The organism is Paenibacillus sp. B2(2019), assembly GCF_008370385.1.
Taxonomy (GTDB): Bacteria; Bacillota; Bacilli; order Paenibacillales; family Paenibacillaceae; genus Paenibacillus_AQ.
Genome location: NZ_VTZR01000024.1, coordinates 576,716 through 634,386, shown reverse-complemented (window position 1 = coordinate 634,386; position 57,671 = coordinate 576,716). Strand labels below are relative to the sequence as shown.

59 protein-coding genes (2 of these 59 running past the window's edge) are annotated in these 57,671 nt (G+C 41.3%); 16 read left to right on the top strand and 43 right to left on the bottom strand.

Annotated elements, in window-relative coordinates; all coding sequences use genetic code 11:
- The 3 genes in view from PAENI_RS24165 to PAENI_RS24155 are tightly spaced (at most 42 nt apart) and all read left to right on the top strand, a layout consistent with a single transcriptional unit that may run on beyond the window.
- Positions 1-838, top strand: the 3' portion of a protein-coding gene (locus PAENI_RS24165) for a helix-turn-helix domain-containing protein (protein ID WP_223178994.1). 287 nt of this gene lie to the left of the window's left edge; the window shows 838 of its 1,125 coding nt (coding positions 288-1,125); its start codon lies beyond the left edge, outside the window; the stop codon is at positions 836-838.
- A gap of 42 nt (positions 839-880) precedes the next feature.
- Positions 881-2,722 carry an ABC transporter ATP-binding protein gene (locus PAENI_RS24160; protein WP_149646927.1) on the top strand — a complete coding sequence of 614 codons (1,842 nt, stop codon included), beginning with the start codon at positions 881-883 and terminating at the stop codon, positions 2,720-2,722.
- Positions 2,719-4,548, top strand: a complete 1,830-nt coding sequence (locus PAENI_RS24155) for an ABC transporter ATP-binding protein (protein WP_149646926.1) — start codon at positions 2,719-2,721, stop codon at positions 4,546-4,548. Before PAENI_RS24160 ends, PAENI_RS24155 begins: the two co-directional genes overlap by 4 nt.
- Before the next feature lie 42 nt (positions 4,549-4,590).
- Here the strand turns inward: PAENI_RS24155 and PAENI_RS24150 are convergent, their stop codons facing one another.
- Positions 4,591-5,526: a LysR family transcriptional regulator gene (locus tag PAENI_RS24150; protein WP_149646925.1), complete on the bottom strand. Its 936-nt coding sequence runs from the start codon at positions 5,524-5,526 to the stop codon at positions 4,591-4,593.
- Between the two features lie 156 nt (positions 5,527-5,682).
- Between PAENI_RS24150 and PAENI_RS24145 the strand changes: the two genes are divergently transcribed.
- Positions 5,683-6,300: a histidine phosphatase family protein gene (locus tag PAENI_RS24145; RefSeq protein ID WP_042189861.1), complete on the top strand. Its 618-nt coding sequence runs from the start codon at positions 5,683-5,685 to the stop codon at positions 6,298-6,300.
- A gap of 64 nt (positions 6,301-6,364) precedes the next feature.
- On the opposite strand, the gene PAENI_RS24140 is transcribed toward PAENI_RS24145, so the two are convergent.
- Positions 6,365-6,610 carry a hypothetical protein gene (locus PAENI_RS24140; protein ID WP_042189863.1) on the bottom strand — a complete coding sequence of 82 codons (246 nt, stop codon included), beginning with the start codon at positions 6,608-6,610 and terminating at the stop codon, positions 6,365-6,367.
- Positions 6,611-6,748: 138 nt separating this feature from the next.
- On the bottom strand, positions 6,749-7,300 hold the full coding sequence (locus PAENI_RS24135) for a polymer-forming cytoskeletal protein (protein ID WP_042189865.1): 552 nt from the start codon (positions 7,298-7,300) through the stop codon (positions 6,749-6,751).
- Between the two features lie 311 nt (positions 7,301-7,611).
- On the opposite strand from PAENI_RS24135, the gene PAENI_RS24130 reads away from it, so the two are divergent.
- Together PAENI_RS24130 and PAENI_RS24125 are read left to right on the top strand one after the other, a co-directional pair.
- A complete protein-coding gene (locus tag PAENI_RS24130) occupies positions 7,612-8,523 on the top strand; it encodes a LacI family DNA-binding transcriptional regulator (protein ID WP_149646924.1) in 912 nt (303 codons plus the stop codon).
- A gap of 49 nt (positions 8,524-8,572) precedes the next feature.
- Positions 8,573-9,838: an MFS transporter gene (locus PAENI_RS24125; protein ID WP_149646923.1), complete on the top strand. Its 1,266-nt coding sequence runs from the start codon at positions 8,573-8,575 to the stop codon at positions 9,836-9,838.
- 23 nt (positions 9,839-9,861) lie between these two features.
- Here PAENI_RS24125 and PAENI_RS24120 read toward each other — a convergent pair whose 3' ends face one another.
- The 11 genes from PAENI_RS24120 to PAENI_RS24070 form a co-directional block, all read right to left on the bottom strand.
- Complete coding sequence (locus PAENI_RS24120) at positions 9,862-10,614, bottom strand: hypothetical protein (protein WP_149646922.1); 753 nt, start codon at positions 10,612-10,614, stop codon at positions 9,862-9,864.
- Positions 10,611-11,099, bottom strand: coding sequence for a GNAT family N-acetyltransferase (locus PAENI_RS24115; RefSeq protein ID WP_149646921.1), 489 nt, complete (start codon positions 11,097-11,099; stop codon positions 10,611-10,613). Before PAENI_RS24115 ends, PAENI_RS24120 begins: the two co-directional genes overlap by 4 nt.
- Positions 11,100-11,113: 14 nt before the next feature.
- Positions 11,114-12,145 carry a phosphotransferase gene (locus PAENI_RS24110; protein WP_149646920.1) on the bottom strand — a complete coding sequence of 344 codons (1,032 nt, stop codon included), beginning with the start codon at positions 12,143-12,145 and terminating at the stop codon, positions 11,114-11,116.
- A gap of 23 nt (positions 12,146-12,168) precedes the next feature.
- Complete coding sequence (locus PAENI_RS24105) at positions 12,169-12,933, bottom strand: ABC transporter ATP-binding protein (RefSeq protein WP_149646919.1); 765 nt, start codon at positions 12,931-12,933, stop codon at positions 12,169-12,171.
- A gap of 15 nt (positions 12,934-12,948) precedes the next feature.
- Positions 12,949-15,288: an ABC transporter permease gene (locus PAENI_RS24100; RefSeq protein ID WP_149646918.1), complete on the bottom strand. Its 2,340-nt coding sequence runs from the start codon at positions 15,286-15,288 to the stop codon at positions 12,949-12,951.
- Between the two features lie 45 nt (positions 15,289-15,333).
- Positions 15,334-15,957: a TetR/AcrR family transcriptional regulator gene (locus tag PAENI_RS24095; protein ID WP_149646917.1), complete on the bottom strand. Its 624-nt coding sequence runs from the start codon at positions 15,955-15,957 to the stop codon at positions 15,334-15,336.
- A gap of 152 nt (positions 15,958-16,109) precedes the next feature.
- On the bottom strand, positions 16,110-17,072 hold the full coding sequence (locus PAENI_RS24090) for a permease prefix domain 1-containing protein (protein ID WP_149646916.1): 963 nt from the start codon (positions 17,070-17,072) through the stop codon (positions 16,110-16,112).
- A gap of 6 nt (positions 17,073-17,078) precedes the next feature.
- A complete protein-coding gene (locus PAENI_RS24085) occupies positions 17,079-17,405 on the bottom strand; it encodes a PadR family transcriptional regulator (RefSeq protein ID WP_042189881.1) in 327 nt (108 codons plus the stop codon).
- Between the two features lie 156 nt (positions 17,406-17,561).
- Positions 17,562-18,128, bottom strand: coding sequence for a 5' nucleotidase, NT5C type (locus PAENI_RS24080; protein ID WP_149646915.1), 567 nt, complete (start codon positions 18,126-18,128; stop codon positions 17,562-17,564).
- An 85-nt stretch (positions 18,129-18,213) separates the two neighbouring features.
- Complete coding sequence (locus PAENI_RS33095) at positions 18,214-18,411, bottom strand: cysteine-rich CWC family protein (protein WP_223178993.1); 198 nt, start codon at positions 18,409-18,411, stop codon at positions 18,214-18,216.
- 190 nt (positions 18,412-18,601) lie between these two features.
- Positions 18,602-19,489, bottom strand: coding sequence for a phosphotransferase family protein (locus PAENI_RS24070; protein ID WP_149646914.1), 888 nt, complete (start codon positions 19,487-19,489; stop codon positions 18,602-18,604).
- A gap of 119 nt (positions 19,490-19,608) precedes the next feature.
- On the opposite strand from PAENI_RS24070, the gene PAENI_RS24065 reads away from it, so the two are divergent.
- The gene (locus PAENI_RS24065) at positions 19,609-20,157 is read left to right on the top strand and encodes a MepB family protein (protein ID WP_149646913.1); all 549 of its coding nucleotides are present in this window, start codon (positions 19,609-19,611) and stop codon (positions 20,155-20,157) included.
- On the opposite strand, the gene PAENI_RS24060 is transcribed toward PAENI_RS24065, so the two are convergent.
- Positions 20,127-20,657: a peptidase M56 gene (locus tag PAENI_RS24060; protein ID WP_149646912.1), complete on the bottom strand. Its 531-nt coding sequence runs from the start codon at positions 20,655-20,657 to the stop codon at positions 20,127-20,129. The two genes, PAENI_RS24065 and PAENI_RS24060, sit on opposite strands and share 31 nt — an antisense overlap.
- A gap of 107 nt (positions 20,658-20,764) precedes the next feature.
- On the opposite strand from PAENI_RS24060, the gene PAENI_RS24055 reads away from it, so the two are divergent.
- From PAENI_RS24055 to PAENI_RS32710, 3 genes are all read left to right on the top strand, one after another.
- Positions 20,765-21,373 carry a methyltransferase family protein gene (locus tag PAENI_RS24055; protein WP_149646911.1) on the top strand — a complete coding sequence of 203 codons (609 nt, stop codon included), beginning with the start codon at positions 20,765-20,767 and terminating at the stop codon, positions 21,371-21,373.
- A gap of 128 nt (positions 21,374-21,501) precedes the next feature.
- The gene (locus PAENI_RS24050) at positions 21,502-22,767 is read left to right on the top strand and encodes an alkaline phosphatase (RefSeq protein WP_076286586.1); all 1,266 of its coding nucleotides are present in this window, start codon (positions 21,502-21,504) and stop codon (positions 22,765-22,767) included.
- A gap of 114 nt (positions 22,768-22,881) precedes the next feature.
- A complete protein-coding gene (locus PAENI_RS32710) occupies positions 22,882-23,148 on the top strand; it encodes a PH domain-containing protein (RefSeq protein ID WP_262495703.1) in 267 nt (88 codons plus the stop codon).
- A gap of 61 nt (positions 23,149-23,209) precedes the next feature.
- On the opposite strand, the gene PAENI_RS24040 is transcribed toward PAENI_RS32710, so the two are convergent.
- From PAENI_RS24040 to PAENI_RS24020, 5 genes are all read right to left on the bottom strand, one after another.
- Positions 23,210-24,295, bottom strand: coding sequence for a winged helix DNA-binding domain-containing protein (locus PAENI_RS24040; RefSeq protein WP_149646910.1), 1,086 nt, complete (start codon positions 24,293-24,295; stop codon positions 23,210-23,212).
- Positions 24,296-24,687: 392 nt separating this feature from the next.
- On the bottom strand, positions 24,688-25,254 hold the full coding sequence (locus tag PAENI_RS24035) for an NADPH-dependent FMN reductase (RefSeq protein WP_149646909.1): 567 nt from the start codon (positions 25,252-25,254) through the stop codon (positions 24,688-24,690).
- Positions 25,255-25,269: 15 nt separating this feature from the next.
- Positions 25,270-26,331: an LLM class flavin-dependent oxidoreductase gene (locus tag PAENI_RS24030; RefSeq protein ID WP_188114662.1), complete on the bottom strand. Its 1,062-nt coding sequence runs from the start codon at positions 26,329-26,331 to the stop codon at positions 25,270-25,272.
- 32 nt (positions 26,332-26,363) lie between these two features.
- Positions 26,364-27,335: a ring-cleaving dioxygenase gene (locus PAENI_RS24025; protein WP_149646908.1), complete on the bottom strand. Its 972-nt coding sequence runs from the start codon at positions 27,333-27,335 to the stop codon at positions 26,364-26,366.
- Between the two features lie 96 nt (positions 27,336-27,431).
- Positions 27,432-27,899, bottom strand: a complete 468-nt coding sequence (locus PAENI_RS24020) for a MarR family winged helix-turn-helix transcriptional regulator (RefSeq protein ID WP_042189900.1) — start codon at positions 27,897-27,899, stop codon at positions 27,432-27,434.
- A gap of 529 nt (positions 27,900-28,428) precedes the next feature.
- Between PAENI_RS24020 and PAENI_RS24015 the strand changes: the two genes are divergently transcribed.
- Together PAENI_RS24015 and PAENI_RS24010 are read left to right on the top strand one after the other, a co-directional pair.
- Positions 28,429-28,776, top strand: a complete 348-nt coding sequence (locus tag PAENI_RS24015) for a PadR family transcriptional regulator (RefSeq protein ID WP_076129886.1) — start codon at positions 28,429-28,431, stop codon at positions 28,774-28,776.
- Entirely contained in the window at positions 28,763-29,758 is a 996-nt protein-coding gene (locus tag PAENI_RS24010; RefSeq protein WP_149646907.1) for an HAAS signaling domain-containing protein, read from the top strand. The genes PAENI_RS24015 and PAENI_RS24010 overlap by 14 nt, the downstream gene beginning before the upstream one ends.
- A 395-nt stretch (positions 29,759-30,153) precedes the next feature.
- Here PAENI_RS24010 and PAENI_RS24005 read toward each other — a convergent pair whose 3' ends face one another.
- The 12 genes from PAENI_RS24005 to PAENI_RS23950 all read right to left on the bottom strand — a co-directional run bounded on the left by PAENI_RS24005 (position 30,154) and on the right by PAENI_RS23950 (position 43,743).
- Positions 30,154-31,428 (bottom strand): alpha-L-fucosidase, encoded by a 1,275-nt coding sequence (locus PAENI_RS24005; protein ID WP_149646906.1) that lies wholly within the window; start codon positions 31,426-31,428, stop codon positions 30,154-30,156.
- Positions 31,429-31,477: 49 nt separating this feature from the next.
- Complete coding sequence (locus PAENI_RS24000) at positions 31,478-32,428, bottom strand: ROK family protein (RefSeq protein ID WP_149646905.1); 951 nt, start codon at positions 32,426-32,428, stop codon at positions 31,478-31,480.
- 27 nt (positions 32,429-32,455) lie between these two features.
- Positions 32,456-33,148, bottom strand: a complete 693-nt coding sequence (locus tag PAENI_RS23995) for a copper homeostasis protein CutC (protein ID WP_149646904.1) — start codon at positions 33,146-33,148, stop codon at positions 32,456-32,458.
- A 24-nt stretch (positions 33,149-33,172) separates the two neighbouring features.
- Complete coding sequence (locus PAENI_RS23990; protein WP_149646903.1) at positions 33,173-34,627, bottom strand: M17 family metallopeptidase; 1,455 nt, start codon at positions 34,625-34,627, stop codon at positions 33,173-33,175.
- Between the two features lie 41 nt (positions 34,628-34,668).
- Complete coding sequence (locus PAENI_RS23985; protein ID WP_042189914.1) at positions 34,669-35,661, bottom strand: ABC transporter ATP-binding protein; 993 nt, start codon at positions 35,659-35,661, stop codon at positions 34,669-34,671.
- Positions 35,658-36,659: an ABC transporter ATP-binding protein gene (locus tag PAENI_RS23980; protein ID WP_042189916.1), complete on the bottom strand. Its 1,002-nt coding sequence runs from the start codon at positions 36,657-36,659 to the stop codon at positions 35,658-35,660. The genes PAENI_RS23985 and PAENI_RS23980 overlap by 4 nt, the downstream gene beginning before the upstream one ends.
- A gap of 13 nt (positions 36,660-36,672) precedes the next feature.
- Entirely contained in the window at positions 36,673-37,584 is a 912-nt protein-coding gene (locus PAENI_RS23975; RefSeq protein WP_042189918.1) for an ABC transporter permease, read from the bottom strand.
- 69 nt (positions 37,585-37,653) lie between these two features.
- Positions 37,654-38,577, bottom strand: coding sequence for an ABC transporter permease subunit (locus PAENI_RS23970; RefSeq protein WP_042189920.1), 924 nt, complete (start codon positions 38,575-38,577; stop codon positions 37,654-37,656).
- Positions 38,578-38,690: 113 nt separating this feature from the next.
- Positions 38,691-40,295 (bottom strand): glutathione ABC transporter substrate-binding protein, encoded by a 1,605-nt coding sequence (locus PAENI_RS23965; protein ID WP_149646902.1) that lies wholly within the window; start codon positions 40,293-40,295, stop codon positions 38,691-38,693.
- An 89-nt stretch (positions 40,296-40,384) separates the two neighbouring features.
- Positions 40,385-41,389: an asparaginase gene (locus PAENI_RS23960; protein ID WP_149646901.1), complete on the bottom strand. Its 1,005-nt coding sequence runs from the start codon at positions 41,387-41,389 to the stop codon at positions 40,385-40,387.
- Between the two features lie 28 nt (positions 41,390-41,417).
- The gene (locus PAENI_RS23955; RefSeq protein WP_262495702.1) at positions 41,418-42,581 is read right to left on the bottom strand and encodes an ROK family transcriptional regulator; all 1,164 of its coding nucleotides are present in this window, start codon (positions 42,579-42,581) and stop codon (positions 41,418-41,420) included.
- 499 nt (positions 42,582-43,080) lie between these two features.
- Complete coding sequence (locus PAENI_RS23950) at positions 43,081-43,743, bottom strand: MgtC/SapB family protein (protein WP_042189928.1); 663 nt, start codon at positions 43,741-43,743, stop codon at positions 43,081-43,083.
- A 208-nt stretch (positions 43,744-43,951) separates the two neighbouring features.
- Between PAENI_RS23950 and PAENI_RS23945 the strand changes: the two genes are divergently transcribed.
- On the top strand, positions 43,952-44,917 hold the full coding sequence (locus PAENI_RS23945) for an NAD(P)H-dependent flavin oxidoreductase (RefSeq protein WP_042189930.1): 966 nt from the start codon (positions 43,952-43,954) through the stop codon (positions 44,915-44,917).
- A gap of 116 nt (positions 44,918-45,033) precedes the next feature.
- Here PAENI_RS23945 and PAENI_RS23940 read toward each other — a convergent pair whose 3' ends face one another.
- Positions 45,034-45,249 carry a hypothetical protein gene (locus tag PAENI_RS23940; protein WP_262495701.1) on the bottom strand — a complete coding sequence of 72 codons (216 nt, stop codon included), beginning with the start codon at positions 45,247-45,249 and terminating at the stop codon, positions 45,034-45,036.
- A 349-nt stretch (positions 45,250-45,598) separates the two neighbouring features.
- Between PAENI_RS23940 and PAENI_RS23935 the strand changes: the two genes are divergently transcribed.
- Positions 45,599-45,997 (top strand): DUF2871 domain-containing protein, encoded by a 399-nt coding sequence (locus tag PAENI_RS23935; RefSeq protein ID WP_094870196.1) that lies wholly within the window; start codon positions 45,599-45,601, stop codon positions 45,995-45,997.
- 189 nt (positions 45,998-46,186) lie between these two features.
- Positions 46,187-46,615: a VOC family protein gene (locus tag PAENI_RS23930; protein WP_042189935.1), complete on the top strand. Its 429-nt coding sequence runs from the start codon at positions 46,187-46,189 to the stop codon at positions 46,613-46,615.
- A gap of 87 nt (positions 46,616-46,702) precedes the next feature.
- On the opposite strand, the gene PAENI_RS23925 is transcribed toward PAENI_RS23930, so the two are convergent.
- The 4 genes from PAENI_RS23925 to PAENI_RS23910 form a co-directional block, all read right to left on the bottom strand.
- Positions 46,703-49,048, bottom strand: a complete 2,346-nt coding sequence (locus PAENI_RS23925) for an ABC transporter permease (protein ID WP_149646898.1) — start codon at positions 49,046-49,048, stop codon at positions 46,703-46,705.
- A gap of 2 nt (positions 49,049-49,050) precedes the next feature.
- Complete coding sequence (locus PAENI_RS23920) at positions 49,051-49,848, bottom strand: ABC transporter ATP-binding protein (RefSeq protein ID WP_081383044.1); 798 nt, start codon at positions 49,846-49,848, stop codon at positions 49,051-49,053.
- A 141-nt stretch (positions 49,849-49,989) separates the two neighbouring features.
- Positions 49,990-51,258: a HAMP domain-containing sensor histidine kinase gene (locus tag PAENI_RS23915; protein ID WP_149646897.1), complete on the bottom strand. Its 1,269-nt coding sequence runs from the start codon at positions 51,256-51,258 to the stop codon at positions 49,990-49,992.
- Positions 51,259-51,260: 2 nt separating this feature from the next.
- A complete protein-coding gene (locus PAENI_RS23910; protein WP_149646896.1) occupies positions 51,261-51,944 on the bottom strand; it encodes a response regulator transcription factor in 684 nt (227 codons plus the stop codon).
- A 66-nt stretch (positions 51,945-52,010) separates the two neighbouring features.
- Between PAENI_RS23910 and PAENI_RS23905 the strand changes: the two genes are divergently transcribed.
- Entirely contained in the window at positions 52,011-53,273 is a 1,263-nt protein-coding gene (locus tag PAENI_RS23905; RefSeq protein ID WP_188114661.1) for a serine hydrolase domain-containing protein, read from the top strand.
- A gap of 33 nt (positions 53,274-53,306) precedes the next feature.
- Here PAENI_RS23905 and PAENI_RS23900 read toward each other — a convergent pair whose 3' ends face one another.
- The 6 genes from PAENI_RS23900 to PAENI_RS23880 form a co-directional block, all read right to left on the bottom strand.
- Complete coding sequence (locus PAENI_RS23900; protein WP_060622809.1) at positions 53,307-53,666, bottom strand: hypothetical protein; 360 nt, start codon at positions 53,664-53,666, stop codon at positions 53,307-53,309.
- Positions 53,667-53,937: 271 nt separating this feature from the next.
- Entirely contained in the window at positions 53,938-54,081 is a 144-nt protein-coding gene (locus PAENI_RS31980; protein ID WP_156113154.1) for a hypothetical protein, read from the bottom strand.
- A 94-nt stretch (positions 54,082-54,175) separates the two neighbouring features.
- Complete coding sequence (locus PAENI_RS23895; RefSeq protein ID WP_042189946.1) at positions 54,176-54,403, bottom strand: hypothetical protein; 228 nt, start codon at positions 54,401-54,403, stop codon at positions 54,176-54,178.
- 14 nt (positions 54,404-54,417) lie between these two features.
- On the bottom strand, positions 54,418-55,479 hold the full coding sequence (locus PAENI_RS23890) for a TIGR04066 family peptide maturation system protein (protein WP_149646894.1): 1,062 nt from the start codon (positions 55,477-55,479) through the stop codon (positions 54,418-54,420).
- Positions 55,476-56,843 (bottom strand): radical SAM/SPASM domain-containing protein, encoded by a 1,368-nt coding sequence (locus PAENI_RS23885; RefSeq protein WP_223178992.1) that lies wholly within the window; start codon positions 56,841-56,843, stop codon positions 55,476-55,478. The genes PAENI_RS23890 and PAENI_RS23885 overlap by 4 nt, the downstream gene beginning before the upstream one ends.
- Position 56,844: 1 nt before the next feature.
- A protein-coding gene (locus tag PAENI_RS23880; protein ID WP_149646892.1) for an ABC transporter ATP-binding protein crosses the window boundary here: on the bottom strand, positions 56,845-57,671 show its final stretch. It continues 961 nt past the right edge of the window; the window shows 827 of its 1,788 coding nt (coding positions 962-1,788); the start codon falls outside the window, past its right edge; its stop codon occupies positions 56,845-56,847.

Genomic DNA, 57,671 nt, shown 5'->3' with positions numbered 1-57,671 from the left:
ACCACAAACAGCTGAAGCATGGATAAATCGACTGGAAAAGAGTCCTGCAGAAAAGGTAGTCGCTGAAATGGTATATGGTGTGTATTACGATAAATTAGATGAGTTGCTAGAAGGAAACGATTGGGAAATCGTCAAGAAGGATACCCGCTTAATGGCTGAGCTTGTGGCAAGAACAAAACCGCAGCTGGATGTGATTGAAGCGCAGGGGCCATTACTAGAGTGTCTTGCTTATCCCGAAGAAACTAAGCTACGTTATATGCAGCTCTTAAACCAGTTCTACAAGGATGTCTTTTCACTTTGGAAAGAGGAGTTAAAAAGGGAGTCTGAACAAGCCTCTCAGCGTTATGAAGGTTTGTTCCTAGCGAATCCTGAAAGATTCATTCGTGATATCAACAAAAATGAACCTGCAGTTTATGATGTTCCCACTACTTTTCATGTCAGCTTTTTCTCACAAGTTGGGAATCATGTTCTCTTCTTTTACGCAGGAAGTTCCCGTATCGCTTGGGTTATATTCGGCATTTTTAATGATCATGTATTCGGACCTGCTGCTGATCGAGAGAAAACTGAACTTTTTTTAAAAGCATTCTCGGATAAACGACGTTTAGACTTCTTGCTACTCTTAAGGAATCGCCCTCACTATGGACAAGAAATTGCATCAGCACTTGGCATAACGCCCGCGGCAGTAACTTATCATGCCAACTTCCTATTCTTTTTAGACCTTATCGAACTAAAAAGAACCGATCATCGATTATATTACCATCTTCGAATGGATAAATTGAGAGAATTACTTGCCGTCACCACAAAAGTCATGCTCGATGAGGAACCTCCTATCTTTTAAGTGAACCACAGCAAATTAAAACCATAGTGGGGAGGGTCTAAATTGAATGGATCTACAAACATAGAAGCAGACTCGATCAAAAAATCCAAAGTAGTTTCTAACACTTTTATGCGTTTACTGAAACTTGGAAAACCCTATTTAGGCTGGTACCTCATATTATGTCTCTTAGCTGCCGTCGTTTCCCTTGCAACAGTTGGGATAGCCGAATCTTTACGACGTATAATCAACGCTGCTACGAATCAGAACATGTCCTTTTTGATGTCTGGTGCTATCTTTGCTCTAGTAATCGTTATTGTAGATGCTTTAGCCAGCTTCTTATTGACTTACTTATCAGGTGTGCTTGAATTCAAGTCGACCTCCAAGCTTCAGGTATCACTGCTAGCTAGATTATTAAACGTACAGATGAAAGATTTGGATCGTTATCATTCTGCTGATCTCATTAGTCGTATCAATGATTCTGCCCCAGCTGCTCAGCAAGGTATCAATCAGAAGACCATTGAACTATTCAGTAATCTGATGCAAATTACATTTCTCCTAACTTACCTGCTCTCGCTCCAATATGTCTTAACGCTCGGAACTATATTGATTTGCTCGCTTGTTCCACTTGTGATGATTCCCTTCACTTCCCGCCTACGTTCCATGCACGAGCAAAGACAGCAAATTGAAACCGCTCAACAAATGTTTATTCAAGATACGGTACAGGGTGCTGAGGTTGTGCGTGCCTTCTCCCTTGCATCTAAGCTGCATAATCAATTCACACAACGTGTTAGGCAATATTTCAACATTCATTTACCTGTCACACGCTTAGAAGCTGTGGGCTATAATATGCCCTTTGCCGTTATTCTTAGTGGATTGCTATATGTTCTCTCCTACGGCGGATATCTAGTTATCCAAGGGAGATTGGATGTGGGAGCAGTGGCGGCATTTCTGATTTGTTTCGAGCAAATTACAAACCCTGTATCAAAGCTGGCTAATCTATGGACAGAATTACAAGCCTCGCTGGCGCAAGGTAAACGATTGTTTGAAGTCATCGATTTACCAGAAGAAGACGCAAGCCGTGAATGTAATCAGGAAGATTCTCATAAAGAAACGCCGATGAATAACAACCAAGCAATTAGTGGCTTGTACCCTATCACCTTTGAGAATGTAAGTTTTCATTATGGTAATCATCAAGTATTAACTAACGTTAATCTAACCATAGAACCAGGTAAAGTAACTGCGTTTGCCGGTCCTAGTGGCAGTGGGAAAAGCACCCTCCTTCATTTAATACTCGCAACCTATGAACCTAATGAAGGGGTCATCCAATCTGGTAAGTTGCCGTTAAGCAGCATCCCCCCTAAGTCTTGGCGTAATCATTTGGCTTATGTTTCTCAAGAGCCTTATCTGTTCACTGGAACTCTATATGAAAATATTGCATGGGGAAGACCTGACGCAACCTTTGAAGAAATTATTAAAGCAGCAAAAAGTGCGGGGATACATGAATTTATTATGAGAACCCCACTTCAATATCAGACTTCTATTGGGGAACGGGGCCATACCTTATCTGGCGGCGAAAGGCAGCGGCTATCTATTGCCAGAGCGTTTGTCCGAGCGCCTAAGCTTCTCCTTCTTGATGAACCCACAGCTGCACTTGATAGCCATAATGAGGAGATTGTCGGCCAGGCCCTGCAAGAACTCATGCATGATCGTACGACGGTTGTTATCGCGCATAGACTATCTACCATCAGAAATGCAGATCACATTTATTATATGGAGGCGGGTTCTATTGTTGAAGCTGGGACTCATCTGGAGTTAATGACTTTACAAGGTCAGTATTACAATATGGTTGAGACCTCAATGAAGAAGGCTGATATTTCTACTCTGGTCAGGGAGGTAGAGATATGAATGAGATGGAATCCAAGAATCTAAAATTGGGGTATGCTCTGCGTAGATTAATCTCTTATGCTAGCCCTTATCGAATTGGATTTATTGTGGCTGTACTCCTGCTCTCTGCTAAGCTCGTAATGGACATAGGATTTGCAGCCATTCAGCAAGTATTTATTGATACGATCAACAACGCCAATATGGATGCTTTAACACGCATAACTGTAATCTGTGCCATTGCTTGCGTCATCATTATCTGCTGTCTTATGCTGCAGCATTACTTCCGCTTCGTTATGCAGAGTCGAATGGCATGGGATATTCGTGCGAAGCTGTTTGACAAAAGTCACCAAATTCCATTCCGTTACCTTCAGTCCATGCATTCAGGTGATTTGACTTCGCGTAACACTAAGGATGCAGGAATGGCCATGGGGATGATAAACAGCATCGTATACGATCTAGGCTATAATCTACTTCTCTGTTTCATTTCCTTTCTATATTTGGCTAAAATGGATGTCTGGATCGCCCTGTTAGCTCTTGGATCGGGCCCCCTTGTTTTTCTATCCGGACGTTTCTTTGATCGCAGATTACGTAAATTATCTACTCAAATATATGCAAAAGAGGCAGAATTACGAGGAATTTTACAAGAAACGCTTCAAGGAATGAAGGTTGTCAGAGCCTTTTCGCTAGAAGAAACTCTCTTAAATAAATATGCGTTAGAACGTGAGAAGTTAAGAAAAATGCAGCTGCAAAAATCGCTTCTAAATGGTCTCTTATGGCAATCTTCTGCCTTTATCAACAATATTGTAATGGTGACATGCGCCGCTTTAATTGCGTTATCAGCTCTAAGTGGCGGAACATCAGCAGGTGAAGTACTCGCTTTTATTATTCTGATGGGTAGGGTTCAATGGCCTTTTGTCCATATGTCTCAAACATGGGGAGGTGTCCAGGAGGCTTTAGGTGCAGCTGACCGCGTATTCGCTATACTTGATGCACCTGATGAAGGAGCTACTCATCCTTTGCCAGAATCCAGCTCATCAACATTCGCTTCCGTAGAGGTAGCTGCATTACAAATAGAGGATGTCCACTACAACTATTCGGGTAAAACGGATAATGAAGCCTCCCTATTTACAGGGCTTAATATTCATATACAACATGGAGAAACTATCGCGGTTGTCGGGCCAAGCGGGTCAGGGAAGACGACGCTCGTTCGATTATGTAATGGACTTTATGAGCCTACTGCAGGAAGCATCACGGTTTATGGAAAGTCTGTACATGATCAGCTTGAAGAAGCACGTGCAATGATTACCTATGTTCCCCAAACCCCTTATTTGTTCTCAGGAACTATACGAGACAATATCGCCTTCAGTTCTAGTACAGCTAGCGAAGAGGATATTCGAGAAGCCGCTCGGCTCGCAGGTGCAGAAGAGTTTATTACGAAGATGCCCCATGGTTATGACACTATCCTAGGTGAACATGGATCGACTTTATCTGGTGGACAAAGACAACGCATAGCCATTGCCAGAGCTTTTCTTCGCGATGCTCCACTCCTTCTTCTAGATGAAGCAACTTCCGCACTCGATAACGAATCTGAGCGAATGATTCAGCAATCTCTTGATTTGTTAATGAAGAATCGAACCACATTGGTTATTGCACACAGACTATCCACCATACGTGAAGCATCTAGAATTATCGTGTTAAATCAGGGTTCGATTGTTGAGGAAGGTACACATGAGTCTTTATTAGAAATGAATGGGCTATACTCACAATTATATAACATTCAATTTAAATCTTCTGAAGCAGAAGACATTTGTGCACCTGAGTTGCTTCAATTACATTCCAATCTTTGATCTCAGTTCAATGCATACATCGTAATTCATAAGTTATTTTAATTAAGGTGTATGCGTTGGAATCGAGTATAAATTATCCTCTTCTTTTAATCGTTTCATGACGAGCTTAATAAATGACTGGATATAGCTTTCTTGAAGCTCTTTCTTTCTGTGGCTCATCCATATCGAATGCTTAGAGACTACATTTTCCACTTCGACCTTGGCTAACATACCCTGATCAAGATAAGGCTTTGCTAACAACGCAGATACAAAACTAATCCCATAACCGGCAATCACGGCTTGAATAACCTCATTTACTCCATTAAATTGCAGTTCGATCTTCGGATGTTGTACCTTTCTTTCTTCACATAATTGTACAATTCTCTCTCTGGCTGCACTACCTTCCTCCCTCATAATAAATGCCTCAGCCATCACTTCCTCAAAGCTAACCTCCTGCTTGGCTAAAGAATGATTTGAAGAAACTACGAACACATACTCGTCCTTGTACAACTCCCGATGTTCGAACACCCCTGTATGATGAGAAGGAAACGCCATATCACTATAAATCGCCACGTCTGCTTCAAAGTTATTTAATTGTTCCATGACTTCATGAGAATTAGCAGTAGAGATCTGAATTTTAACCTCCGGAAAAGATTGTTTGTATAATGATGCCCACCGGGGGATGAGTATGCTTGTGGCCAGATAATTACCTGCAATCCGAATATGGCCCGCAGGAAATTTATGATAATCCTCAATAATCTGCTGTACCTGTTCACCCATAGCAAATAACTTTTCAAGTGGTTCGATCAGTTTTCTCCCAATCGGTGTTAGCACCATTCTCTTTCCTATGACCTCTAATAATACGATATTATTCTCCCGTTCAAATTTGCGAATCTGCGCTGATATAGCGGGTTGACTGATGTGCAAACGTTCAGAGGCTTTGGTCACACTCCCTGTTATTGCAACATAATAAAACAATTTTAATACATGATAGTTCATCCTGATTTCTTCCTAACTATATAAAATAAAATCATTGTTTAACGGACCTTCGGCTTTCTTACTATAACTATACATTATGGATATTAACTATTATATATTGTTTATTTATAATTATTTTTCTTATACTTACAACTATTCAAAAGGGAGGTTTCGTTAATGAAAGAGACAGTATTATTTTTAACCCGTCACGGGCAGACCGAATGGAATTTGCAGAAAAGAATGCAAGGACATCAAAATTCAGCGTTAACAACCTTGGGTGAACAGCAAGCGGAATGGTTGAGAGAACGTTTGGAAGGTGAGAATTTAGGAGCCATTTATTCTAGTACTAGTCCAAGAGCATTGCATACTGCGCAGATTTTACGAGGAAATCGGAGTTTACCGATTCAACAGCAAGCTTCATTAATGGAAATTAACATGGGCATTTGGGAAGGAATGAACACAGATCAGATTGAACAAGAATATCCATTACAGTACACCCATTTTTTCACCAGACCTGATCTTTTTATTCCTCTAGCCCCAGGTGAGACCTATAGTCAGCTTGAACAAAGAGTAACGCCGACTATTGAGCGTATCATTAACGATAATGAAGGACATGAGGTACTTATTGTCACGCATCGGATGACCCTGAAAGTAATTATGGCTCATTTTCTCAATAAATCATTGCAGGAATTAGGGGAACTACCGGATATTCTCTCTACAGCATTGTGTAAAGTAACCCTAACTGACAACAATACAACCATCGATCTGTACGGCGATACTTCACATTATCAATGAATCCTTCTCAAAAATAAAAAAGGAAACTCCGATTTAAATGGGGTTCCCTTTTTAGACTTGAATTTTAAATTTCCACACTTTTGATTGTAAAGCTGCGGACCTTCATCCATTTTCCTGAAATAAATTCGTCAATTGTTTTCGTCTTCGGTCTAACACAAAAACGATGCTTGCTCCCTTTATCAAAACCAACCGCTTCAAAAATCAGGCCGTCACCTATTTGCTCCTTAAAGAACACTTGCTTAAGTCCCAATCTATTTAACATTTCAAGCTTTACACTTTCGATATATGTGCGTGAATACTCCTTAGACATATGTGTTCCTCCTAGTAGTGGTAGTAATATTATAAGTTCAATATTAAGAAAATCAACTGAAGATCACATAATCACAAAAAGAAAAAAGCCAACCCATAGTCTATGGATTGGCTTCTACTGTATAAGTTGATTACGAAATTATTTAACTTCTGTTGTTCCAGTCACTTTTCCATCAATAACAGCTGATGTTTTCAGATCTTCGCTCGCGAAGTAGAGGTTACCATCAATAGTGGCGGTTTCAGGCAGAGTAAAGCCTTTCGCTTCTACATAAACATCGCCTTTAATCGTTCCGCCTTCAACTTTCAAATTCTCACTTTGTACTGTAAACTTTGGTACGGTTAGTGTATAAGTAGCAGTGATCTTGTGATCAGCATCTTGCGAATAAAGGGCAATCTTACGGTAGATATCGCCATCTGCGGCTCCTTTATTACGGAATTCTCCAGCTACAACAACCTCATCAGGAATCGTTACATCATTTAGAATCGCAACAATCCAGTTTCCATCTTTGCTAACAGCCTTAGTAAACGCATCTGCTTGATTCACGATCGAAGCTGTAGTGACAGCATCTGTCTGCTCAGCAGCCGGAGCTGAAGTTGCCGCCGAATTGTTTGCTTTATCCTCATTTGCTCCACAACCTGCCAATACTGCTACCGAAACCCCAGCCACTAAAATCATTTTAAATAGTCTCATTTTCGATTCCCCCTAATTTTGATTATGAATTAATTATATATTAAAATTCTTAATAATTAAGTGAATAATTTCACAAATTTGTGTCAGTATCTAAAGCGGTTTCACAGCGCGCTCTCTTCCCGATTAAGATTCGTTCCCATGAGTCACACCTCTTCTCGCTGACTTATTTAGGTTCTTAAATCTATTTACCCAAATTATAAAAATGAACACAAGCATCATTTGCTTCTTGGTATAAAGTCAATCGTTGACTCTTTTCAAGTGTTAATGATAATATTTGGAAATAAATATCTCAGCAAGGGAGAAGTTTACTGGTGAAAAAGACTACAATGAAAGACATCGCGCTACAAGCTAATGTCTCCGTTGCGACTGTAAGCTATGTTCTGAACCGCGTCGATAACCAAACCATTCCTGAGAAGACCCGCAATCAAATTCTGTCACTTGCCGAAGAACTTCATTACATTCCTAATCTAGCAGCCCGTTCGCTTGCCAATAAAAAAACGGGATTAGTAGGGGTACTTGTCCATAATTCTGCGTATATGCCACCTTGGAAACTCTATGCCCAATTCACATTTATTCGTGCTTTGGAACAGCGTTTAACGGATGCCGGATATCATACGCTGCTATATTCTCTTGGTACTGACCATCCTTCTCTGAATATCATCGTCGAAAGAAAGCTCGAAGCCGTCTTTCTGATCGATGTGCACGATGAATCATTCTATTCGATTTCCAAACATTTTGTAGAAGGCATCCCCTTGATTTTGATCGACAGCATGATTGAAGATAAGCTGTTTAAGCAAGTTCTTTACAATTATCGTTCAGCTCTACAAAAGGTAATGCCGGAGGATCTTTCACAGGTTTGTTTAATTATGGAGAGCTTCAATAACTCCCTGCTCACTAACTTTATCCAAGATAGTCTTCCTTTACCTGAGAAAGCAATATTCAAAGTTCAAAATATGGAAGAATTGAATACAATCTTATCGGAGGGGATCTACAAAGAGGCCATAGTTATTAATGAGTTTATCGGAAGTTGTGTTGAAAAATCCGGGGTATTCGCACGTCTTTCTGTTCTATGTACCTGTAATTGCCCAGAAATGCTTGGAGAAGACGTTCAGAAATTCATATTCACTGGGGATAAATCAGCCACTGCTTTTGAACTAATGCAGGAGTTATTACATCGTCCTGACTACTCCAAACAAGAGAATAATCGTTATTTTGTTGATTAATTTTTTTTCGATATTCACTTAAGCGTTTAAGTCGAGAGGAGAGTTACCCATGACAGATCCTGTATTAGCAAAACATGCATCCACCACCGCTCAATCCTATCCAACCCTTTGGGGAAACCGGAGATTTATGCTGCTACTCAGCTCCTATTCCATTTCTTTGTTTGGAAATACCTTTCACAGCATTGCTTTAAGTTTATGGGTACTTCAGACGACCGGGAGCGCTAAAATGATTGCCATTATTACGATAATTAATTTATTGCTCAGTTCTTTACTCGGATCGATAGGAGGCACACTCGCAGACAGAATCAATCGCAGAACCATTATGTTAATCACTGATTTGATAAGCTGCGGTCTAGCAGTTACGCTTGCTTTGACCATTTCCATGTCTTCTACATCATTCATTATCGTGGCCATATTAACGGGACTTACGACAGTCTCAGCATTATTCCAATCCCCTGCGTATCAAGCTTCAATTACCACTGTTGTTGGCAAAGAACATGTGCAAAAAGCAGTCGGGATTCTGAACTTGTCGGAGAACATCTGTAGGACGATTGGGTATTCGGCTGGAGGTATTTTTGTAGCAAGTTTTGGAGCGGCAGATGCCATATTATTTGATGGAGCTACATTTTTCGTTTCCTTTCTACTAGTTCTTGCTGTCCGCTCCCTTCCACTCCCAAACCGAGTGAATACCGGACCTAAAGAAGAAAGAAAATTCACACAGGATCTTGCGGATGGCGTTCGTTATATTTGGAGATACCCCTTCGCCCGAGCAATAATCATCATGCTTCCTACGCTCACTTTGTTCTTTATGCCTTCACTGATGCTAACGCAAGTTATGGCCGTCAAAGTATGGAATTCTAGTCCCTTTCAGTTTGGACTCATGGAAGCCTGTATTCCTCTAGGTTATATGATTGGTTCCAGCATGATCTTGTTTCTCGGCTCCAAATTAAAGAATCGCGGCTTCTTTATCATGACTGGACTGCTATGTCTGGGTCCCCTGTACCTCCTGCTATCGTTCGTCACTACTGCTGCCTTAGCCATTCCCATCATTCTTCTAATTGGCTTTATGTTCTCATTCTGTACATTGCTGATAAATACAATCCTCAGACTGGAAGTTTCGGAGGATATACAAGGTAGAGTCTTCGGTGTATTAGGCTCCATTATGAGTGTAGCACCCTCACTTGGTCTTACAGCTGTTTCATTCCTGTCCGATCACTTCAGTCCAGCCCCTGTCATGGGTTCCATCGGAGTCCTGATACTACTGTTTGCTTTATTAACCTTGACCAAGTTAAAGGTGATTCGAAATTATAAGTAATTTTAGAACATATCTTATGACCGTTATCGCCCGTTTTTCCTAATAACGCGCCTATTATGAAGCTCGATCAGTAATTGAACAACTATAATGATCAATAAGAAGATTCCCACGACACCTGTTAAAAATGGATAAATTAGAGGGAAAAATACACTTGGATAACTTTTAGTAATATCCGAATAGTAGCCCATACCTATAAGTGATGTACCCGAGAACTCGATAAGCTTCACCCCTAGATGATTGTCACTTCTTTGAGCATAACTCAGCACCTTTTCTTCTATACTGCCATCATGTGAGATCGTGATTATTTTCCATTTTCTCTTTTCCATCGGCTGACTATCATCTGTAAGTCTTTGGACTATATTAATTTCTTTCTCGCCAGTCTTTCGATCCGTAACAGTAAGGATATCTATCCATGAGAAATATCTGCTTCCTCGTTCCCGATTAGACAACCATATTTCATCAGGAGTTGAGATTTTTTGACCATTTAATAAAAACTGAACTTTCACAATATCTCCAGGCGGGACACTCTCCTCTTCATCCCAAAGGGTCAATTCTGCTTTCCTGCCTGTATTTTCTTCTTGGATCTTAATATGCTTATCATCAACCGTTAGTTCTTGAACGTTTAACGTGTTATACCCTTTCTCAGCATGGTTGATCTCATAACGCTGATTGATTTGATCTGAAATCATATACTCACGGATATAGTTGAACAATGGGCTGAAAGACATCGCTAGCAAGAAAAATGAAATCACCGATAAATAAATTATTTTTTTCATAATGAATCCTTGTGAGCGATCGTCAGCTTGAAATTTTGTCTTGAGCCACCTTCGAGGCCATTTGGAACCCCATCCTGCATAGGAAAGAAACCAAACTTCTGATAAAATCTTCTAGCAGGTTGACCCTCTGGATGATCCTCACCAAATGTAGTAACGAATATCTCTGCTGGGGTTTCGATACTTTCGAGAATATTGTTAAGAAGGGCTGTCGCAACTCCTTTATTTCTCTCTATGGCTGAAACAGATAACCAACCAATCTTGTAATTAGGGGCATTGGATGAAGAGAATAACACAGCTCCAAGTAATCTTGAACCTGGCGAACCATTGTTTTCTCGTACACAAAAAGCGCTTTGTCGCCTGATATTTTTTTCTAACGCTAGAGTGAAATTCGGATCATCTACCATCGGCCCAAAAAGGGACTCCACCTCTGCCGCCAGCTCCAGCCATCCTCTTATATCCTCCATAGTAGCGTTTACTACATTCATATATAAGTTCTCCTTTAGTAGTCTTGGTTACACCATTCGATACACTGAGGAATAAAGTGATCATAGTCATTTAAAGCAGTGATTGTATTTATTACTTCACGGGTTCCAAGCTCTCGCTCCGCATCATCTGTACTCTCCAGTCCGAGTGATCGTTTGACATTATAAGCTAACCATTCTAGCTTCCCATGAAAACCATAGTTGAGCACATCGGACCAGTTAGCATAAATCTCGCCGCCATGATCGCGGTATGCATTAATAAGCGTACAGAAAGCATCTTTGCTTACACTTCCCGATTCAAAGCCTGACCAATAAAGGGCTACATCTATTAGCTCTTGGGTTGGATGGATAGGTCCTGCTGCTTCCCAGTCAATAATAATGGGTATCTGATGCTCATCCCATAGTACATTTTTTTGATCTAAATCCCGATGGCTGATAACCATATGATTCAATAATTGTTCCGCTGAAGAATCTACAAGTTGTTCCCAATGATTTATTTGGTTCAGGTTATCTAATAGCAAGCTAGACCATTCCAAACCATCCTGTTTTGCTTTTAGTGCATATTCATTCCAACGAACAGTGGATGTATTTACTGCCTCAAGATTTTCATTAGGATGATGATCAAGAAGTGTAGCGAAATCGATCTTATGAATTTTAGCAAGGTTTTCGCCAATCTTTTTACAACACCCTATATTAATACCTCCTGATGGCAATGCCTTACCTTCGACCCATGGAAATAATAAATAGAATTGACCCTCGAATTCATGCATAAAACTATCTTTGGATACGATGGCCGGTACTGCATTTATTCCATTTTGATAAGCCATATTCGCAACTTTTTCAGAAAGAGTATAGTTGTTCATGGCTGTATCCCGATGCATAATTTGAGGATTTAGAGCTTTCACTGCATAGAGGGCTTTGTCCGTTTGTAGACGATACATTCTGTGTAGAAGACCACCTGTTACCTGTTCTGGTTCATCTTTTAAATGACCTAACCCATATTTTGCACATAGCATTTCGAAATTTAAGTTATAATTCAGATTTCCCATGTTATGTATCCCTTTCCTATCAATCAGAATCCCAACTTCAATAACCAAGCCGACAACTTCTCTTCCCGCTCTTTTAAGTCCCCATTTATGCGATTGAATTTACCAAGCCATTGCTCAGAAGCTATGCTGCCATCCAGCATATACAGGACACGTTCTGCCTGAGCAGCGACTTTCGCATCATGTGTAGCCAGTAGAATCGTTGTACCCGTCTGATTAATATCTATTAATATCTCCATAATTTCACTAGCAGCTTTAGAGTTCAGTGCACCTGTTGGCTCATCACCAAATAGAATATCAGGCTCATTGATGATTGACCTGCAGATCGCTGCTCTTTGCAGTTGTCCACCCGACACTTGTGTAATATCACGCTCAGCGAGTGCGGAGATTCCGGTTTTTTTCATTAACTCAGCGGCTCTGTTATTGATGGTTCTACGACTAACGATTTTAGCTCGATAAGCGGATAAGATGATATTGTCCCGAATAGTCAGGTTTTTTAAAAGATGCATCTGCTGAAAAATAAATCCCATTTGATTTAAACGCAGTTCAGCTAATTCACTCTCAGAAAGACCACTGATGTCCTGCCCTTTAAAAACAACACTTCCTGAAGTTATCCGATCCATACCGCTGATCGTATAGAGCAATGTTGATTTCCCTGAGCCAGAAGGCCCCATTATAGCTACGAATTCTCCCTTTGATACCTGTAGATGAACATCTTTTAATACCGTCTGCGGGGTTTCTTGCCCGGTTACAAAGGTTTTATTTAAACCCTTCGTCTCTAATATGAACATACTACCACCTCACCCTCATTCGACAATCAGTTTAGATAAATTGGATTTCTTCATCGATATCGTGCTTACTACGGTTGTGAGTGCTACAATGAGCATGAAAAAAAGAGGGAGAACAAGATAAGCTATTACCGGATTAACTACAAACTGTATTTGGGATGCTCCCATAAAGGATCCGAGTAATTGAGTGAATTTTTGACCGATGGTATTAGCTGCAAAGGTTCCGAGTATGATTCCAAGACCAGAAACCAGTAGCAGCCTTACCTGATATTGCTTTCGAATATCTTCTAACGTAAAGCCAATGCTTCTCAAAATTGCAATTTGCGAGACGTCCTTCGCTAGCAGCATTTTTAGAAATAAAGCTGTAATCAATACTGAAATTGATATCGAGATGGCAATGGATAAGCCAGTGACCAGCTTTAATTGGCGAATCGTATTCCCGAGCGTCTGAGATAAATAGCTATCTAGATGAGTAACTTTGGCTGGATAAAATAACTTTGCATATTGATCCATTTTCTCCTGAACGGAAACATTCGGATTCACATCTAATGCTACGATATACCATAGCACGGACTTCGGGTCATAAGGTAATCGGGCTTTTGCAGTTCGACCTCCATTCGTTATATCTTGGTAGATCCCGCTAACCGTCAATTTTTTCGAAGTGCCATCTACCTCCAAAAGAACGCTATCCCCTACCCTTTTGTTCCATTCCTTGGCATTCAGATCAGAAAGGGCAATCTCGTCCCCACTTTCAGGGATTCCTCCGTTAATATAGGTGAGCGGAAAAATAGAGAAATCTCCTGTTTCAACATTGATATTCTCCCATACGCCATCGCTGCCTAGCACTTTAAATCGAGAAGTAATTAATGGTGAGAATTTAGCTATTTCGAAGTCCTTATTTAGCGTCGTTATCAGTTCATTAAATCGCTTCTCTATTTGATCAGATGGCTGCAAATCTATTCTCATGTCACTCTGACCTATACCCATATAAGAAATAAACCGAGGAGACTGAAGGGTATTCAATATATTTACTGGTACAAGAATGATAAACAGACAGATCACAAATACGAAGAATAACAATCCAAACATGGTGAAGCGTCCATAAACATCCTTTAGGCCAAGAAAAAGATTCACATTTATATGCCTGCGCTTACTCAGCACTACTCTACTTTTATTGCCTTTCAACTCTCCCACAGTCCCTGACCTTAAAGCGTCTACTACTGTTATACGATTAAACCTTCTAAGAATAACTCTGCAAAAGAACACAATCATGCCGAAGATCAAACCGACCGCTAAGACTGAAACAATAGGCTGAAGGATCGTTTTCGGAGCAGTCCCCAAATACAATGTGATATTCGCTGTAAACAATCGCACCACACCCAAAGATAATAAATATCCTAGCAGTGAAGCGCATGCTGCCATCACCATATATTTTGCCAAATAGATCCTTCTAATATCTCGCTGTGAGATCCCAATTGCTTTCATGACGCCAATCTCTCTATAATCCTCCTCTAAGGTCGCGATCATCGTAAACCTTAAACATAGGACGGCAATAATCATAAGAAGGATACTTACCAAAATAATGACAACTGCAATAATCCCATCTGTCAGCGCATTCAGCGTCTTAAACAAAGGATAGTCTATCATTGGTCCTTTAGCGGGCATATCTGAGGATTGATAGATATTCCGGAACTCGCTAAGTCTACTTAAATCGGTGATTTGAAATTCAATTAAGTACTCAACTTCTCCATGGTTCTTCTTAAGTACATTATAATCCGTGTCATTTACGACAAAGCGCTTTGAGCTAACAATTGCGGGATTCATTTGGATGTCTCGAACAAAATCCGTAACCATAAATTTTTGATCTAACTGTCCATTGGAAAGGGTAACCTGATCACCAATGTTCAGATCATTCTGCTTCATATAATAAATAGGAACTGCGATTTCTCCTTCAGCTACCCTAATCACTTGATTCTCTAAGTTCAGCAGCAAATCAAATGATGGGTTCTGCTTAACAAAACCTATATCCATTACGCTGTTCTCTTCCGACTTATTGCTGTTACCTAAGACAATCTGCGAGCCATCTATCCTTAGCATTTCTACTGTCTGTTGATTCTTAACAAGTGGATTTGTAGAGGCGAATTTTTGAATACCTGCGTTATCTATTGGACCAGAATGCATTTGAACAAAATGGGGAGCCTTTGATTTATCCAGCAAATTACTTAAAGAACCGGACAATTCCATAATGACTTGAGAAGCACAAGCAGCAAGCAACGCCGATAACATCATAAAAATAAATAAGACGATCGTTATGATTTTATTTCTTTGAAAATCTTTTTTCACAATTTGTAGCAGCATTGACGATCTCTCCCCTACGTCTCATTCATCCTCCCTGCACGGACCTTACTCAAACATTTGCGTTACGTAGGAAAAGCTTCCTTTTTCAGCTCCCAACGTAGTCTCCATAATATAAATAAAGCTCTGAATTTTGAGAATGATCTCTTCCGGCTGCCACTTGAAAATCCCTTCATCCAATAAAAATTGTGAGGCAACCAACAGAAATTCCATCGTTTCTTTAGGATAAGGACAGTGGAACAAGCTCTCCTCGATTCCCTGCTCAATCACCTCTGTCAACACAGGTGTTAGCTTCATAATAGTTTCAGCCAAGCTTTTCTGATGGATTAGTGCATTCTCAGCTTGATGAAACTGTTCAATCATGTGACCTTTTCTCTCCGAATCAGGTTTCTGTGCCATTATGATTTGTAGTAGCTTTTCATGTACGGAGAGCTTTGAATCAGCAGCAATGATCTTCGCAACGTCTACTCCAGCATCGATGAATCGTGTGACCACTGCTTCCATAACCTCCTCCTTCGACTTGAAATAATAGTAGAACGTGCCCTTGGCAATCCCGATCTCCTGCAAGATGTCGTTCACTGTAGTTCTCGCATAACCTTTCGTAAAAAAAAGCATTTCTGCCTTATCTAATATTTCATTTCTGCGTTCTTCCGCTTCTTTGGAAATTCTCATTTATTCTGAGTCCTCCTTTTTATAGACCGACCGTCGGTCTATTCCATTTAAATACATTTAATGCATCATGTCAATGATGTTCCAGCAAATTGGACAAAAGAAAAAAGGTAACCTCCAAAGGATGAGGTTACCTTAATGTGCAGTCAGCATAATCAGGAGACTTTTTTGCGCTTTAGAATATGATACACATTGCTGAACATACCGGACAGGATGCCAGCAATTGGGAATACAGCCCAGTTAACGTCCCATCGCCCATAGACAAAGCCCGTAAACAGAAAAATCGCCGTCGCCAAAGGCCACAACACAGCCCCAACAACTCCAACAAATCGGTTCTCTTCCTGCTTCTCTGCAGTGATGTTCGGCTCCTCCAGCAATTTCGTATAAGTTCCCTGAATATTCCCGTAATAGATGAATAGAAACACCGCCACAGCCGCAATAAACAGAAAAGCAGCGACTCCATATGGAGCATAGTCATCGTTGACATAAGAAGTTGCGAAGATAAAGGTCGGCGACAGCACACAAAGACAGACGCCCACAATCAAAGCAAGGCGATAAGTCGGAGCATAAAGGGCTTGACTGCGCTGAAGCGCCGTTTTGAGCGCATAAGGTAGCTGAAAGCCTTGCTCTAGACTTTCGAAGCGCTCGAGTTTCATGCCGCTATGAATAAACATCCCAACGGCCACAGCGACCAGCACGAACATTCCGACCATCCCCAGCATCGAACCTTTATCAGCCATATCAGCATTATTTTCAAACAATGTACTAAGAGTAATCAACAGCGCCACCCCGCATGCGCAGAGAAAAACACCAAGACCGGTCCATAATCCAGAGCTACGTTTGGCAGCCGCATAAGCATAAACCTCTTCTTCACTAAGCATGGGCACAGTCTTCTCCTGTCCGGCTGGATGGATGCCTAGCTCAGCAGTCAGCTCCTCAATATTGCCGAATTCCGAAATAACGATACCGATCGCCTCATTCTCAGACTTGCCATCCCGCTTCAGCTCCAGGTACTTATCTTCCATCCCGGACAGCAGTTCCTGCTTCAAATGCTCCAGTTCCGGAGTCTTCGGCAGACCCGCAAACATATTATCCAGATATACTATGATCGTCTCCATGCACTATCACCACTCCTTGATAAATTGGTTTACAACTTCCTGCGTAACCTTCCATTCCTCACATTTTTCTCGGTAATAGGCGAGACCCAGCGGGGTAATCCGGTAATATGTGCGCCGCTTGCCAAGACTCTCATCCAGATAAAAGGATTCAATGTACCCGTTCTTCTCCAGCCGGGTAAAGGCGGAATACAGCGTTGTCTCCTTCATGACATACTTCTCTTGAGTCAGCTGCCTGATATTCTTAGAAATCTCGTACCCGTAGGATTCCCCATCGAGCAGCATGTAGAGGATCATCGTATCATTGTAACCACGTATAACATCACTGCTGATCAAAAATGGTACCCCCTATGATTACTTCATCTGTCGTAGTAGTTGCAGTATACCATAATTACTACGACAGATGAAGTAGTTGCGAAAAAAATATGCAAAAAAATCTAAAAAGCATAAAAAAAGAGAATTGCTCTATGTGAGCAACTCTCCTCAAATCAGCTAGTCTCTTGAATTTTCAAAAATCTGATCAATCTTCTCTTTCGCACCTTCCCAGGAGGTCAATAATGGAAATCCATATTGTTCACGTGCTCTCAAATTCCATGGATGCGGAATACAGAGTACTTTCCTTCCGTCCTGCAATGCAGGAACCAAGTTGTGAACCCCGTCATCGATCAGAAGATCATAATTAATAAGATTCTTTCGTTTGCATGGGAAGAAATTTTCGATGGGAATAAACGGCATATGCTTCTGCAGCCAGTTCCATTTTTCAACAACTGCATTGGGCTGGGCCGCCGTAACAATAATAACATCATAAGCATAGTGTAGCTTCTCCATTTCACCTACAACATGCTCGTCGAATAATTCAAGCTCCTCATATAAACCAGGCCGCCCATAGAATACATCTTGTGTACAATCTGGATGACGTAAATGATCCGTATTCCAATCAAGCATCTCCTCGTACTTTAGTACATGAGTGGGGAAATCATTGTTGTTATGGTATATAGCTCGTTTGACTAGATGGCATATCGTGTCATCCATATCAACTGCAATTATAGGCTTTCTCATCTGTGTCCCCCATATGTTTTTTATATTACTATTTAAGTATACACAATATAATTACTGTTTCGTCTTGAGTTAGTTAAATTTCTATTTAATGTTTTTTAAACGCCTCTACGCATCTTTGACAGATACAGGCTTTACCACTCAGTTCCAAAGGTACCCTTTCTAGTAGTTCTGCAGGAATTTCCGTATGAAAACACCAACAATCACCACTATTAGCACCACAATGATTTAATTCTTTACATAAAGGACAATACCGTTGTTCAATTTGTTTATTTTTTATTTCCAAAGCTTCTACTCCCCCATACGATTAAACATTTCACTTCTATTTATTTACTTTTCTTTTCCTTGAAATTCAAATACTTCCTTCATAACCGCCTCTGAACATTCTAAGCCTAGCGTTACCAAGCATAGGATTATTCAATAAAGCAAGCACAGCACTTCCCAGCATGCAATAAAGTCATTTCACATTTTTTCCATCAATTCATTCCTTCTATAGATCTTTGCAATACCTCTATACTTTCCTGAAGAAATGCCTTATTGTTCTCAATCCCTCTGGTTTTACACCAAACTACCGCACTAAAAGCATCATAAAAACTATAAAACGGTATTATAGCTTCCAGATCAAGTAAAGGACGAACCGATTCGTAGCCTTGCACATAAGGGAGCCGTGTTAGCGGGTTCACTTCCCAGACGTATCGGTTTATTTTTGTAAAATCAATTTCAGTGGAACCACCACGAGCGCTCTCGTAATCAATTATACCAACGACTCGATTATCTTTTATTAATATATTGCCTGGTCGAAAATCCATATGAACAACACAAGGCCCATCAGGTTCAGGTAACGCCGAATATACGCTATCAAAGTGAGTAATACATTTCTCAAATAAATCAGGATGAAGGAGCTCCTTACAAGGTTCTTTCCACTTTTCAAAATTATTTTTCAGGTATAATCTCCAGCTATTGTTCTCTACCATCTGAAAACCATCGGATCCATAACATCCATACGCTGGCATGGTAACTTCATGAAGCATGGCATGATAATTACCGATTTGAAACGCCAGACTCTGATCAATGTTACTCGTACAAGGCACCCCATCTATAGCGGAGAGAAGCATTGCACCGACACTCCTATTATCTCCGTCCCAGAAATCCAATACTTTTGGAACAGGTATAACACCCTTTAGTCTTTCAAGCATCTCAAATTCGCGAACCAGTTTATCCCTGTTGTATGGAATTTTCACGTATACGTTGTCTAGATTATTAAGAGTAAGTTTATACACTTCAGAACTAAACGACTCTGGAACAGACTCTATATTCAAAACATTCAGCTTAAAATTTTCAATTAATTTATGTATGGATTTCATACGACTACCTCCAGTCTCAAGGGAAAGGTGCTCTGTTCACGGTTGTGAACTCCCTATTCTTGCATTAAGATAGAGAACATTAGGAGTTTCTAAGGAACTCAACCGGGAGATTTGAACAGATGAAATTTAAGAATCACAGCTTTTCAGGTATCATTCATAGTGATCTGCTTGCTACCCAAGAGCTTGTATATAACCCGTGCAATCTCGATTGCTCTGACCTCATTCATGAACCACACAATGCTGATTATGGGGCGTATATATTTAATTTAAACGCGCTATCCATTAGATTCCGTGTTGCAAAAATCACACCTACAAAGATCGGGCAGTTTGTCACGTTATGGGAGAGAATTGGAGATGGCCCCATCCAACCCTATGATATATCAGATACTGCTGATCTCTTCGTTATAAGTACACGCGATGAGAATCACTTTGGTCAATTTGTATTTCCAAAAGCTGTGCTAGGTAAACAAGATATATTATCCAATAAAGATGAGGGTGGCAAAAGAGCACTACGAGTGTACCCGCCATGGGATAATCCCACGAGTCGTCAAGCTCAAAAAACACAAAAATGGCAGTTGGAATATTTCTTAGAGATACCGGTAATTAAGCCAGCAGACTTTCTTCGTGTGCAAGCACTTTACGGTTTTCCAGTAAATCGAACAGTCTGACCTATGTCCTCCACATGTTTTATATCCGCCCATAAAATAGAATAATTGTACAAAGAATCTCCTATTTTCACCGCTTCTGGATATTTCAAAATAATAGCAGCCTGATGATTCCATTCCTCTTCCTGATCAGCAGAAGGCACAATCAATCGTGCTTTCTCTTCCGATTTTAGCCCCTCTAGTGTCAGTTCAATGATTTGTGGATCGGAGCCATAAGGCTTCAGTTGATGAAATGCATCCATGTTTGCTACTTCATCGATGGATAACCCCTCTCCAGAAATAGCGGATAATTGAAAAAATCCATCGTTCCCCTGATACCTCTCAGCATATTCTGGCTTCACTACCCACTCGGAGGGATACTTCAAAGTGACCTTATACTCTTTTGAAGTATATGTTGACAACCCCGATGGCTTGACCAGCATTCCAATTCCAGTACTTACTAATGCAATAGCCGCAATAATCAGGACCCCTAACCACCATCTTTTATACGTTGACGTTTTCACATTATCCCCCTAAATCAATATTTAGTTGACATGCACAGCATCAGGAAATAAGATATAAGCAAACATATGAGCAATCATTCATATGTATTGGTGAGGAGGAAATTACAATGAGTAATCTAAAAAATATCCTATCCCTAATTCTTTTCTCCATATTCCTTATTTCTTACCTTTTGAAGCTCCTTATACTTTACAAAAAGAACCACATTAAAGGAAACGTATTAGCTAAAGGAAAAAAACGATCTATGATCCATTATACCGAGCTGTTCGTTAAGACTACTACTTTTGTGTGGGGAGCAGCGTGGTTTACGTTTTCCTTAGCGGAGTCATACATAGTTACACTAGTAGGAGAACATTTTAATCATCCGGCGATTCACTTTATCGGTGTTGGTGTAGTAGCCCTCGGATGTTCCATTTTCATACAAGCAATGATTGCCATGCGCACTTCGTGGAGAGTTGGGATTGATAAGTCTACTGTAACAAAACTCATCACGCACGGTATATATAAATTTAGTAGAAATGCCGCATTTGTCGGTTTTGATCTCATGTTTCTTGGATTGTATCTTATATATCCAAATTCATTAACACTAATTATATTCTTTCTTAACATAGTAGCCATTCATTTACTTATTCTTCAGGAAGAGCAGCATTTAAAATCTGTATTCGGAGATGAATATATTCAATATTGTAATAATACACCTAGATATATTTTATTTTGAAATCTTACCTGCTGTAAATCCTATCCTTTCAGGCACGCTACAATTTACGTTTTTTACAATATCCGAAAACATTCTCTTAATGTAATTACTATAGTATGAGGTTGTAAACATACATTAGGAGGGAAATTATGAAATCACCGAAAAAGTACGGCGTTAAGACGGCAATTGTAGCGACTGCAGCAACTGCTCTCTTCGTTTCCAACGTAGTCACTACACAAGCACCAAATCAGGCCAATGCAGCTTCATCAAACACAAGAAATGTGATTCTGTTTGTCGGTGACGGAATGGGTACTGCCCAGCGCAATGCCATCCGCCTAGCTACAGTAGGTGAAAAAGGAAATCTAGCGATGGATTCTATGCCATATGCTGGACTAATTCATACAAGCTCCACTGTCCCTGTTACAGATTCAGCTGCTTCAGCCACAGCCTATGCCAGCGGAGTCAAGACTTATAACGGTGCCATTGGGATGAATGCAGATAAAAAGTCCGTACAAACCATTATGGAATATGCAAAATCAGCAGGGAAATCTACAGGCGTTGTAACTACCAGCCAAATTACTGATGCTACAGGCGCTGCCTTCGGTGCTCATGTTGAAGATCGCTCCAAACAAAGTGATATCGCTCTGCAGCTTCTGACCAAGAGCAAAGTTGACGTTCTTCTCGGTGGAGGCGAAGACTTCTGGTATCCTGCTGGGAATCCAGGTAAGTTCGCAGATGAGCCAGCTGAAGATCCTTCAGAGAAGAGCAAAGGAACGCAAGGGAACCTTGTAGACAAAGCTAAACAGCTTGGATACTCCTACGTAACGAACAAAACCGATATGCAAAAGGCGAAAAGCGGCAAGCTTCTCGGGTTATTTGCAAATGAGGAAATGTTCCAGCAAAAGCCAGAGGGTGAAGGAGATATCTACAACCCGGTTGTATCCCTGCCTGAAATGACGAAAAAAGCGATAGACACGCTTGCAGCAAATAAAAAAGGATTTTTCCTGATGGTTGAAGAAGAGGGTACTGACGAATTTGCACACCAAAACAATGCCAAGATGACGATTAAAGCGGGGCAAGAGTTAGATAAATCCGTACAGATTGCCAAAGATTTCGCTAAAAAGAATCCTGATACCCTTGTCCTAGTTCTCGCCGACCATGAAACAGGTGGATTCTCTATTGAAGCCGTAGACGCTGAAGATGAATCAGGTGACGGCATTTCCAAAGAAGATGGTCCGTTTGCCATCGCTAACTCCAAACAGAATTTCGTTGTAGACTGGACAACTTCAGGTCATACAGCAGTGGATATTCCAATTACGGCCATGGGCAAAAACGCTCAGTTGTTTACAGGAGTATACGAAAATACCGAAGTATTCACTAAGGTTGCGCAAGCCATGGGTATTAAAGTGAAATAAAAAGATCGAACAACATAAAAGACTAGCCAGACTTTCTGGTTAGTCTTTTTGATTTTTACTAAATACAGTTTCTCCTACATCCACAATTAGGAACTACAATCAGGAGGGAATTTAATGGGCAATGTTTTGGGCGGCTTATTGGGAAACTATTCAGAGGTAACCATTCCAGAATTAAAGAGTCAATACGGAGCTTATCTTATGCCTCAGGAAGAAATTCAAATGGGCTTTAAGTTGATCCGTGATGCATTCATTATTACAGATGATAGATTAATTCTTATTGATCACCATAAATCCAACAACTTACAGATTGCATTCTATATTCAGAATCAAGACTTATCCGGATCAATTCTTATCTTACCTTATGGATTTCATTTGCACTAAAAACCTTATGATTCTCAGAACATGATATTCCAAACGGCACTTGGAAAGGTTTGTACATTAATTAACTAACTACATTTATTTTCAGTATCGGCAGGTCAATAAAAGCAGCATATCTTTCAGCAGCTTTAAACACAGCTTCTTCAGCATTTCCAAGCTCTCTAAATGGATGAATGACTATCTCAATTCCTTTTTTCTTAATCGAACGTTTCCATGTACCTATAACTTGGCCACCAACAACAATCATAGGCAGGAAAACACCGTTGTTGCCAGGAACAATTAAAGGAGCCGTCTCAGGTTCAAGTACAGCACTCCGGTCTTTATAACCAAGAATGTACTCATCGAAACCTGGAAGTAAATAGATACCTGACTCTTCATCCGCTGAAACTACTCGATGGTTAGACATCCAATACTCACTGCCATTTATATCTGTCGATTGAAGTTCTTTTTTCACAGATTCTAGCCCTCGTCTGGCATCTGTAAGGGTTATGCCTGCCCACCAAGCGAAGTCCTGAACGGTCGCCAATCCACGGGCTGTAAAATACCGTAATGCGAGTTCTTGCAACGATTGTTCGTAAGATAGCTCTCGGCAATCTGGCACCCATTCCTCTAACAATACAATCGTTTGCTGTTTACCATTCATCGGACCAAAACAAATCAGTCCTTGATAGGCAATATTCCAGAGCATGTGATAACCGCGTTGATTCCCCGTGTGGATGCCTTCCTCTTCTATTAGCTGAAGTAGGACCGAACGATCCATTTGCTTCCCGCCCTTTAGAGCATCCACAATAATTTCTCTACAGCGCTCCAGTGTCTGATCATCAAGTCCAAGCTCAGCCATTCGCCGCTTCGTTTGTGAAGCTAAACGTGGTGCAGAGAGCTGTAGCATCCATTTTACATCTTCTGCTGGGACGAAATGAAGCGTACCTCGCAGCGTCCAAGTAAGAATAATCTTACGGTCAGCGATTGCACGCTCTATATCAGCTAATTTCGTAGCAGGAGAACGTAGTCCGATGGCCCAAACCGCCTGCATATAGTCTTGCGCTTGCATAGCCCCCATTTTTTTCACGACCTGCTCTGGTGTGTGATGTAAAGAGCCTGCAATCATTTGATTATACAACCTACTATTTGCAATAAGGTTATTCGTCACACTACTCCCCCTTTTCAGAAATGAATCCTCAAATTATATACTTCCAGTTATTTAACAAAATGATTAAGTTCTTGCTCATGTCTATGTCGATATTACTATTGATTCTATTGAAATACGAGATTAAATTAGAATATGAACTCCATTTCATTGCATAATGTGCAATAGAAAATCATATACAGACCTCAAAAAAGGTTTCTGTTGCACTTCGTACATTAGAATTTGCTGAAAACCTTCAAAAAAGAGTTTTAACCTATATTTAATTGTAAAAAATGCAACAGAATTCAGATCCCCTTTCTTTTGGATCCATTCTGTTGCACGAAATACAACGTTAGGGATAAAATACCCTTTTATATTACAGGCTGAAGGTATTTTCTTAAACAGAGCCCTTCTTTTTAAAAGAAAAACGCTTCTTCTTCCGCTTGCTTCACTTGCTGCATCGCATTCGTGGTGTTCACCAATTCATTAGCTAGTCGATTCAGTCTAAAAATAATATCATCATCCACAATTACTTTCCGGTCATATTGTTTCTCTTCAATAAAAACATACTTTGGAACCACCACCGCTCTCATATAAGAGAGGATCGGTTTCAGTTGTTGTTCTGCCACTAAGTAATGTTTTGAAGAACCTGCAGTTACTACAATACCGATAACTTTATCCTTAAACCCATTAACCGGGAGTAAATCAAATAGATTCTTAAGTGTTCCTGGAATCGAAGCTTGAAAAACTGGGGTGCCTATGATATATGCATCGGCGGCCATGATTTTCTCCAGAACAACTTTGGTATCACCTGTATAATCCATGTAGCTGCGTCCATCACTAAATTCCAGCTTATAATCTCCTAGATCAATTAGTTCTACTTCGAAATCCGGATGCTTTTCTATGATGTTGTTAAGTGCTTGCTGTACAGCAATTCTAGTCTTCGATCCAACAATGGATCCTGAAATCCCAATGATCTTCATACTATCCCCTCTTTCTTATTTCTTAGCTGTAGCACGTCTTACGGCTGGTGCTACTTCAGATGCGAACAGCTCAATAATTTGTTCCACTTGAGCATAAGGTAACCCACCGACATCAATCTGAGCTAGAAAACGATTATGGCCATACATCTCATGTTGATAGAGGATTTTCTCCACAATTTGTTGCGGGCTTCCCACGAGCAGTGCATTTCTCACACTCATCGCTTCCGCAAATTGTTCTTTCGGATAGTAAGACCCACGAAGCTCTTTCATCAAGTGATTGATATATGGATAATAATCGCGGAATGCTTTTTGTGAGTCCGGATCAATATACATTAAAGAAGTTGTGCTGATGGGAAGGTCTGCTGGATTAAACCCTGACTCTGCAGCAACCATACGATACGCGTCTACAGAACCTTTAAAGGCAGATGACGGTCCACCAAGGGTGGTCAGCATCATCGGGATCCCCATTCTTCCCGCCTTAATTGCACTTGCTGGAGGTCCCCCAACCGCTCGCCAAATTGGTAACTTTCCATTTAAGGGCTTAGGGAAGATTTCCATATCATTTAATGCAGGGCGGAATTTCCCTTCCCACGTTATACGATCGGACTCATTTATTTTCATGAGCAATTCAATTTTCTCTTCGAACAATTCTTCATAATCTCTTACGTCATAACCAAAAAGTTCATAGGCCCCGAGACGCGATCCACGTCCAGCAACAATCTCTGCTCTACCGCCTGATAACAAATCCAATGTTGCAAAGTCCTCATATACACGTACAGGATCTGCTGTACTTAGTACAGTTGCTGAACTGACAAGCTTTATACGTTCGGTTGCATTTGCAATGGCTCCAAGGACAACCGAGGCAGCTGAGGTAATGAATTTCGGTTGATGACTCTCGCCTACCCCAAATACATCTAATCCAGCATCCTCAGCTAATTTGGCAGCAGCTACGATCTCTTGAATCCGTTGTCGTTCACTAATTGCTTTTCCTGTTAAGGCGTCTGTGGTGTGATCACCTAACGTGTATAAACCTAGCTCCAACCCTTTTTTCTCATCGATTCTATATTGTTCCATCATGATTATGTCCTCTTTTCATAGTTGTATTAGGTTTAGCGGATAGGATGAAGCTTCGATTCAATCTCTTCACGACGTTCTTCCAGAAATGAAGGTAAGGTCAAATTCTCTCCTAGCGCGTCAAAAGTTTCATCAATCTCAAATCCCGGGCCATCTGTAGCAAGCTCAAAAAGAATATGGTTCGGATCCCGGAAATACAAGGAATGGAAGTAATAACGATCAATGACCCCTGTATTTTTAAAGCCTGCAGCAGTGATCTTGGCGGCCCATTCGGTTAGTTCTTCGAAATCCTTCACTCTTATAGCCACATGATGGATGCTCCCTTTACCCGGTCTCTCCCGATCTTTATCATTTATTTCTTTAACGTGGAGCTCGGTGTATAAACCACCCTTCCCCGTTTCATATATATCTACCATAATCTTGGAATCACCCATGGAGGGTACTGTCCGAACTTGTGTATAGCCCAAGATATCTTCCAAAACCGTCTTTGTGCGGCCAGCCTCACGTACAGTCAATTCAACGGGTCCTAACCCAACGATGGCATACTTTGGAGGGATGTCTTCTGTAATCCACGGTTCAACTAGCTCGATACCGTTATCTTTTTCAGCCGATACTAAATGGACCGTCAATTCATCTCTATCATAAAAAGTAAGCGACTTACGTTCCCCGATACTTACAATCGCTTCATGAGGAACTTCAAAAGAATCTAATCGACTAGCCCAATATGACAAGGCTTCATCGCTAGGAACAAGAAGAGAGAAAGAGCTAATACTGTTCGTCCCTTTGCGGGTCTGACCTGCATTTGGCATTTCAAAGAAAGATACTTCGGTTCCAGGAGCACCATTACGATTTCCATAAAATAGATGGTACATGGATGGATCATCTTGATTGACCGTTTTCTTTACAAGTCTCAGTCCCAGTACCTCTGTATAAAACCATAAGTTTTGTTTAGCGTCCTTAGTAAGCATAGACACATGATGTTGTCCGTTTATGGGTTGTTGTTTCATTTTAAAAACCTCCTAATGAGTTTTGTCGAATTTAAGTTTACTAGTATACTGATAAGGAAAAAAGTAAGCTTTATTATCAATAAAGCTTTTGCGACACTACTGAACACCTCGCGGGAGTCGATTCTCATCTTGGCTATGGCGATGAATCTTTTTAAGCATGCTGTAAAACACTTTCTTCTCCTCATCTGTCAGTGGATCGAATAACGAGGCTTGGAAATCCGATTGCAAGGGCAGTACCTTCTCAATAAGTGTTTGGCCCTTTTCCGTTAAAGTAATGTACTTCACTTTCCAATCCTGTTTGCGTTCAATCCATCCTTCCTTCTCTAATCTGCCAAGCATATGGGATACCCCACCTTTAGTAATGGTTAGATGCTCGGCAATTTCCATCTGTGTTACAGGCTGATGTAATAATATTTGTACCAAGGTATCGAATTGATTAACTGTTAAGTTAAATTGCTTCAAGAATTCATTGGAAAGATCGTTACTATTCTCATAAACCCTAACCAGCCGCAACCAGATCAATAAGCTTAATTGGTTATCTTCAGTGAATCCATTGTTTCTCATTTGGTCACGTCCATCGTTTGTTTATTTTATGTGTTATTTGATTTGTTAATATGAGTATACTAGTAAACTGACGAGGAGTCAAGCTCAGTAGAAATCCTACACGCTTGCCAAATACCACTTCGGAATATAGGTTTGAAAATCATCATACCACTCCAGAACACTCTCCGCTCGGCTCAGCATATTAGTAACTTCCCTTTGACCAACCCTTATGAACCGGTTCAACTACCTCCCATGTAGAAGCATTCGGGATGTCACTAAAAAATGGAATCATTTCACAACCTCCTTTTAATCAAACTGCTTCACAAAATAGAAAAATTTTCTTATTTATTTCTTAGAAGATTATTTTATTCAATTGATGTTAGAACAACAATAGTGTATGATGCATAGTATAGATCGAATACTGTATGACACATAGTAAGTATAAGCGGCTTCGACGTCCTCTCAAGGACAGCAAGCGTTTAAACCAAAAATATAAGAACAATTTATAAGAGATTATAAATCCTTATATTTTAAATAATGAGGTGGGTGAATGAGTACTTTATTAAATTCTTTAATCACAGAGCTTAGAAGAGGTACGTTAACGCTAGCCGTTTTAAGTCAATTACGAACACCCCAGTATGGATATTCGCTCGTTCAATTGTTGGAGGAATCCAGCATCATCATCGATCAAAGCACCCTATATCCATTACTTCGCCGATTAGAGAAACAGGAATTAGTGACGAGCAGCTGGGACACATCCGAGAGCAGACCCCGTAAGTATTATGTTCTAAGTGACTATGGCGTAGAAATTTTTTTACAGCTAAAGGAAGAATGGCTTAAGAATTCGAAAGAACTCTACGGCCTATTACAAGGGGAGGATGACCATGAAGCTGATTGAGATTTACATTCATGAAGTTACTCGGAGGTTACCGGAACAAAATCGGGAAGACATCGCATTAGAATTACGATCAACCATCGAGGATATGTTACCGGATGATTATGACGAAAAAGAGGTAAAAGCCGTCCTTGCAAAATTGGGCAATCCAGCTATTTTAGCTAGTGAGTACCGCGATCAGCCCATGTATCTCATCGGCCCACGCTATTTCGATTTATATGTTACGTTATTAAAAATGATTATACCCATCGCTGTAGTTGTTTCTTTAATCGCTCTGGTTGCTGATTACTTGATTGGCTATAGCGGCGATAAAACAGTTGCGGATATTGTTACTGCAGTTATAAGTACAGGAATTGGAACCTTCCTTGAAGTAGGAATCCAAGTCTTTTTTTGGATAACTGTTGTGTTCGCTATTATCGAACGGGCGGATAAAGGAAAGGAAGGTCATCCACTTACTACAAAATTAAGGAAATGGACTCCTGATGATTTGAAGGATATCGCGCTTGTCCATAAGAAAAAAGCAATTACAAGCTTCGAAGTGTTCGGAAGTTTACTGTGGACTGCCATTTGGGCTACTGTTTATTTTAATGCTGAACACCTGATCAGAGTCTATAGAGGCGGTGAAGGCGCACTTAACTTCGTAGCCCCAGCTTTTAATCAGCATGTGTTACTTGATTATTGGCCTATTATTCTTATTGTGATCGGATTAGAAGTCGCATTAACTATATATAAATTAATCAAGAGACAATGGACTAGAGAATTAGCATTATGTAATACGGCCCTCGAGCTCATTGTGCTTATTGTATTCGCTATTATCCTTATAAATCCGAATGTATTTAACCAAGAATTCATTAACTACATGTCTAATTTATTAACCACTACAGCTAACCAGTTTGAAACGTGGTTAGTAGGTGGGGGAATTGCTTGCCTGATTTTAGTTGCGGTTCTCAATATATATGAAGGCTTCCGCAAGGCTCGCCTTTAGTATGCACAGAACGGCGATTCTCCTGTTATTTGGAGAATCGCCGCTTTGTATTCTGATTCGTTGGCTGCCTGCTTCAACAGCTTTCACAGTGTCAGTCAGCACCCTCTAAGTGTTACGGACCCAGAGGACGTTATTTGCGAATTTCCAGCCTTTCAAACAGAGTTTCGGACTCCAGCGCAGCTATTCCATTGAAAGAGGTTCATAAATGGTGTTTTTCATACCAATAGTGACTATACGGTCCGTTAACATCCCAAAAATGCAATAATACTTCGATTAGAGTCATCTGTGCCCGATAGGTACTTTGTATATGTCGTAATTATTATAGGAATCAATCAAAAAACAATAGAGTGCCCCAGCAGCCATTCATGACTTATGGGACACTCTATCTGGTTTAATTAAAGAAGCTCAAGCTCAATAACTGTATCCATCTCGTCGGGAAGCTTAGCCCCTTTTAATGTAATAAACGCTCCACCGTCAACATCCGAATATTCCTCAGCCATCCACGGCACCTCCACCTTTAGCTCGGTACCATCACGTAGTAATCTAGCCTTTTTAACTTTCCCTTTCAGGCCTTGGAAATAGATCGGGCCAATTCCACGGTCGTAGACGTGCGCATACAACTTGTTGCCCTTTTGCGTATAACGTCCCCACTCTGGCTTAGGCAGCGAAGACTTCCCGCATCCATAAATACTATCGCCATTAAGGCGCATCCACTCCCCAACTTCGTCAAGGATAACCAGTGATTCCCTTGTCATTTCACCCTTAGCATCTGGTCCAACATTAAGGAGGAGGTTGCCATTCTTGCTGATACATTCGACCATTGAGCGAATGACCTGCTGGGTTGATTTATAATTTTTATCTTCGGAATGGTAACCCCAGTTATCATTAAGCGTAATGCATGCTTCCCATGGAATGGATTGACCATTCACGTCAACAATGCCACCGGGAGGAATGATCTGCTCTGGAGAAAAGAAATCTCCAGCATATTCTTCTGGCTCGGCCGCGCGGATATTCCCACCCAAACGATTGTCGATAATAATATCCGGCTGGATAGAGCGAATCATACGGATTAGCTCCGTTGCTTTCCATTTCTCTCCGGTCATATTGTCGTAGGAGAAGTCAAACCACATGATATCGATTTTGCCGTAATTCGTCAACAGTTCCTTCACTTGTCCATGCATATACTCCAAGTATCGATCAAAATCAATCGGCTTGTCTTTAGCCGCTTCGTTATCCCGATCCGGATGCGCTTTATCACCATATCCAGGGTAGTCATCATGATGCCAATCAATAATAGAGTAATACAGACCTACAGCAATACCTTCCGCCCGGAAAGCGTCTACATATTCTCGAACGAGATCACGTCCAGCAGGCGTGTTAGTCGCTTTAAAATCTGTTAGCTTGCTATCAAACAAGCAGAATCCGTCGTGGTGTTTGGTCGTAAGAACCGCATACTTCTGCCCCGCTGCTTTTGCTGCGCTGGCCCACTTCTTCGGGTCATATCGAGATGCGTCAAATTCATCGAAATACGTCATATAATGCTCTCTACTCATTCGCTCGTTTCCACGAATCCACTCACCTCGTGCTGGAATGGAATATAATCCCCAATGAATGAACATACCGAATCTATCCTGTAAGAACCATCTCGTTCTTTCTTCTCTTGTACCCATCTCTTCAGCCCCTCCGTTTTCGCTAGCTTTGATAAATAGTTCAGATAGTCTAGACGGTATGAAATAATGCTGCAGCGCCTATAAGACCTACATCATCCCTCAGACCTGCTGATTCAATAGTATAAGTTCCTTTATACGGCTTCATGACAAGTTCCTCTGTTTTCTCTCTCAGCGCCGGAAACAGTAGTTCACCTGCTTTGCTTACGCCTCCACCGATTACAATGCGATCAGGATTAAACGTATGTACCGCATTGGCTAGTCCAATCGCCATATAATGAATCGTCCGCTCAATCACCTCGACAGCCACCGGATCTTTTAGTGCCATCGCTTCAAAGACATGTCGAGAATTAATCTTTTCACCACTTCTACTAGCCAGCTCCGCAATCATCGACGTTCTGCTCTCCATACTCCGCAGTGCCATGTCACGAATCGCTGTGCCCGAAGCGAATACTTCCCAGCATCCATATCTTCCACAGCTACATTCTGTTCCGTTCGGGTCGATAATATTATGACCGAGCTCTCCTGCAAATGAGTTCGTGCCGAGCAGCAGCTCGCCATCCATGACAATTCCAGCTCCAATTCCTGTGCTGAAGGTAACATACACCATGTTGTTCGAGCCTTTGCCAGCTCCTCTTACATACTCACCCCAAGCCGCTGCGTTCGCATCGTTTACCACTTTCACTTCTATGCCAAGTTCTGACTCCATCCAATGTTTCAGTGGAACATTATCCCATTCAGGAAGATTGGTACCGTGAATTACAATTCCATCCTGGCTATTCACAGCTCCGGGAGAAGCCAATCCGACACCAATCAGCGGTCGTCCTTCGGATACAGAGCGGATCATTCCAATCATTCGCTGCACCACCTCTTCAGCGGTGCGCGCGCCAGCTGTCTCCATTAATTCCCGATTCAACACGGTACCCTTTGAATCGAATAATGCTGCGGCAATTTTTGTTCCGCCTAAATCAATTCCTACTACATAGCTCTCAGCCTTATGCATAACCATTCACCTTTTCACTATCTATTATTAGCCGTTCGAATGAATATCCTTAGCTAACGCCCGCAGGGCTACTGGATCGATTGGCGACAAAGCGTCTTTGCCATGACGAACAGCCGATCCAAAATGTACTTCTGTGACTCCGGTCTGTTGAATAAACGATGTAATACCTTCTGGCTTCAAACCACTTCCAGCCAATATACTTATCGAACTACCTCTTGATTCCTCTACTAGCCTACGCATAGCGGGAATGGCTTCAGGTGCCGGACCTGGTCCAGCAGAGGTAAGTATACGAGTGATTTGCGGGTAATTACAAAGCGTTCGATAACCTGCAATTTGGTCCTCCAGCTCGTCAAAAGCACGATGGAAGGTTACTTGTAAGCCATTTGTCAACGGCAATAATGTTTCAAGCGCACGCTCATCGATCTTTTTTTCCGGTGTTAATGCGCCAAGAACGACTCCCGAAGCACCGCTGGCTGCAATCTGCCTAATCTCTGCAGCCATGGTCAAAATATCATCCTTGGAATAGTTGAATGATCGACTGTGCGGACGGACCATAACAAAGACAGGAATGCTAACCGATTTGGCTACCTGCTCCACCAACCCTATTCCTGGTGTTAATCCCCCTTCCGTAATGGCAGTAATGAGCTCAAGACGATCTGCGCCATTCGCCTCAGCCGTCAGAGCATCATCCATACAAGTAGCGATGATTTCCAATCTCATAACTTTCACCCACTCTTCCAGTTGTTAATGATGCACTTGCTTCATGACATAATCGGCGAGGAGGCGTGCACCATATCCCGTCGCTCCAGCTTCTGAGTACCCTATATCCTGTTTGTACTGTACTGTCCCAGCCATATCAATATGAACCCAGCTCATCGATTCTGCTACAAAGTGCCGAATAAACAGGGCTGCTGTAATCGCACCTGCAAAGGGGGAAGTACTAACATTGCGGAGATCAGCATAATTACTCCGGAGATCTGCTTCATATTCATCCATTAACGGCATGGGCCACAGTCGTTCTCCATTGCGCTCCCCGATCTCAACCAGGCTCTGCGTTATATCTGCATCGCCCCATATGCCCGCGATGCCTAATCCGAGCGCCGCACCGACATTTCCAGTTAGGGTAGCGATATCAACAGCTTGGTTTGCTCCGATATTCGCGGCATGAATAAGCGCATCCGCTATGATAAGTCGACCCTCGCCATCCGTATTCGCAACCTGAACAGTTACCCCGTTAGGGTAGCGGATAACTGACGAAGGTAACATCGCCTCAGCATCTGGCACATTATCAACGACTGGAATAAGTGCGGTCACATTTACATTGGCACGCTTCCGTATCAAAATATCCATAGCCCCAATAACAGCAGCCGCACCGCCCATATCCATGCGTGCATCGCTGATATCGCTAGCCGTCTTCACATTCATGCCGCCTAAGTCAAAGGTTACACCTTTACCTACCAGTGCTAACATCGGTAATTCAGGGTTACTCTTGTAACGAATTTCAACTAGGGCTGGAGCGTGCTTACTCCCCGCTCCAACTGCGAGCAACCCATTCATCTGAAGTTCCACGAGCTCCTGTCCTCGATAGATATGGACTTTCAAAGCATCATCATCACGGTCGAAAAATTCTGCCATCCATTCCGCAAAACGATCAGGGTTCAGTGTCCCAGGTACCTCATTCACAAGATCGCGAGCAACTACAGCTCCTTCAGCGCGTATCTGTGCAGAAACCCGTACAGCTTCCAATTCAATCGATGACAGCTCAGGCCAATCTATCGATTGAAGCTGTAAATCAACAGAACCTTCCACCTTGGTAGTTCCCCGATAAGTTTGGAAACGGTACAAGCCGAGAATCCAACCTTCCATCCAAGCTTGTAATTCATCAGCAGCAGTAATATCCTTATTCCTATTTATAGCCTTGGATGCTAAGCGAACAAGCGTAGCACTACTGCGTCCTTCATTCAGAATTGCACGAGCAGCAGCTCCACCCGCTCGGCGAATCCTCTCAAGCGTAATATCCTTGCGCTTTCCCATTCCTACCGCTAACACATCAGACTCTTCCTCAGTGCGAGCATGTAACCAAGTCACGCTGCTGCACTGTTTGTGGGGCGCTCCCAGCTTAAAAGGAAAAGACTCCTCGTCATAAGCTAAATAGACAATAGTATCCGCCACATTAGCGGAATCGAATAAGATATTCATCGCTGTCCCTTCTTTTCCGTAAAGTTATCTCACAATTTCAGTTACCGCTCTAATTTCAGCATTTCTTCATCAAATAAATGACACGCAACCTCATGACCTGGTTCGACTTCTCGGAATATCGGAACATGCTGCTTACAGATTTCCATACAGGAAGGACATCTTGTATGAAAACGGCATCCCGACGGTGGATCAACCGGACTTGGAAGATCTCCCTTCAGAATAATGCGCTCCTTCTTTAAGGTAGGATCGGGTACAGGTACAGAAGATAGAAGTGCTTGTGTGTATGGATGCATTGGACGATCATACAAGGTATCCTTATCCGCCGTCTCTACGAGCGAACCAAGATACATAACTCCGATTCGATCACTAATATGCTCAACAACACTTAGATCATGTGAAATGAATAAATATGTCAGGCCATACTCTTCCTGCAGATCCTGCAACAGATTTAGCACTTGTGACTGAATTGAAACATCCAGTGCTGACACAGGCTCATCTGCCACGATTAAGCTTGGGCGAACAGACAACGCCCTGGCGATTCCAATCCGTTGTCGCTGTCCACCGCTGAACTCAAAAGCGTAGCGCTCGGCGTGGATACTATTCAATCCCACTGTCTCTAGTAACTCGCATGCTAGTTTATCCCGTTCTTTGGACGAGAGCTTTGTATGAATGAGCAGAGGTTCAGCCACAAGATCCTTCACCTTCATCCGTGGATTAAGCGAAGCATAGGGGTCTTGGAACACCATCTGTATATCTTTACGAATAGGCCGCATTTGATTGTCTGAGATATGGCTAATATTTTGACCCTTAAACCACACTTCACCGTCATTCGGCTCCAGCAAGCGAGTCACTAATCTACCCGTAGTAGATTTACCACAGCCACTTTCACCCACAAGGCTGAACGTTTCTCCTTTACGTATAGCGAATGAGATCCCATCAACTGCGTGCAAATATCTAGTAGTTCCGAAAAAGCCCTTCTTCACCGAAAAAAACTTTTTCAGACTTTTAACTTCAATGAGTGGAGTCTCCTTCACAAACGTTCCCCTCCTTCCGTGTTCTCCTGCTGTGTAAGCCAACAACGACTCTTTCGCTCTAGTCCCTCAATCGGGAGTAACTCTGGCTCCTGCGAGAGACAACGCTCTGTGACATAATCGCAGCGTGGCGCAAACTTACAACCTGCTGGCATTTGTGATAGATCAGGTACATTCCCTTTAATGGAATCCAAGCGACGTACGTTTTGACGCAGCTTAGGAACGGATTGAATTAATCCCTTCGTATATGGATGCTGCGGTCTTGCAAATAGCTCATGAACGGAAGCTTCCTCCACTACACGACCAGCATACATAACGACTACACGGTCGCATAGTTCTGCTACTACACCAAGGTCATGGGTTATGAGTAGCATTCCCATATCCTGTTCTTCTTTCAGGTGCTTCATTAGATCAAGGATTTGAGCTTGAATCGTTACATCAAGCGCCGTTGTTGGTTCATCTGCAATCAGCAGTTTCGGGTGGCAAGACATCGCCATCGCAATCATTACACGCTGCCTCATACCGCCAGAGAGCTGATGCGGATATTCATCCACCAAGTCTTCCGCACGTGGTATACCAACTAACCGCAACATATGAATGGCATGTTCACGAGCCTTCTTCCGACCATAACCCAAATGCAACATTATCGGCTCCATCAATTGCAAACCAATCTTCAGCACAGGATTAAGCGAAGTCATCGGCTCCTGAAAAATCATCGCCATTTCATTTCCCCGTATCTGGCGCATCTCTTTGTCCGTAACCTTTGTCAGATCCGTTCCCTCGAAACGAACAGAACCGCCAGAAATTCGGCCTGGCGTATCCTTAAGGAGCCGCATAATCGACAGTGAGGTAACGCTTTTGCCACAGCCGGATTCTCCAACTAGACCCAGCACTTCACCTTTCTTAATCACAAAGTCAACACCTGCAACTGCCGTTATACTTCCATCGCCGCGTTTGAACTCCGTTTTCAGCCCTTGTACTTCCAGCAAATTTTGAGTCATGTCTTGTCCCTCCTTAGTTTTTCATTTTGGGATCAAGAGCATCGCGCAGTCCGTCCCCGACCAGGTTAAATGCAAGTACTGTCAAAAATATAGCTAAACCCGGAAAATAAACGATATGTGGAGCTATACTTAAATAATCGCGCCCCATGCTTAACATTGCCCCCCAATCGGGCTCCGTTGGCTTCGCACCCATTCCAAGAAAGCTCAGTGACGCAGCGGCTAAGATTGCCCCGCCAATTTTCATGGATAGATTAACGATGATACTAGGGACTGTTTCAGGAAAAATATGTCGCCAAATGATTCTGCGATTCTTTGCACCCATTGAACGGGCAGCTTCAACAAACAATGTTTCCTTCGCAGACAATGTTACGCTCCGAATAATGCGGGCGAACGAGGGTGTACCGAAGACTGCAACGGCAATCACAACGTTGGATAAACCAGGCCCAAGTATAGCGACGATCCCAATGGCAAGCAGTAAATCAGGGAATGAGAACAATACGTCACTGCCACGCATAATAATCCGATCCAGCCAACCGCCATAATATCCACTGACAAGACCAAGGATGGTTCCAAGTACACCTGCAATCAATACGGAGCTCAGACTGACCGCCAAAGTCAACCTTGTACCATCAATTAAGCGACTTAGAATATCACGGCCGTATTCATCTGTTCCCGCCCAATGCTTGGCAGACGGACCCTGCATTAGCGCATCATAGTTCGGTTCATCAGGATTATAAGGGGTCAGAAATGGCCCGAAAATGGCAATTAAAAAAAGCAATATGATAAAAAATGCAGCCACAAGGGGCATCTTTTGTTTGCTGAACTTGCGAATAAAAACACCCGCGCGGCCTTTTGTTTTCTCCGGGGCTATTACCTCTCCGGGTATAGGAGAATTAGTTCCCATTACCGCCGAATTGTCGCTCATGATATCCCTCCTAATCCTATATTCACCCTATAGAAAACTATCGTAATTCTGCCTCTCAGTTACTCTAGCTTACTGAGAAAACCTGATTTTCGGATTGAGTACGCCATACAATAAATCTACAATTAAATTGATAAGGATAAATTGTGTTGAAAACAGCAGCAGCAAAGCTTGAATAACTGTATAATCCCGGAACAAAATGGAATCCACCAGCAGTCTACCAAGGCCAGGAATACTGAACACTGTCTCAACCATTACCGATCCACCAAGCAAGAACCCAAATTGAAGTCCAGCTACAGTAACGACCTGTATAAGAGAATTGCGCAGCGCATGCCTGCTAATAACAACATACTCGCGTAAGCCTTTCGCACGTCCAGTACGGATATAATCCTCCCGTAACGTTTCTAGCATCGATGACCGTGAGTAACGAGCCAGCATCGACATAATTCCCATTCCAAGTGTAATGGAAGGAAGAATATACGACTTCCAGGAATCTACACCACCGGTCGGAAACCAGCCAAGCTCTACCGAGAAAATTTGAATGAGTACCAAACCTAACCAGAATCCAGGAATCGACATCCCCGAAATGGCTGTCAATGTGCCTAAGTGATCAGGCCATCTATTACGATAAACCGCTGAAATAACACCAATTAGAAGACCAATGACAAGCGCCCAAGCCATGCTGAGAAACGTTAACCACAAGGTAGGCATTATTCTACTTTCTAGCATATCGGTTACTGGAATCCCTGATCGAATCGAATTGCCCAGATTACCACTTAGTAGATCGCTCATGTAGTTTATGTATTGATTCCACAGCGGCAGATTGAGACCTAGTTGCTCTTGAATGCCATGAATCTCTTCAAGTGTGGCGTCTTTACCCGCAATAAGCCGGGCCGGATCGCCCGGAATTAAGTGAATAAACAGAAAGACTAATACCGATACAATGAATAGCAACGGAATAACCCCGAGGAGTCTTTGTAAAGCATATCTACCCAACTCATAAGCCCCCTTCAGTATCGACAAATGATTTAGTTGAGGCCGCTTCCTACCATTCTTAAGAAGCGGCCTCGTTCAATTCTTGGGAAATTAAATCTTGCGTTTGACTTGAATTATTTCACTTCTGCATTTAGGACATTAATGGAACCATCCGGGAAGACTTTGACACCTTCCAGATTTGATCTTTTGCCTGAGATGATTTGGTCAACGCCCATGAATGCCCACGGAGCATCTTCCCATACTGTTTTTTGAATATTTGCATAAATGGATTTAGCCGCTTCCGGATCAACAGATTTGTTTGCTTCAGCAATCCATTTATCTACATTTTCATTTTTATAATAAGCTGTATTCGAGCCAGCTGGTGGGAACATTTCACTACTGAACAAACCTCTAGTAGCACCATCTGCATCACCGGAGGATGGAGACCAGCTGACATACCACATTTGAATTTTTGCTTCTTCAGGTGTTTTAGCAGCGTTAATTTGGTCGGATAAAGTACCGCCTTCCATGGACTTCACTTCTACTTTAATGCCTACAAGCGCTAGCTGTTGTTGGATAAATTGCATACCCTTCATAGTTTCAGATTCATTCTCACCCCAAATTTCGGTTTCGAATCCGTCTGGATAACCCGCTTCAGCAAGCAGTTGCTTAGCTTTTTCAATGTCATAGTCATAACCTGTTTGTGGGGAATAATATTGTGTTTTGGATGACATCGTGGAATCAAGCTTAGCGCCAAGACCCGATTTCACCACCTTGATATACGCATCTTTGTTGATAGCATAGTTAATGGCTTGACGTACCTTTACATCATCGAAAGGTTTCTTCATCGTATTCAAAGTTACATAACGAACAATGGTTGAATCGATGGTATCTATAGTAATTCCTTCAAGGCCTTCAACCTCGGATACTTGCTCGGTAGGCATTGGATAAATGAAATCAGCCTCACCAGTCTTCAGCATCGCAATCCGTGATCCATTCTCTGGTACGGGTCTAAAGGTTATACTATCCACTTTCGGCAAGTCCTTTTGCCAGTAATCCGGATTCTTCTCAACAACTAGACGATCACCTTGCACCCATTCTTTGAACTTAAACGGACCCGTTCCTACAGGTTTTTTCGAAATATCAGCTCCGTTTTCTTCTAAAGCTTTCGGGCTAATAATAGGTGCCATAGCTACTTTATTTAAAAATGCGTTGTATGGCTCGCTGAGTGTAATAACCACGGTTTTGGCATCAGGAGTCTCCACTTTGGCTACCTTTGCAAAGCTTTTGCGCAGTCTCAGATTGTTCTTCTCATCTTGAATACGGGCGATGTTTACTTTAACCGCTTCAGCATTGAAGTCAGTACCGTCTTGGAATTTAATGTTCTCTTGCAAGTTGAACGTGTAGACCAACCCGTCTTCACTTATGGAATGGCTAGCAGCAAGGACAGGAACTACGTTCATATTCTCATCAAAACCCATTAGACCTTCGTACATCGTTCTGGCAGCGCTGATTGAATGTGTATCGCTTGCGTTATGAGGGTCCAGCGTAATAAAGTTAGAATTGATGGCAATTACAATGTCTTTATCATTTTTTGTAGTTGGGGTGCTAGTTTCAGTTCCACCAGCGGTATTGCCGCCTTGTCCCTCGTTGTTCGCTTTGTTGCCGCACCCTGCAGTCACTACTACTGTAATAAGCAGCAGCATGAACATTGACCATACTTTTCCTTTTACTTTCATGTTATACACTCCCCTTTAGAAACGATGTATTAGAAAAGCTCCCAGTCCAATTATTCATGAGACTTGAAGATTATTCTCGATCCTTATAATCAGACTTCCCATTGGAATACAGCACGGCGTTCGCCTACAACTGTGCCGCCATCATTAACAATAGTGTTCGGCACGAGTGCATATAAACGATCAATCGTATCTTGATTGCTATAGCCTAAACGTTCCAGAATCGATGCGATGATACAAGGCCAGACTTGCTCAGAACCATCGGATACTTTTAGTGAGATACCGATTCGCTCCTTTCGGAGTCCAATCCCATATACACCTTTAGCGCCGCCCTTTGCCGTCAGATTATCATCCTTTAGTAGCTCTGAGCAGACGAATTTCGTATCTGCAATCATCACCGGATTATCGTTCATAAGCTTTGCAGTCGCAGCAGCTGCGTTACGTATTTCCGTATTCTCAATCAAATCAGGACAGGCTAGCTTTAAATATGAATAAGCGATTTTATGAAGAGGGAGTGCGAAGATAGGAAGACCACAACCATCAATCCCTTGAGGAATGGATTTCTTCGATACTTCTGCGATATAAGCCATGATATCAATGATCTCCTGTTGCACGGGATGGTTAGGATCATAATAAGTATCTATATCCCAACCCATATATTTGCTAAGGCCCATTAACCCTGCATGTTTACCTGAGCAATTATGAAAGATTTTACGAGTGGGCTCATTCGCCCGATGGCGTTCTGCCTTGGCTTCCTCATTCAGTGGGTATGTAGAACAACAATGAAGTCCCTCTTCTTTTAATCCCATTTTCTGAAAAAGAGATTCAAGTGCTTCAATATGAAAGGCCTCTCCCCGATGCGAAGCAGTAAAGAGTGAGGCTTCCTTACTTGTCAAACCGTAAACTTCATCGATCCGACGCTTCATAACCGGTAAAGCTTGGAATGGTTTAGCAGCTGAACGAAGATAGGTCATATGCTCCGGATTACCTGCTTTATACAAAATATTACCTTTCTCATCGACCACGCTAACTGCACCATAATGGACATTCTCCAGTAAGCCACCGCGATATTCTTCTACTAATGTTGTAAACCCCATCTGCACAACCTCCTTCGATGTAATTATTTTAATCCAATGCGAAAAAACGATTTTGCGATAGTAGTCCAGATCCGATAATTACACCATTCTCATTCAACATCGAACGATGAATGGAGAAAGACCCACGAAGGGGTTCCCATGTGAAGCGTGAAAGATATAGCTTCTCAACTGCTTCATAGATATCCGGGAATTTGTCTACGAGTTCTCCACTCAGGATCACACTATCGGGGTTATACATGCATACGACATTGTTGATAGTAATCGCCATATACATGAGCGCACGCTCGATCAAATGAACCGCCCAATGCTCTCCTGCATCCTTTGCTTCAAATAACTCCTCAATCGTGCGAATCGGACGAATCCGATTGGCTTCTGACAACAATGAACTGATATTTATGTAGGTCTGTAAGCAACCCGCCTTACCGCACTCGCACATCATTCCGTTAGGATCTACTGTCGTATGCCCTATTTCACCAGCACTGTTCATCACCCCGCGATAGATCTCTCCCTCAAGGATCATCGCCGAGCCAACGCCTTGCCCGAAGCCCAATAGTGCGGTACGGACAGATCCAACAGCAGCACCCTTGAGGTGTTCAGCAAGAGCTCTAACTTTCAACTCATTATCTACAGCAATTTCAAAACCGGTTAGTTCCTTTAGGTGTTTTGCTAAGGCAACATTCTTCCATCCAAGCTGAACAGAGAAGACAACAATACCTTCTTCGTTATTCACAATGCCAGGAAGTCCAACGCCAATACCGACGATACGTGTTCTGTCAATCACATGCTGCTGCGTCAGTTGTTCAATCGCTTCATTGATTCGTTCCAATGTCTTGTCTGGACTCTCGTCCGGAGTACGCGGGTATTGCTTGCTGCAGAGAAGCTTACCTTGCAAATCTACGATACCTACAATCATAAGACTGCGATCCAGCTCAACCCCAACCGACAATACAGAAGCGTCAACCATAGCTAGCAACGTTGATTTCCGACCTAATCCTGACGATACCTGATCCGAATCCAGTAGATAGCCCTGTTCAGTTAATTCCCCAACAATTCGACTTACAGTTGTAGGACTCATACCCGTTTGTTTGGCGATGGAAGCGCGAGAAATTGGTTGTTGATTTTTTATGATTTCGAAGACCGTCAAACGATTTTGCCGCTTCATAAAATCCTGATCGTGCTTTTTCACAGACATTCTCCTAATTATTTTCTTCAGTGCATTAATCAAACTAATAAAACTATAAAAATAAGAAAAAATTTGCCAATTAAGCTACGCTAATGTATTATTTGATTAAATTTCAGTTTAGTTTCTCCAGTGATGGGATTAATAATAAAGGCTCATTGATTGTATGTCAATATAAATGACATATTTTTTTATTCGAAATAAATGAAAGCGTTTAATATGTGATTTTTATAACAATCTCCAATAAATACATAACACAAACATAACACCAAAGACCAAAACCGCTCTCATAATAGACCGAGCGGAAACTATAAATAGGAAAAACTTAATTTAGAGTTGGAGGAAATATCTTAAAAACAAAAAGAGGTTTGGGATCGATGCAGAAGTTTTGTGAATCTGAATATTGGAAAAAGGGTCGTGCGTGGATTGATAGTGAAATGGAGATTGAACCCGCATCAAAAGCAAGTTCTTCATAATAGAAACCAACTTTTGATGCGGAGTGTTAAAAAAATTATTGAAACTCTACTGCCTTAACAGACGCGTCCTCTTGTATCAGTGACAACAATTTCACAGCATTAAACGATTCAGGAAATTTTACGATAATTTCTAAATTCAATTCGGAGGCAAGACTATTATTTTCAGCGTGAAAGCTTAAAATGGTAATATTTTTTTCTTCAAGGAGCTGTTGAATTCTACTCACGGCTCCTTCTGAATTAGTCAGACAGATCACAATCTGTTGCGTTTTCGGTGAGGCCAGCCAACTGTATCGGCCATGCAAAATCTTTTGCCCAAGTAAGATAATAATCGTTGCTCCTCCACCAAGAATATAAAGGCCCGATCCAATCGCCAGCCCTAGTCCCGCCGTTGCCCAAATCCCCGCTGCAGTTGTCAGGCCCTTCACAGTGTGTCTATGCATGAAAATCATTCCTGCACCAAGAAATCCCACTCCACTTACTACCTGGGCAGCTATACGCGCGGGATCGAGCTTAACATAGGACCAATCAGCTTGATCCTGAAATCCATACTTTGAAATGATCATCATAAGTGCAGCACCTAAAGCAACAATAAAATGCGTTCTAACTCCCGCTTCTTTCATCCGACTTTTTCGTTCAAAGCCAACTAAAACACCACAAATTCCAGCTCCAACTACACGAAGCAAATATTCAAACTCCATACATAGTCCTTCTCTCCTTATGATATTGCTATTTATTGTATCATAAACGGATTTCTATATTTCCCCCTCCTATAATATGAACATGATATTTAACATAGTTTGAGCATGCGCACAGTCACATCTGCAAAGATTTAACTGTGATACCTTTATAGCTGTTACTCCAGTAGACATTGTATAACGGTCTACAACTAGTGAAAGAGGTGCGTATATGAAACTGCCAACAATCCAATTTGGGCATATTAAATCCAAGGTTCCTGTAATTCAAGGGGGTATGGGCGTAGGCATATCCTTAAGTGGCTTAGCTGCTGCTGTAGCCAATGCAGGCGGGATCGGCACCATTTCTGGTACAGGAATCACCACTGATGAACTGAGAATGCATATTCGCAAAACAAGAGAGCTCTCAAAAGGGATTGGATATATCGGTGTGAATGTTCTATTCGCGATGAAGGATTTTGCTGATAAAATGAAGGTCGCTTTGGAAGAAAAAGTGGACTTTATTATATCTGGAGCCGGGATTTCCAGAGATATTTATGCTTGGGGTAAAGAGTATGGTACTCCTGTGGTGTCTATTGTTTCCTCCGCCAAATTAGCCAGAATATCCGAAAGACTTGGTGCCTCTGCAGTCGTAGTGGAAGGATTTGAAGCCGGGGGCCATTTGGGTACAGAGAGATCCATGTTCGAAATTCTTCCTGAGGTTGTAGAAGCCGTTTCAATTCCGGTTATTGCTGCTGGTGGGATTCTTACAGGAGATGATATCGCAAAAGCCCTTCGGATTGGCGCTTCTGGTGTTCAGATGGGGACTCGTTTCGTGGCGAGCCATGAATGTGATGCTCCTTTGGCCTTTAAACAAAAATATGTAGATGCTCAGCAAGGTGATACTATTCTAATTAAGTCTACAGTTGGGCTAGATGGCAGAGCGATTCGTAATGAATTCACAGAACGTATTAGTGATGATGCCAAATTAAAAATAGCCAAATGCTCTAATTGTCTAAAGGTATGTTCGCATCGCTTCTGTACCATGGAATCCCTGCTAACTTCGCTTAGAGGAGATGTTAAGAACGGATTAGTGTTTGCCGGGTCCAGAGTTCATGAGATTAAAGAGATATTGTCCGTACAGCAGATTATCGACAATTTAATGTATGAGTATCAAGGAGCATTGAACCCGGTAACTTAAGATTGTAATAGGATACTTCTGTGATGATAAAGATAAAAAAAGAACCCTTTGTTGTATGCAACAAAGGGTTCTTTTTAAAAGGCGTTGTTTATAGTTGACTCTATATCAGCATAGCCTTACATCATTCCACGAGTATTAGAAATGCCCTCTTGTTGATGACAGCTCTTATACATTTGTTCTAGCTCGGAATCACCTAAGTTAGGATGTCTTTCTTTCATAAAGGGCAACATCTCTTTAAAAGTGCTTGGAGCAAACCCGGCAGCATAAGCTGCTGTTCCAATTCCAAATGACAAAATAACAACACAGATTACTGCAAATATTCCTCTTTTCAAAAAAACCATCTCCTACTTTATAATACGGAAAAAATCAATACGAAAAAAATTTGCTGAAACCAACATGCACATCAGACCCATTCCCATAACTAGAATGGCTATGATCCAATCCGCTTTTTTCATATTCATCCTCCCGTGCCATCGAACACCCTGAATTCAATGAATAGTGGGGTTCAATAATATTAATGATTATAGATGAATATTGTGTGGAAACTATGTGGGACATGCTTAAGAGATTTATTTTTGTCAATTCCGTGAAATTAATCACTATATAATCATTTGTTCATACTGCGTTCTTATTTGAAAGATATGATTTCAATATAACAATAAACATAAAGGAGTCATGATCATGAAAAAATTGTATTACACGTCTTTTTTCTATGCCATTCTTGGTTTGATAGCAGGTGTTGCTTATCGTGAAATTACCAAAATGAATGATTTCGAAGGAAACACCATCTTAGTTGCACTTCATACTCATATCCTTGTACTGGGCTTCTTCTTCTTTATAATCGCATTGATCCTAGCCAAGTTATTTAATATCCATGAAGCTAAATCCTTTGGCGCATGGTACATTGTATATAACATTGGTCTCCTGATCACGATCGGTACTATGGCCACTCGCGGGATGCTGCAAATTAACGGGACTGATATCAGCTTCTTACCGCATATTGCGGGTCTCGGTCATGCCATAGTAGGTGCTGGTATCATTTGGCTACTAATTCTGCTCGGTAAACGAATTAAATCATAGGGAAAGAGCCGCTGGATAACACTCCAGCGGCTCCTTTTTATAATCATGTAAAAGTTCATACCAAATGAGACTATAAGTATATTTGTTTATACACTGGTAAATGATACAATATGGAAGTCGCGAGATATCTTAAATTTTAACTTTAAACTATGCTTTCGATGCCAATAAAACTTTTAAGGAGTGAAGTAAATGTCTATCGATGTTTATCTGAATTTCAACGGGAATTGTCGCCAAGCCGCAGAATTTTACGCGGAGGTGTTTGGCGTTGAACGTCCACAAATCATGACCTTTGGCGAAACACCACCTGATCCCAATTTCACTCTTCCTGAAGAAGCCAAAGATTTAGTTATGCACACTCGCTTGAATATCGAAGGCAGTAATGTAATGTTCTCTGATGTTTTTCCGGGCATGCCTTTTGTGGAAGGAAATAACATTAGTCTTTCGGTAGTTAGTAAGGATTTGGATGGCATAAAAAAATATTTCCATAAGCTTAAAGAAGGCGGAAAAGTAGGTATGGAATTACAAGAAACCTTCTGGAGCTCGTGTTATGGTAGTCTAAAAGATAAATTCGGCATCGATTGGCAATTCAATTATGATGACGGACGAATGAATATGTAATAAAAATAACAACGAGTATGGAGTGGCTGCGAAACCTATTAATACAGGTGCGGCCTACCTCCAGCTCGTTGTTTCTTGTTCAAGCGCTTAGTCCATAATCAAATCATATACACTGACCTTCCGAATCCGTCTTGCAACTAACATGGATACCACATAAGCAACCACTAGAATGACAGCACAGAGTAGAAGCACTTGAGGCAGACTAACCGCCAGCTGAACGTTATAAATGCCTAGACTTGAAAGCAATAATACAAACGCCGAATCCGAGAAAATATACCCCACTAAACTCCCCAGCACTACTCCAACTACAATCACCGGAAAAAGACTGAACGTAATCTGTGTCATCAGATTAAAGGTCGTATATCCGATACCTTTAAGAATACCGAATTCCCGCTTACGTTTCATAATCAACGTCTTAATCACCAAATACAAAATTAGACTGACTACAAAAATCGTAACCACAGTAATCACCGCTGTCATAGAAGATACTGCTGAAGTGAATGTATTAAGTGTACTATCCATCGCTTCTCGAACGTTAGTAATATTCCATTGTCCGGGGAAACGCGCTTCCAGATCCTTCGCAAAAGCATTGGAATCTCCCCCCTCTTTCAGATACACATTGATGGACTGAGGGGTGTACTCCGGTTGCAGTCTTTTCATTCCGTCACCAGTCATGCTCGCTACCATCCCAAGTTGATTAATCTGCTGGCTTAGGCCAGTGACTAAATAATTCACAGTCACACCATTAAAAGTGACCGGAACCTCGTCCCCTACTTTTATATTCACCAATTTCGCAATAACACCGGAAATCGAAATTTCGTTATCATAAATGGGTTGTCTGCCTTTGTATGTTGTTTGTGTCTCCAGCTGGCTAAAATCATCTGACACTCGAAGCATAAAGTTAGTATCCTTAATCGAAGCGGCCAGGCTATCCAATACAGTCAACTTTTCAACTACTGGCATAGCTTCTAATTCTCTAAACATCCCCTGTTGCAGATCTCCGTTCTTTGGCAACAACATGAAATCGCTTCGTTCTATGCCTACCAACTTTATAACGGCGGAGGTGTCTCCACTAAAGTTAAAATTCAGTATAGAGCAAAAAATACTAGAAAAGGTTAATCCGGCAACAATCAATATGATCATCATATTCTGTTTCATCTGTCTCAATAAAGCTTTAAGGCTTAAGCTGAATTGCAGATTCATTCGGGATGTTTCGAGTGGAATAGGGTTCCGCTTGAAATTGTGAGCATGGATTCCGCTCTGCAAAGCAGCAATCGGAGTAATATTCCGAATTCGCCGGCTCGACAAATAAGTAACAATAGCAACCAGTCCAGAAACGATAACCAAACTAAGCGCTGCACTGCCCACTTCAAATGATACAGGCCACAGCAGTCCGATCGAAGACGAAATCATATTCCCTACCAAGGGCATAACTAACCCAGCTAACCCTCCTCCCGGTATAGCTGCGATGATGGAAACTGAGGTGAACTGAAGGAGAAGCGAGTTTTTTATCTGCCATGAGGTATAACCATTCGCCTTTAAAACGCCGATGTTAGTCAAATTGTCTTCAATATGTCCTAATATTTGAAACCGGATTACAATAAGCGAAATCAGAACCATAATGAGTGCAAATACGATCAAAATAGCTGCTAAGAGATTAACAAAAACACGGTTCCCTTCGAGTCCGACTTCCGCCCGCATTACTTGAAATGGACTCTTAATTCCTGAGGCAAAAATCCGCTCACTTATCATTTGTTCCAGCTTTACATCCTTTGAAGGATCGGTCAAATCTGCTGATAGAAAACTATACTGAGCTTCAGTTCCAAGACGTTCCTCCAATTGCTTATAGCCTTCATCATTTAGAAATACTTTTAAAGCTCCATTCGTTAATGTCCCTAGTAACGGCTCCTCAATAAATCCGCCGATGGTATAAGAGAATTGGTCATTATTGTATACAAAAGAAAAGATATCACCTAGCTCATACCCCGATCCTACATGGAATAAATAAGGCAGATAGATCAAGTTCGGATCTCTAGATTCGAGCGGCGGGGTCGTAGTCTTAAATAATCCCATTGTCCGCGATGTATCCGCATTGAGAATTATAAAAGCTACAGTAGTATCCGTTCCTGCATACTTCATTTTTGCGTCTGCTAATAGAATCGCTGCTTCATTCTCCCAAGATTCGGTATATGGATAACTATCCACAAGCCCCTCATACTCTTTTTGATGATCATCTTTTGCAAAATATGCACTTATTTCTGGAGTCTTTAATTCAGTCATTTTTTCTTGCTGAAAAGAATTAAGCTTCAAGCTGACTGTGAGGCCAATGTTCAGCAGCAGCGCAGCAATCATAATCAATACGAAGAGCGTAATCGTTGCACTTTTTCTTTTACGAATATTGGACCAAGCAAGCTTTCCTATTAAGCTTCTCATCCCTACCACCCCAATTCGGTCAGAAAGGACTGTAATTGCTGCTGCCGTTCAGGTCCACTATCTTCGCTATAAGGGGAAAGGCGCAAATCCCCGATGACTACTCCATCCTGCAGATACAAGATCCGATTACCACGCAGCGCAGTTTTGAGATCATGGGTTACCATAATTATGCTTTGCCCCTGCTTATTTACCTCGGTTAGGACACGCAGTACCCCTATTCCTGCTGAGCTATTTAGCGCTCCAGTCGGCTCATCCGCAAAGACCGCTTTTGGACTGTTGATCAGGGCCCGGATAATTCCGGCACGCTGAGCTTCTCCTCCTGAGATTTGCGCTGGAAACTTACCCCAGATGGTGTCATCCAGGCCTACATCTAAAAGCAGCTTTTTGGCTTTTTCCACAGCCCCAGCTCTATCCTTTTGGACAAGAAAAGCACTTGATAATACATTGTCGAGGACACTCATTGAATCGAGCAGATGGATCTGCTGAAACACAAATCCACAATTCTTCCGCCGGAATATCGCCAGCTGATCATTGCTCATCGCCGTAATATCTTGACCTTCAAACAAGACCTCTCCAAGCGTTGGCTTATCCATTCCCGAAATGGCATACAGCAGTGTTGATTTACCAGAACCAGAGCTGCCCATGATAATCGTGAAATCACCATGATATAAGGTCAGATCTAGATTTTTTAATACATGCTGCTGAGTTCCTCCATGGGAAAAGGTTTTTCCAAGCTTATGGGTCTGCATCAATACTTTATTATTCACTTCGTTCATGTTGAACACTCCATTTACGTTCATGCTCATTAATTACGCTAATAGTAACCCTAGCTCTACGCACAATATAATGGCTGCAATCACAGACTCATTCGTAATTGCAACCTAATCGTACGTTAAATGTTCTTAACATGTCTTTGTGCAATCCTTAGCGAATTCTTAATTCTATCCTGCTAAAGGAATCAGCAGCTTTACAGTAAATCCATCCTCCCGATTGGAGCATACAATGTCGCCCTGCATTTTTTGCATCATATAACGAGAAATGTACAGACCTAGACCTGCACCGTTCTGGCTCATGGCCAGACTGCCCCGAAAGAATTTATTGAATATTAAAGGTAATTCCTCCTCAGGGATACCCGGACCATAATCCAGAACATCAATCTCCAGATAATGATCCCTAATCTCGAATGTAATATCGATGGGTGTACCGGAGAAGGCATACTTATAGGAATTGTTCACCACATTATCGATGACCTGCTGTATCCGTAAGGGATCCACCATAATGATGCAGTCTGGCACAGATGCAGCTGAAATCCGTTCGTAGAAGTTCACATTATTTATAATTTGGGTCAGCAGGTGACTATGCTCCTCCGTAAAGCTGACTTTTAGTTCATTCAGCTCCTCCAAGGTGGAATGGAACATGTCTGTGACCAGTCGATCAATCTGATCCGCTTTGGAATACAAGGTGTTTAGCTGTCTGCTTGTCTTCTCATCTCTTGCGCTTAATAACATCAGTTCCGTAATCGCCTTCATCGAAGCGACGGGTGTCTTAATATCATGACTGAGACTAGCAACCAGCTCCTTCTTACTCTTATTCGCTAAATATTCACTGTGCCTAGCCGCCGCAAGCTCTTCCCGCATCATATCGAAGCTTTCGGTAAAAGCACCAAATAGATGATTACGATCCATTTCCAGAGGCACTTCAAGATCGCCTCTTGCGATATGGTTCGCGAATAGCTGCATTTTGCGAAATGGACGAAGAATGGATCTATTCAGGAAGCAAATATAGAGGATGCCTAGAATTGTAAGCAAAAGCAGCATTGCAACAGAAACTTGTATAAATTGTTGTTTCATATGTATAAAAATCGTACGGTAATCATTATTAATAATTACTTTACCCACCAGCTGATCCTGAACAACAACGTCGACTAAGGTATCCCGATTATTGATAGCTTCGTTAACGCTAACGGAAATCGCATTTTCAGTCTGATATTTTAATTTACCAGAGGTATCAATAATGGCGAAATCATAGGGACTTTCCTTGTACAGTTTCGGCTCAAGCTTATCCCAATGCTGCTCTGTAAGCTTAACAATGGTATTGATCGCCACTCGGTCTGTTGGGGTCTCCACCTTCAAATTAAATATCAGGAATAAGAGAGTTATACTTGCAGCGAATATAGTGAGCATTAGCGCCAGTAGCAATTTTTTAGTCATCACTATTTATCCTCAAAAGCATAACCGATGCCCCATACGGTACGGATGTACTGTGGATCGTTAGGATTCTGCTCAATCTTCTCACGAAGATGACGGATATGTACATTTAAGGTGCCATCTCCCGCAAAAACATCCCCCCATACCCCTGTAAATAGCTCCTCTTTAGGGATTACCCGATTTTTATGTTGGATCAAAAACTTTAGCAATTTATATTCCATTGTTTTCAGCTTGAGGGGTACGCCGTTAAGACTTGCCCTTCTGAGTTCGGGATCAATCTGGATGGGTCCGGATTCAAGAAGGGAGGACTCGGCTACAACTTCGTTGTTGTAACGTTTAAGCACCGCCTTTACTTTTGCCAGCAGCACTCTCAGGGTATACGGCTTATGAATATAATCATCTCCCCCGATATCTAGCGCAATTAATATATCATCCTCACTGGAGCGGGCACTAATAAACAGGATGGGAATCCCGGTCGTCTGACGCAGTTCTTTGCATAACTGGAAGCCGGATTCACCACCTAAATTAATATCTAGGAGTAACATCGACACCTGATGCTCACTCAAAAAGCTCCGACAGGCATCGGCGCTCGTAACAAATGCGGTTTGAACATCAAACAAATTAAAATATTCGCAGGTGGTCTCCGCAAGCTCAATTTCATCATCAATAATCAAACAATCATATCTCATCGATTTCTCTCCGCTTCAACTGAATTTATTATTATGTTAGAATATGCCTTTAAGGAGGGGTTACCTGTGGATACACAGTTCCAGCGTCTGGAACACTATTTAGATAAATACGAACAAAGCTGGCCATTAAGTGGCACAGTCTTAATAGCTCAGCGTGGAGAAATCAAGTTACATAAAGCGTACGGATATGCGAATCTTGAACATCAGGTCCCGAACACTTTAGATACCAAATTCCGGATCTGGTCACTTACCAAATCATTCACTGGCATGGCTATCCTGATGCTAAAAGAACAAAAACGTCTTAGACTGGAAGATCCAATCCTAAAATATCTCCCTCAGCAGCATGCACTAGAGGGGATTACCATCCTTCACCTGCTGGGACATACCTCTGGTATAGCCAACTACACTTCCATACCCGAATATAATCAAAAATTAAATAAGCTAAAGCTGACTCCACAGGAGATGTTTCAGCTATTTGTGAGTCAGCCCCCTGCATTTATGCCTGGCACTTCATTTGCCTATAACAACTCAGGTTATTATTTGCTGGGGATGATTATTGAGAAGATTACAGGGATGACATTTGAAGATTATATCACTACTTTTATATTACAGCCTCTGGGCATGGTAAATACAGGAGTTTATAACAACCAGCAAATTATTCCGAAATTAGCCTCGCCTTATCATTCTTCTTGGGGAGAGTATACTCAGGGGGAATACATAGATATGAGTTCTATCTTATCCGCTGGCGGGATGTATTCGACGGCTGCCGATCTTTTCCTGTGGGATCAAGCCTTGTACTCTGATCAATTAGTGTCTCATAACACCCTAGAGATGGCTTTTCATTCCAGTAATCTCAAATATCGATTCGGTTGGTTCTTGGACGAACGTTTTGATCGAAAAAGAATGTATCACGGCGGTGCCTATCGCGGCTTCCGAAGTGAACTGCATAGATACCCTGAAGATCAAACAAGCGTCATCATGTTGACTAATTATGATTGCGTACCCGTCACTAAGTTAACGGAATCGCTAGCTGGATTAGTCTTCGGTGAACCTGTAAGCGTGCCGATCTCTCCACAAGCCTACCCGCTTGATGATAGCATTTATGCTTCATATATGGGAGCCTATGAGGGATATGGCTGCAAAGCGAGCGTGGAGCGTAGTGGGCAAGCTTACTATTTTATCTGGAATGATGTAGAGGTCACTCCCTTTTATCCAATCTCGGAAACAAGATTCCATCATACGAAGCATGATTCAGAATATGAATTTAAGCGGAATGCACAGGGTGAGCTTTCATTTCTGGGGATGCACAAAAAACAAGACAAGTCTTAAATAGACCTGTCTTGTTTTTTGTTCGTGTTTACGCTAGGCCTTAGCTATAATGATGAACTCAGCCAGAAGCACAAGTAAGGCAGTAGCTACGCCAAGCGAATTAATTACCGTTAAAGCATCCGGGTAGCTTTCTTTCTTAAATTGCGAGAATAAAGATACCATCCATAATACACTGAAGAATAATGCGACCAATCCGGAAATAGCCTCACTATCCACTTTTCTGCTCCGCATAAAAAATCCTACAAGGCCAACAACGGTAAAAATCATGTATATAACAAGCTCTATGGATGTGATGACAATCGCCTCGCCTGCAGAGAACAAATGCATTAACATGTATTGAATCCCTAAACAAATAAACACAAGCTGGTTAAAAGAAACTTTGCTCACTCTCATAGCTTATCTCCTTTTAATTTAAGTAAACTGCAATAAAAAAGATAACGCTTTCATTATATCGATAATTAAAATAATCCTCTGTGACTTTCAGTACTCTTCCGATATCAGCCCAATCAAAACAAGCCCTGAACAAAAAAATCTCCTGGCAATATTGTTGCCGGAGATTTTATATTATAGTTTAAATGCTGACATAAAGGATGTATCCAAAACAGCCAATTTTCTAATAAAACTTCGTCAAAAACAGGATCTCAATTAATGATGCATAAATTCACTAATTTTTAACAGCATTCAAAGCATCTAATTGGTCACTATGTCTTTTTTCTGTAAAAATAAGGCATAGGCACATACACCAGCAAGCTGCAAATGTAGAGACCATAGGAGCTACTTGTTGAGAAGCGTTTTTATTCAGTTCCATTGTTTAGTCCCCTCCTTTCAGTTTGTCATAGGGTCTGTTTTGAATACATCTCTTATGTCAGCATTGAGAATGATAGAGCGAAATTTCTATGCCACTACTTTAGATGTTTCGGTATAACTTCAATAAGTTTTTCTACAGTTAAGTCTTTGATTTCACGGACAAAAGAATCATTGATTTGGAATCCAAGTTCGTTCTCGAGATCTGTTAAAATATAAATGATATTTCTAACAGAAGTTACACCTAATAGATTGGTCGTTCTATCGAATTCTTTGACATAATTTTTGACTGTTTCTTCTATAACCTGTTCGTTTAGATACAACAACCCCTTCCCCTCCTTTAAATCATCGGAATATTATTTTGCAGCTCACTTATAATTCTTTTAAAAGCCTCTTCTTGACTTGTAGAATTAGAAAGATTAAAAGTATACATCCCCTCTTGAGAATAGGAATTGTTTTCCAATGAGTCTCGATAATCTACAGAATAGTATTCTAGTTGTCTTGCTTCTGGATTAAATAAACAAACATTCTCAGAAATATGATAGTAATCAATATTAACGCCATATTTGTATAAACAAGTGGACTTCATTTCTTTCAAATGAGATTCTTCGTAATTTCCGTTATACAAACTTAATATTGTGATATCTGGTGTGACTGCATTACTGATTAGGAAAGGTATATACCCATAACCATTGGGAACTGAAGTGCTATACTTAAGAATACTTCCTGGAACTCCAATAATAATGACATCTGGATTCTCAGCTTGTTCTATATATTTAATATAGGCATTCATACTCTCGACCTGTTCTGAAAACGTTAGATCATTGCCGTCTATAATGTCTGGGATTGTATGGTATCCCCATAACCTAGATAGTGCATTGCTGGAAATCAAACTCATCTTATATCCCGAATTGCGAAAGTTTTCACTTAGTTTAAGCTGCAAATTCCATTTTTCGCAGTTTTCCCCCATCCCCATAATTAAAATAACTGGGACGTCGATACTCGCTAATGCATTCTGTTTCGATATAGAAGGATGCTCTAGATTCAGACATTCCCAATCCTCTATGGTTGATTGGTTTAATACAGTTTTTAATTCTGCCACGTACATAATATGCTTTCCCTTCTCTTCTGCAAGAGAAGTTAACCGGCAATAACCTGATTCATCAACTTGAAATTGAGGCTTACATAATAACAGTACATCAACTGAGTTAATCAGATCATTTAAATAAAAGCTCTCTTCATCACATATTAAAGCCTTTTTAGTGTCGTCCACTTCATCGAATGACTCCCAGCCTTTTGGAACTACGGCATACGTCAGCTCGAAATTCTGAAGCTCACTTTCTGTTAGCAATAAAGGCATCAGACCTTTGTGAAAAGGGTAAACCGCCAGTTTTTTCTTCACAGTGAAATATCCTCTCTTTTAAACTGATATTTAAATTCCCTCATCATCGTATAGTTCTTCAAATTCTCTAATGCCGACGCTTTAACCCTGTTGCATTTGCTAAGCTTATAGCTTTCTGAATAATGTTCATCCTTTCCATTATCCGCTGCAGCGGGGCATATAGAGCAGCAATGAAAGGCCCAGCATTCTTTACAGTGTTGTTCCGTAACTGCTCCAACATTCAAAATTTCTCGAACCTTTTTAATATCAAAACCATCCTGAAGATTTCCCATTTTCATCAGTGAAGAATTTTCATCTATACGCTCACAAGGAAATAAGTTACCGTTTACATCTACAAAAAGTTTTTTCAAGCCTGGTATACAAGTCCCGCTAGGATGAGCAATTTTTGGAGTCTCATTGATTGGCGAAAGAAACTCTTTGTAGCTATAAATGGTTTCAATATCACGTTTATGATAGGCCACAGGCTCTTCTTTTACTTTTCCTAGCAGCAATAGATATGCCTTCAAAGCTTCGTAATTTCGTTCTTCAAAATAAGCCTCACCATAAACGAATTCCGTCTCTGTATAGTTCATGGATAGTGTATTAAAGTTAACTTTAGAGAGGTCACTAACTCCTTCTCCCGCTCTAAAATAATCAAAGATCTCTTCGAACTTACCATCTGGACTAATAACTGTATTGAACTTCAGTTTTTGATATAGATCAGGATAGTTATCTCGAATATGTACAACATTACGATATACAATCTCATAGGAACCACGTCCATTTACAAACGTCCTATTTTCATTATGAACATCCTTCGGTCCATCCAGGCTAATCATAATGGATATGTTAAAATCACGAACTTCCCTTGCAAAACTATCATCCAGAAGTGTGCCATTAGTAGTCATACCAAAGGAAATTTCTTTGCCGCTGACTTTTTCCTGTGTATATTTCATAGTATCTATGATGAGTTTTTTTTCAATCAAAGGCTCCCCACCATAAAAAGCTACATGCAAGTGGTCCACGTCTTTAGAATGGGCTACAAGGAAATCAATCCCTTGCTGCAGAGTATCCCAGGTTATATTCAGAGCAGAATGTGAACGATTATTATAAATTTCATTGCTTGAGTAAGGACAGTAACCACAACGCAAGTTGCAATTTTGAGACATTTGAAAAGTGATTGAGTTTACACAGCGCTCTAACTGGTACTCCAACATTTGACTTGCCGGATGTTCAATTTGTAGAATCGGAGATTCAGCTAGAAGCCCTCTCTTTTGAAAATCTTTAAGTACATTTACATCAGCTTCCTCATAACTGCCTTCAGAAATATGACTTAACGCTTCATACTGATTCTGTTTGATTTTATAAATACTGTTTCTATTCATGTCATAGACGTAATGTAGATTCGCTCTCGTTTGAAAAGGAATAAAAGGCATCCGGGGTTTCCTCCCTTTGCGTACTAGTAATCATATCTCTAAAACTCTCCTGAGATGTATACAACTCATCAAAAGTTCCTATCCCAAGAACCTTGCCACCATTTAAATAAATGATCTTATCTAATCTCTTTAATACTTCCGGTCGATGCGTGATAATGATAGTCATCATATAACGATCTGAAGATAACAATTCCTCGTTAAAAACCTGCTCCGAGTAATAGTCATAGCTTGAGGTTGCTTCATCCAATAGCAGAATTTTTGTATCCTTACGTGCTAATGTTCGGGCGAGTGCTATTTTTTGTTTTTGTCCACCCGATAGTTTAGCGCCATTATAACCAATTCGAGTGTCCATTTTTTCGGGTAGGTCTTGGATAAATGAATATGCCCCTGACTGTTTGCAGCTTTCCAATATCTCAGTAAGTGTAAGCTCTTCAGAAATGTTGATATTGTTCGCGACAGTATCATTGAAAAGATAATTGTTTTGAGCCATCAAGCTCCATATTGAGCGATAGGATTCAAAAGTATACTCTTTCACATCTTTATCGTTTATTTTGATGCTGCCTTCAGTAGGCTCATAGAATCTTAGCAGCAGATTTACAACGGATGATTTGCCACTGCCGTTCAAACCAATAATCGCTACTTTCTCACCTTTTTGAATGGTAAAATTCACTTGATCCAGAGCTTTTTCATTCTCATAAACCAAGGATACGTTTTCGAATTTCAGATCATTGATAGATATTGATTCTAATAATTCCTTCGCTTCCGGTTTATCAATTT

Coding starts and splice junctions, on each gene's coding strand:
- PAENI_RS24005 (WP_149646906.1), bottom strand. CDS start 31,428: ATGGGTACAAGAGAAGAAAGAACGAGATGGTTCTTACAGGATAGATTC.
- PAENI_RS24000 (WP_149646905.1), bottom strand. CDS start 32,428: ATGCATAAGGCTGAGAGCTATGTAGTAGGAATTGATTTAGGCGGAACA.
- PAENI_RS24120 (WP_149646922.1), bottom strand. CDS start 10,614: ATGAAAAAAATAATTTATTTATCGGTGATTTCATTTTTCTTGCTAGCG.
- PAENI_RS24140 (WP_042189863.1), bottom strand. CDS start 6,610: ATGTCTAAGGAGTATTCACGCACATATATCGAAAGTGTAAAGCTTGAA.
- PAENI_RS24025 (WP_149646908.1), bottom strand. CDS start 27,335: ATGAAACAACAACCCATAAACGGACAACATCATGTGTCTATGCTTACT.
- PAENI_RS24030 (WP_188114662.1), bottom strand. CDS start 26,331: ATGATGGAACAATATAGAATCGATGAGAAAAAAGGGTTGGAGCTAGGT.
- PAENI_RS23910 (WP_149646896.1), bottom strand. CDS start 51,944: ATGAGATATGATTGTTTGATTATTGATGATGAAATTGAGCTTGCGGAG.
- PAENI_RS24135 (WP_042189865.1), bottom strand. CDS start 7,300: ATGAGACTATTTAAAATGATTTTAGTGGCTGGGGTTTCGGTAGCAGTA.
- PAENI_RS23990 (WP_149646903.1), bottom strand. CDS start 34,627: ATGAATATCTTATTCGATTCCGCTAATGTGGCGGATACTATTGTCTAT.
- PAENI_RS32710 (WP_262495703.1), top strand. CDS start 22,882: ATGGGCAATGTTTTGGGCGGCTTATTGGGAAACTATTCAGAGGTAACC.
- PAENI_RS24125 (WP_149646923.1), top strand. CDS start 8,573: ATGACAGATCCTGTATTAGCAAAACATGCATCCACCACCGCTCAATCC.
- PAENI_RS24010 (WP_149646907.1), top strand. CDS start 28,763: ATGAAGCTGATTGAGATTTACATTCATGAAGTTACTCGGAGGTTACCG.
- PAENI_RS24015 (WP_076129886.1), top strand. CDS start 28,429: ATGAGTACTTTATTAAATTCTTTAATCACAGAGCTTAGAAGAGGTACG.
- PAENI_RS23925 (WP_149646898.1), bottom strand. CDS start 49,048: ATGAGAAGCTTAATAGGAAAGCTTGCTTGGTCCAATATTCGTAAAAGA.
- PAENI_RS24035 (WP_149646909.1), bottom strand. CDS start 25,254: ATGAAGATCATTGGGATTTCAGGATCCATTGTTGGATCGAAGACTAGA.
- PAENI_RS23980 (WP_042189916.1), bottom strand. CDS start 36,659: ATGACTCAAAATTTGCTGGAAGTACAAGGGCTGAAAACGGAGTTCAAA.
- PAENI_RS24080 (WP_149646915.1), bottom strand. CDS start 18,128: ATGAGAAAGCCTATAATTGCAGTTGATATGGATGACACGATATGCCAT.
- PAENI_RS24145 (WP_042189861.1), top strand. CDS start 5,683: ATGAAAGAGACAGTATTATTTTTAACCCGTCACGGGCAGACCGAATGG.
- PAENI_RS24070 (WP_149646914.1), bottom strand. CDS start 19,489: ATGAAATCCATACATAAATTAATTGAAAATTTTAAGCTGAATGTTTTG.
- PAENI_RS24065 (WP_149646913.1), top strand. CDS start 19,609: ATGAAATTTAAGAATCACAGCTTTTCAGGTATCATTCATAGTGATCTG.
- PAENI_RS24150 (WP_149646925.1), bottom strand. CDS start 5,526: ATGAACTATCATGTATTAAAATTGTTTTATTATGTTGCAATAACAGGG.
- PAENI_RS23885 (WP_223178992.1), bottom strand. CDS start 56,843: ATGAATAGAAACAGTATTTATAAAATCAAACAGAATCAGTATGAAGCG.
- PAENI_RS23935 (WP_094870196.1), top strand. CDS start 45,599: ATGAAAAAATTGTATTACACGTCTTTTTTCTATGCCATTCTTGGTTTG.
- PAENI_RS23950 (WP_042189928.1), bottom strand. CDS start 43,743: ATGGAGTTTGAATATTTGCTTCGTGTAGTTGGAGCTGGAATTTGTGGT.
- PAENI_RS23930 (WP_042189935.1), top strand. CDS start 46,187: ATGTCTATCGATGTTTATCTGAATTTCAACGGGAATTGTCGCCAAGCC.
- PAENI_RS23995 (WP_149646904.1), bottom strand. CDS start 33,148: ATGAGATTGGAAATCATCGCTACTTGTATGGATGATGCTCTGACGGCT.
- PAENI_RS24110 (WP_149646920.1), bottom strand. CDS start 12,145: ATGGGAAATCTGAATTATAACTTAAATTTCGAAATGCTATGTGCAAAA.
- PAENI_RS24115 (WP_149646921.1), bottom strand. CDS start 11,099: ATGAATGTAGTAAACGCTACTATGGAGGATATAAGAGGATGGCTGGAG.
- PAENI_RS23915 (WP_149646897.1), bottom strand. CDS start 51,258: ATGACTAAAAAATTGCTACTGGCGCTAATGCTCACTATATTCGCTGCA.
- PAENI_RS24155 (WP_149646926.1), top strand. CDS start 2,719: ATGAATGAGATGGAATCCAAGAATCTAAAATTGGGGTATGCTCTGCGT.
- PAENI_RS24105 (WP_149646919.1), bottom strand. CDS start 12,933: ATGTTCATATTAGAGACGAAGGGTTTAAATAAAACCTTTGTAACCGGG.
- PAENI_RS23945 (WP_042189930.1), top strand. CDS start 43,952: ATGAAACTGCCAACAATCCAATTTGGGCATATTAAATCCAAGGTTCCT.
- PAENI_RS23960 (WP_149646901.1), bottom strand. CDS start 41,389: ATGGGGTTTACAACATTAGTAGAAGAATATCGCGGTGGCTTACTGGAG.
- PAENI_RS24100 (WP_149646918.1), bottom strand. CDS start 15,288: ATGCTGCTACAAATTGTGAAAAAAGATTTTCAAAGAAATAAAATCATA.
- PAENI_RS24055 (WP_149646911.1), top strand. CDS start 20,765: ATGAGTAATCTAAAAAATATCCTATCCCTAATTCTTTTCTCCATATTC.
- PAENI_RS24090 (WP_149646916.1), bottom strand. CDS start 17,072: ATGGAGACGATCATAGTATATCTGGATAATATGTTTGCGGGTCTGCCG.
- PAENI_RS24095 (WP_149646917.1), bottom strand. CDS start 15,957: ATGAGAATTTCCAAAGAAGCGGAAGAACGCAGAAATGAAATATTAGAT.
- PAENI_RS23955 (WP_262495702.1), bottom strand. CDS start 42,581: ATGTCTGTGAAAAAGCACGATCAGGATTTTATGAAGCGGCAAAATCGT.
- PAENI_RS23900 (WP_060622809.1), bottom strand. CDS start 53,666: ATGAGAGTGAGCAAAGTTTCTTTTAACCAGCTTGTGTTTATTTGTTTA.
- PAENI_RS23920 (WP_081383044.1), bottom strand. CDS start 49,848: ATGAACGTAAATGGAGTGTTCAACATGAACGAAGTGAATAATAAAGTA.
- PAENI_RS31980 (WP_156113154.1), bottom strand. CDS start 54,081: ATGGAACTGAATAAAAACGCTTCTCAACAAGTAGCTCCTATGGTCTCT.
- PAENI_RS23965 (WP_149646902.1), bottom strand. CDS start 40,295: ATGAAAGTAAAAGGAAAAGTATGGTCAATGTTCATGCTGCTGCTTATT.
- PAENI_RS23975 (WP_042189918.1), bottom strand. CDS start 37,584: ATGAGCGACAATTCGGCGGTAATGGGAACTAATTCTCCTATACCCGGA.
- PAENI_RS24050 (WP_076286586.1), top strand. CDS start 21,502: ATGAAATCACCGAAAAAGTACGGCGTTAAGACGGCAATTGTAGCGACT.
- PAENI_RS24020 (WP_042189900.1), bottom strand. CDS start 27,899: ATGAGAAACAATGGATTCACTGAAGATAACCAATTAAGCTTATTGATC.